The organism is Flavobacterium sp. JAS, assembly GCF_020991455.1.
Lineage (GTDB): Bacteria > Bacteroidota > Bacteroidia > Flavobacteriales > Flavobacteriaceae > Flavobacterium.
On record NZ_JAJMOX010000010.1, the window covers coordinates 230,686 to 274,705 of the forward strand.

A 44,020-nucleotide genomic window follows, 5' to 3' on the forward strand; every position below is an offset into this window, starting at 1 on the left:
TTGACCTTTGCTAAATGTTTTAGGTTGAATTTCGATTTTTTCGCCTTGAATGGTTTTGATGTTGAATCTTTTAATGATCTGAACTGAGATTATTCCAACGACAACCGCGCTTCCAATTACGCCATACATAAAGAAAGATTGCAATTGAAACATTTCCTGAATACGAAACCAGCTAATGATTTCGGCTTTAACGAATACGATTCCAAAAAAGATTCCAACGATTAGATATTTCAGGTTTGAGAATCCTGAATCTTTCAATTGGCTTCCGTTGATTCCTTCTGTATCTGTATTTTTATTTTCTAAATTATTCATTTTTGAAATTTTAAAGTGAAAGAATATATGGAAGAATCAAATTCGCCATAATAAAACCACCAATCATAAAACAGATTGTAGCTACCAATGAAGGCCATTGCAAGTTTGAAATTCCCATAATCGCGTGTCCACTTGTACATCCGCCAGCATAACGAGTTCCAAAACCAACCATAAATCCTCCAACGACAATCATGATAAAACCACGAAGTGTGAATAAACTTTCCCAAGAGAAAAGTTCTTTTGGTAATAAACCTGAATGATCTGTGATTCCGTACCCAGCTAATTGCTCTGAAAGCTGTGGCGTAATTTCAACCGCATTTGGATTTGATAAAAAGTAAGCTGCGATCATTCCGCCAAGGAAAATTCCGAAAACGAAAAATAAATTCCAGCTTTCTTTTTTCCAATCGTATTTAAAAAAGGAAATATTCGCAGGAATACATGCGGCACAAATATGTCGCAATGACGAACTAATCCCGAAAGATTTATTTCCGATAATCAACAAAATAGGAACGGTTAATCCAATTAACGGACCTGCAACGTACCAAGGCCAAGGTTCTTTTATGATTTCTAGTAAGCTCATTTTTTTATTTTCAGTTATGGTTTTTTATTTCTCCAAACTCATATTCATTAATATCGTCTTTTCCTGAATAGCTATTAATTACTTTAAATGTTTTTGGATCAGCTCCTTTTAATATTTTGTTTTTATTTATAATATATTTTTTAGTTTTCCCCCAATCTTCGTCGATTATAGTAAAATCATTTATATCCGTTAGTGATAAAGTATCATTACCATGTATTAATATATTGTCGGATTTAGACCATGGATATTTTAAAAGTTTGAATTTTTTTGCATTTATCCCTTTAATTGCACAGTCGTTCAAGTTGTTATAAAATCCAAAGAAATAAATAGAATCTTTATCCTTAAAAACATAATTTCCGACATATTTAAATGTATTTGGATCAATATCTCGTATGGGTTGCCCATCAATATATAAATGATTTTTGTCTTTTCCGAATTCAAAACTGCAATCATCACATTCGCTCTCTATTTTCTTAAAGGAATTAGCATCAGTATTTTCAAGTAGTGTTTTATTTTGTCCGGTACCTTCATTCCAATATTCATAATAAACCTTATTGTTTTCTACTATATAGCCTTTTCGACAACTTGTAAAAACAAAAAGGGTAGCAATGAAAAGCAATAAAGATTTATGTGTCATTTATTTATTTTAAAAATTAGATTTTTATTTTTTTACTATTAAGAGATTAATGAAAAGTAAGAATTAATTACTTAACAAACTTAATGTCTTAATGGTAAAATTTATGCTCAATACTTTTAAGATTCAGTTACTTAATAAACTTAATATCTTAATGGTAAAATAAATGTTTAGGCTTTTAAAACCTTGCTTTGGCAAACGAAATCTGATTTTGGAATATTCGTTTTTGCAATTGCTCCAAAACCACCTTCAATTTCGGTAAAGTTTCTAAAACCACGAGCTTGCAAGATCGAAGCTGCAATCATACTGCGATATCCGCCTGCGCAATGTAAATAAAAATGCTCATTTGGGTTAATATCTTTTACCCAGTCATTAATAAATGCCAAAGGTTTGTTGTAGGCTTCATCAATATGTTCAGCGCTGTATTCGGTTTCTTTACGAATGTCGATTACTTTATTTTCTTGAGGTTTAAATTCAGATGCAAATTGATCTGCCGAAATTCGGTTCACCGTATCAATTTCGTAACCTGCCTTTTGCCAAGCTTCAAAACCACCTTCAAGATGTCCGATAATTGAATCAAAACCTACACGGCTTAAACGAGTTACGGTTTCTTCTTCAAGACCAGTTTCTGTTACCAGAATTATAGGTTGTTTTACATCGGCAACCAAAGTTCCAACCCACGGAGCAAAATCTCCATTGATTCCTATATTAATAGATTGTGGAATAAATCCTTTGTAGAAATCGCCACTTTTTCTGGTGTCCAGAATCAAAGCTCCGGTTTCTTCGGCAACAGCCTCAAATTCTTCCGCTTTAATTGCTTTCATTCCGTTATGCAAAACCGATTCGAAACTTTCGTAACCGCCTTTATTCATGGCCACATTCATACTAAAATAAGCTGGCGGAGGCAATAAGCCATCCGTAACTTCAGTAATAAATTCAGCTTCAGTCATATTGGCGCGCAAAGCATAATTAGTAGCTTTTTGATTCCCGATAGTTGAAACCGTTTCTTTGCTCATGTTTTTTCCGCACGCGCTTCCTGCACCATGCGCAGGATAAACGGTTACATCATCAGCAAGAGTCATGATTTTATCTCTTAAAGAATGAAATAAAATCCCCGCTAATTGATCTTGTGTCATTCCTGCAGCTTTTTGAGCCAAATCAGGACGACCGACATCGCCAATAAATAAAGTGTCTCCAGAGAAAATCGCGTGATCTTTTCCGTTCTCATCAATCAATAAATACGTTGTGCTTTCCATGGTATGTCCTGGAGTATGCAACGCTTTTATAGTAATATTTCCGATTTTAAATTCTTGTCCGTCTTTAGCAGAAATACAATCGAATTCGCAAGCTGCATTTGGTCCGTAAACAATTGGTGCCTGAGTTTCTTTGCTCAAATCAATATGACCGGAAACAAAATCAGCGTGAAAATGCGTTTCAAAAATATATTTCAATTTTACCTGATCGCGTTCTAAACGATCTAAATAAGGCTGAATTTCTCTAAGCGGATCAATAATGGCCGCTTCGCCATTTGATGTAATATAATAAGCACCTTGCGCTAGACATCCGGTGTAAATTTGTTCTATTTTCATGATATGAAATCTAAAATAATGTTGCACAAAGGTAACTCGGTTTTTTGGGAAATTAAGTGACTATTGTTACAGAAATTTGCTTTTTGGGTAAAAAACAAAAATTTCACAATATAAGTGATATAAGTAAATTTAAGACGTTATGTAATTTATATTATACTAAAAATGAACTGATATAACTTATATGGTAAAAAGAATAATCTGCGTAATTTTACAACTCTACAAAAATCATTACTATGAACACAGAAGATCTATTGAATCAAATTGCTTTTATAAAAGAGATTGATAAAGTAAAATACATTCAGCGAAAAACAAAGCTTTTTAATAGCGACCGAAATGAAAATGACGCGGAACACAGTTGGCATTTGGCTTTAATGGCGATTGTTTTAGCAGAACATTCAAATGAGCCAATTGATGTTTTGAAAGTGGTAAAAATGGTTTTGATACATGATATAGTCGAAATCGACGCCGGCGATATATTTTTATATGATTCGCAAATAAATCACGATAATACGGAGCAAGAACGATTAGCGGCGAATCGTATTTTTGGATTATTGCCGAAAAACCAAGCGGAGGAATTGATTGCTATTTGGGAAGAATTTGAAGCAGGCGAAACCAACGAAGCCAAGTTTGCAAAATCTATGGACAGACTAGAACCTTTATTGCAAAATACGTCTAACAATGGCGGAACTTGGAAAGAATATGGCGTAAGTTATAATAGGGTCTATGAAAAAAAGAGCGTCATAAAAGAAGGTTCTCAGTCTTTATGGAACTACGCCGAAGGTTTAATAGACGAAAGTGTTGAAAAAGGTATCTTGAAGAATGAGTAATTTTGTAGTATCAAAAACTTTGTCAAAGTTTCAAACTTTGACAAAGTTGCAGCAAACATAAGTGTGATTTACACTTTTAAATTTGTTGAAAAGTTTAACAAATGTTGAGCGATAAACTTTTTTTTAAGGCAGGAATTTCGGGTTTTAATGGGTAAATTTGTGGGACTTCATAAATAAAATACCACTATGGAAGAAATGCTTTTTTATGACCGAATGCAATTCGCCTTCACAATTACTTTTCATTATCTTTTTCCGCAACTTACAATGGGTCTTTCGCTGATCATTGTTTACTTCAAGTGGAAATATCTTAAAACTCAAAACGAACAATACAATCACGCCACGCATTTCTGGATGAGAATTTTCGCCCTGAATTTTGCAATGGGTGTTGTTACGGGAATCCCCATGGAGTTTCAATTTGGAACCAATTGGGCAAAATTCTCTGAATTAACCGGTGGAATCATCGGTCAGACTCTGGCTATGGAAGGAATGTTTTCGTTTTTCTTAGAATCGTCCTTTTTAGGTTTATTTTTATTTGGAGAAAAACTCCTTGGACATAAATGGCATTTTGTAACCGGATTACTAATTTGCATTGGTTCCTGGGCAAGCGGATTTTTAATTATAGCTACACATTCGTGGATGCAGAATCCTGTAGGCTACGAGATTCTTGAAAACGGAAAATTTGTGCTGAATAATTTTCAGGCTTTATTTCTGAATCCTTGGTTGTGGCCGTCTTATTTGCACAATCAGGCAGCTTCATTAGTGACGAGTTCATTTGTCGTGGCAGGAATTGGAGCCTTTTATATTCTGAGTAAAAAGAATGTTTATTTTGGGAAATTATTCCTTAAAACAGGCGTTATTTTCGGATTGATTTCGAGTATAATTGTAGCGGTTCCAACGGGAGATTTACTGGCTAAAAATGTCGTAAAATACCAACCGGTAACTTTTGCCGGAATGGAAGGAATTTTTCATACCGAACAAAAAGGTTCAGAAATTGTTTTAATTGGTCAGCCCGATGTAAAAGACAAAAAACTGGACAATAAAATTGCGGTTCCAAATATTCTGAGTTTCCTGACTTACGGAAATTGGGATCAGGAAATTAAAGGTCTGGATCAATTTGAAGAAGATCTTCATCCCACAAATATTTCAGGATTGTATTATGCTTATCATATTATGGTAGGACTCGGAACTGTATTCATCGGTTTGATGCTGATTTCTCTTTTTCAATTGATTAGAGGGAAATTATTCGAAACCAAATGGATTTTATGGTCGCTTATGTTTATGATGCCATTTCCTTATATCGCCAATACAACAGGTTGGTACACCGCCGAATTAGGCAGACAACCTTGGCTGGTTTATAATTTATTACGAACTGCCGCCGGAGCGTCGCCAACAGTTTCGTCCGGAAATACCTTGTTTACTTTACTAGGTTTTATAGGATTATATCTTTTACTGGGAATGTTGTTTTTGCTTTTGATTGGAAAAATTATCAATAAAGGACCTCATCAAGAAGTCATAACTGAAAATATATAAGTATGGAATTTTTTTGGTACGTAGTTTTAATGGGAATTTTGGCTGTTTATATTGTCTTAGACGGTTATGATTTTGGGGCAGGAATTATTCATTTATTTTTTGCCAAAACAGAAAAAGATAAAAAAGCAATTACAAGTGCAATTGGTCCGTTTTGGGATGCCAATGAAGTTTGGATAATTGCTGCCGGAGGAGTTTTATTTTTTGCTTTTCCAACGTTATATGCATCTTCTTTCAGCGGGTTTTATTTGCCTTTAATTATGATTTTATGGCTTTTAATTTTCCGTGCCATTGGTTTAGAAATGCGCGGTCAGGTTCATCATCCAATGTGGGAATCGATTTGGGATAAAGCATTTGGAATCGCAAGTTTACTTTTGGCTTTATTCTTTGGGATTGCTTTGGGAAATATTGTTCGTGGTGTAAATCTGGGAATGGTGACTAATGGTGTTTCGACACAAGAGGCTCATTTTTTCTTTTTGCCTTTGTGGAATCCAACTTTTAGTCCGCAAGCAAATGAATTAGGAATCATAGATTGGTTTACGCTTTTTCTGGGAATTGTAAGTGTCGTTGCTTTGACGATTCACGGTGCAAACTGGATTATTTATAAAACAAATTCGTCTTTGAATACACAACTTAAAAATGTGGTTTTTAAACTGAATATTGTTCTTTTAATATTAGTTTTTATTTCACTGCAAATCTGGCATTTTATCGAACCTCAGCCGTTTCATAATTTTATAGAAAATCCGATTCTTTGGTTTTTTCCTCTCATGACTTTTGTTGGAATTATTGGTTTGTTTAAAGTTCGTTCGTATAAAAAAGACGGTCACGGATTTATATTTTCGACCTTGTTTTTAGTTGGCGGATTTGCCTCAACAGCTGTTTCGATTTTTCCGAATGTTTTGCCTTCAACCAATAATGTAAATCCATCTTTAACGATTTATAACACAGCGGCGGGAGAATACGGTTTAAACGCCGGAATGAGCTGGTTTTTTGTTGCTTTGTTTTTAGTGATTGTTTACTTTATTATTCAATACCGTGTTTTTAGCGGGAAGATGGATGATATTGGGTATGGGGAGCACTAGGTTTTTTTGCCACTAATTGCACAAATTTTCACGAATTAATTATATGACTAGCCGTTGGTTTTAACCAACGGTTTTTTAGTTTAGCAAAAATGGCTTTAGCTGAAATGTTGCGTATATTTGACTAAAGTCATTGAAAATAATCTATATTCTTCTCGAAAATAATCTTATGCAATTATGATTAAATTTAAAAATGAACCCGAAACATGGAAGAGATTAGATTATGAAATTATATCTCGAGGTTTTTTAAAGCCATATAATGATTATCAAGTTTTAAAAGATAATACTACGGTATGGCTTATTTCAGAAGGGTATAAAATTGTTACGTTTGATTGTGCAGAGTGGACTGATAAAAAAGCAATGCATAGTTCGTTGCATGATCAATTTGATTTCCCGAATTATTATGGTCAAAATTGGGATGCACTGCAAGATTGCTTAAATGAAATAGAAATTCAAGAGAATGGTCTTGTAGTTATATTTGATAATTTTGATAGTATGAATGTAAAAGATGCTCATACTTTAATTGATGTATTTGTATCAAGTGCTCAAAGACATTTAATATTTTCAGAAAGACTTTTAGTTTTAGTAAAAATTAAAAATAGAGATTTTAGTTTAAATCCTTTTGGTGCTAATGATTTCTTTTGGTATTAGATAGAAAAAGGATTCTTAATTAATCTCACTATGTATTTCTTTTGGTTTAATTATAACGGACATTTCTATTTACCCAAGTCTGCGTTAGGGATAGGAGCGGCATCCTTTTTTATGGCTTTTTCTGCCATAAAAAAGATATAGCGGATAGCCCGACCGGAGGGAACGCCCAAATTATTAATCATAAATTATTTTTTCTAATTTGTTTTACTTGTTGTCTTGAACTTAATTATTAGAAACTTTGTAATTGATTTGTTTTTAGTATGTTTGTGAGAAGAACGAATAACTAAACCTACAAAAAATGTATAATTGTTTTGATATAGCAAATTATTTTGTGGAGTTGGCTAAAGAAGAAGGTCAGGGACTTGATCCTATGAAATTGCTGAAGCTAACTTATATTTCGCATGGCTGGTATTTGGGAATTACAGGAAATCCTCTTTTCGAAAATCAAGTACAGGCATGGAAATACGGTTCGGTTATTCCTGATTTGTATTATTCGATCCGAATGTTTGGTAAGGATAATGTCGATCCGTTGTTGCTTAGTATTTCTGCTAAAACTCCATTGCAGGAAGAAGATAAAGAGTTTTTGAAAAAAATCTGGGACAATTATAAAAATCTATCTGGTTTACAGCTTTCGGCGTTGACGCATGAAGAGGGAAGTCCGTGGTCGCAAACCTGGGACGGTACGCATGATGTTGTGATTGGAAATGATTTAATTAAAGAATACTACAAGGAAAAATTAAATACTTAATGGAAAGAACTCTAGCAGAAAAATTGACGGATAGTGCTTTAGGAAACGACATCATTAATGTTCCAAAAGATGTAACGAAAGAGGCAGAAAAGGAAGATCATTTGATGAGACCTTATGATCCGAAAAGCCACTCGGAATATATTGAATTAAAAAGATTTGAAATCGAACAGGCAAACGAAAGTTCTGAACGGAAGTTGAGACAGGAAAACGCTAAGAAAGCTTTTGTTTTTTCGTCGCGATGGGCTATTTTCATCGCTATTGTAATTCTTTTACACGGTTTAGGAGCTTCGTATAAATTCTTTATTTTGTCGCAAACGGAGTTTTTATTTGTAGTAGGGACTTTAACGACTTCTATTTTTGCGTTTTACACCTTGGTTTTAAGATATTTATTTTACAGAAAACCAAGTCTTAGAAATGCTGAGAAGAAATAGTTTTCATCTTTGTCAAAGCTCAAAACTTTGACAAAGATTACTTTACAAGTAAAACTAAAATAAAACTTTTTAAACCTTTAACGGAATAAATTCCGTTGCTACAATATGAATCGTTCCTCCGGAACTTTCCTAAAAGAGCCTTAGGCTCGATGTATATTGTAGGGATGGATTTCAATCCATCCAATAAATTTCAACGGCAGCAAATCTGCGTTATCTGCAAAATCTGCGAGAAACAAATTATCTTAAAACAAAACCTCCTTAGTAATAATATAAAATCCCATCACCAAAACAAACCAGCCAAATATTGGTTTTAGTTTAGTTCCGTCGATTTTTTTAGAAAGCTGACTCCCTAATAACATTCCTAAAAGTGCCATTGCCGAAACGCCTAATAAAAAGCTATAATCTATGGGAGTGCCAATGTATAAATCACCTCCAAAACCTATCGAAGAATTGATTGTAATAATTAATAACGAAGTTCCAACGGCTTGCTTCATGGGTAAATTGGCGAAAAAGAGTAAGGCAGGAATAATTAAAAATCCGCCGCCAGCACCCAAAAATCCTGTTATGATTCCAACTACGAAACCTATTAAACTTAGTTGAAGGTAATTTGTTTCGGCTCCTTTTATTTCGGGTTGGTTTTTCCTGATCATTGAAATCGCCGCCGTAATCATCAATACCGAAAAGATAATCATAATCAGAAAATCTTTGGAAACAGAATAAGAAGCTACTGAAAATAAGGTTGAAGCAATTTGTGGAAAAATAACTTCACGAATAATCAAAATCGAAATCACCGAAGGAATCGCAAAATACAATGCCGATTTTAGTTTTAGATTTCCCATTTTGTAATGGCTGTAACTCCCAGACATAGCGGTTAATCCAACAATGAATAAGGAATAGGAAGTGGCTTGCTCCGGATTTACTTTAAACAAATACACTAAAATAGGAATGGTCAATATCGATCCGCCGCCGCCAATTAAGCCAAGTGAGATTCCGATAATGATTGAAGCAAAATAACCTAAGTATTCCATTGCATTTGTTTTTATGCAAAGGTGGTTTGTAAAAAGAAATCCCACAGTAACATTTATCACATAAGGAATGTGAAATGGCAATGAAAAAAAGTTTTTACCATTAAGAGATTAAGAAAAATTAAGTTTAGTGTTTTTGTATCTTAATGATTAGCAAAGAAAATTAAGCAGTTACGCTTAATTTTTCTTAATCTCTTAATGGTTCAAATAAAAAAAAATAAATGTTTTATTTTTTACTTAAAAGCTCGATTTGGTTTCGGTTTAGTTTGACCAGACCTCTTTGTTCCATTTTTTTGAGTAATCTGGAAACAACTTCTCTTGAAGTATTTAATTCGGAGGCAATTTCCTGATGTGATAGATTTACTTCAGAGCAGCCGCAAGCGTCGGAATGTCTTTTGAGGTAAAACTCCAAACGCTCATCCATAGAACGGAAAGCGATGTTGTCGACAACTTCTAAAACTTCTTCAAAGCGATTTCTATAGGTTTCGATTACAAATTCGTACCAAGATCTGTGTTCCATCATCCATTTGTCCATCATTTGCAACGGAATCATCATGACCGAAACATCTTCGACAACTTTTGCCATAATCTGACTCTTTTCGCTTTTGGTAGCACAAATCATCGAAATAGCACAGGCTTGTCCGGGTTGTAAATAATACATTAAAAATTCGCCGCCATCTTCGCCTTCACGATAGATTTTGATTTTTCCTTTGGTAATCAAAACGGTATTCTTTATATATTGTCCGGTTCGCATTAAGATCGTTCCTGCCTCAAAATGCTGCAGACTTCCGTTTTCTTCGATTGTCGAAATAAGTTCGTTGGAGAAATTTGGGAATATATTTTTTAATGAGTTTTGCATTGGATTGAGGTTGTTTTTTCGCCACGAATTGCACTAATTTTCATTAATTAAATTGTGCTGTTTTGTGTAATTCTTGACGTTTTTTTTTAATCATTATAATCTTTTAATCTGTGGCAAAAATAAATTTCAACGTAATTAATTCGTGAAAATTAGTATAATTCGTGGCTAACTTTTTTATCAAATTAAGATTAAAGCGTACAATTTTATACAAAGATAACAGATTGAAATGGGATAAATTATCAGAAAACTATATTTAAGACGTAAAAGGTCAAATGAAAAAATCCTATTTTCGATCGAGTTTATAGACTATATTTTTAAAAATAGTAAGTAAATTTGTCTTTCACTGATTATAATCCTTTCTCTAAAACGTTTTCTGAGAATAATAATCGAAATCGCATTTGGCACGTTTTTAATTAATAGAAACGTCGTAATTTTACAAAAACACATTTATTATGAATTTATCACAAGAAGATTGGGTTGCTCAGCTTAACGCTGACGAGAATGCAGTTATACTTGACGTAAGAACTGAAGACGAATTTAATGACGGCTATATCGAAAATGCTGTAAATATCGACATTAATAAAGGACAAGGTTTTATTTATGAAATCGAAGAATTAGATAAAAATAAAAACTATTATGTGTATTGTCGTTCTGGTGCCAGAAGTGCCAAAGCATGTCAGATTATGAATGAGTTAGGGATAGATAGTGCCTATAATCTGCTTGGTGGAATTCTGGACTGGGAAGGGGAAACCGTGAATCCATAAAAGATAGAAGAAGAGGCGCGAAAAGCCTCTTTTTTTGTTTAAAATGCTATTAATAACCAAACATAAATTACCAGATTATGAATTTAATACCCGAAGAATTTCAGATTAAAACCCTTATAAATCAAGACACTTATCTTGTAAACGGAGAATTAAAACACTGGGCAGGACAAACCACACCTGTTTTTTCTACAATTTCATCTACAGAAAAATATACGCCAACTTTACTGGGGTCGATTCCGTTTATGGCAGAGAAAGAAGCTCATGAAGTAGTAGAAGCTGCAAATGCTGCTTATAATAAAGGACAAGGTTTATGGCCAACTATGAAAGTGGTTGATCGTATTAAATGCATGGAAAATTTTGTAAAGCAAATGAAGCAAACCCGCGAAGAAGTGGTTAAACTTTTGATGTGGGAAATTGGAAAAAACCTTGGCGATTCGCAAAAAGAATTCGATAGAACAGTAGAATATATTCAGGATACGATTGACAGTTATAAAGAATTAAACGGCCGCAGTTCCCATTTTGAAAAAGTACAAGGTGTAAACGCAATGATTCGCCGTGGGCCGCTTGGTGTTGTATTATGCCTTGGACCTTATAATTATCCTTTAAACGAAACTTTCTCATTATTGATTCCGGCTTTGATCATGGGTAATACCGTAATATTTAAGCCTGCTAAACATGGAGTTTTATGTATTTCGCCATTGTTGGAAGCTTTTAGAAGCAGTTTTCCTAAAGGTGTTATCAATATTGTTTACGGTAGAGGCCGCGAAGTAGCTTCTCCTATAATGAAATCAGGAAAAATTGATGTTTTGGCATTAATCGGAAACAGTAAATCTGCAATTGCTTTGCAGGATCAGCATCCAAACAAAAACAGATTGCGTTTGATTTTAGGTTTAGAAGCTAAAAATCCTGCTATTATTTTACCGGATGCCGATTTAGATTTAGCAATTCAGGAATGTATTGCAGGGAGTTTATCGTTCAACGGTCAGCGTTGTACGGCTTTAAAAGTATTATATGTTCACGAATCTATTGTCGAAGAATTCAACAAACGTTTCTCTGAAAAAGTAGACGGTTTGGTATTTGGAAATCCTTGGGAAAAAGGAGCTTCATTGACACCGCTTCCAGAGACCGAAAAACCGGCTTATATTCAGGGATTAATTGATGATGCTACTCATAAAGGTGCTAAGATTTTGAATGAAAAAGGAGGAAAGCATACTGATAATTATATTTTTCCGGCAGTTTTATATCCTGTAAATAAAAAAATGCGTGTGTATCACGAAGAACAATTTGGACCAGTAGTACCAATTATTTCTTTCAAAGATATTAATGAACCACTTGAAGAGATGGCCGAATCAAACTACGGACAACAAGTGAGTTTGTTTGGTAAGGACATCAAAACTTTGGCACCACTTATTGATGCTTTAGTAAATCTAGTTTGCAGAGTAAACCTCAACAGTTCTTGTCAGAGAGGACCGGATGCATTTCCGTTTACAGGCCGTAAAGATTCTGCAGTTGGAACATTAAGTATTCCAGATGCTTTGCGTTCATTTTCAATCCGTACGTTCGTGGCTTCAAAAGATATCGCTTATAACAATGAAATTCTGCAAGAGCTATTAAATAGCAAAGAGTCGAATTTTATCAATACCGATTATATTTTGTAATTCCGAGGTTATATATTAATTGTAGATGCCGCCTTTTTCTTTTAGAATTTGGCGGTTTTTTGTTTTAAGTTCTTATCTCGAAGCTCAATGTCATTTAGTTAAGCTTTCTTTTAGCAAATTATGCTTAATCTTTTTCTCGCAGAGACGCAAAAGCGCTAAGTTTTTTTGCCATTCCCGATAGCTATCGGGATGTACAGATTAAAAAGATTTTGTTTCACGCAGATTTAAAAAGATTTTAGCAGATTTATTTTAATTATAATCTGTGTAGATCCGCTTAAATCTTTTTAAATCTGCGTGAAAAACTCTTTTTGAAATTCACGCATATTTTAACTGCCGCAAAGAAAATGGGGATAAACTTGGTGATTTTGCTCCCAATAACTATCGGGATTGCGAGAGATTTATTCGCCATAGCATTATAGATTTTCTCTTAACTTAATGACATTGCCCGAAGCTTCGGCACTGAGATTCTTAGATGCTAAGTTTTTTGTATAATCTTTGTGACTTTTAGTTTGAATTTTAAAGTTAAGTTATAATTATTCTTAATTTTATGACGTCGAATTGTAGAAAACAAATATTTTTATAACAAATTGTAACTTTAAATGAGAAAATGCCACTAATTATATATTCGATATTAAATCATTAAAATATAAAACCAATTATGGAGAAAAAATTATTTCAATTTGTATTTATTGCCTCCTTGTTTTTGGCACAAAATGGCTTTGCACAAGAGCTTTATATGCCTAGAAACATTAAAGAAGCTTACGCAAAAGGTACGCGTTCGATGGACGGAAAGCCTGGAAAAAATTATTGGCAAAACCATGGAAAATATACAATGGATATTTCTGTAGATCCAAAAACAAAACTGGTTAGCGGAACAGAAACTATTGTTTATGAGAATAATAGTAATGACACTTTAAGAAATCTGGCGGTTCGATTTGTAAATAATCTTCATAAACCGTCTTCGCCAAGAAGCGGAAATGTAAGTGATGATTTTTTAAGTAGTGGATTGACAATTACTTCTTTGAAAATTGGAGATGACGTTTATAAAGAAGATGCAAAAAGCTGGGGAACAGTTGGGAATGTAAAAATGAAAAAAACAATTTTACCGCATTCTAAAGCTACTATTTATATCGATTGGAACTATCCTTTATCGAAAGAGAGTGGAAGAGAAGGACAAATCGATGAAACTACTTTTTTTGTAGCTTATAGTTATCCTCGCGTTTCGGTTTTTGATGATTATAATATGTGGGACAGATTACCACATACAGATCGTCAGGAATTTTATAATGATTTTAATGATTATAGCTATTCGGTAAAAGCGCCTAAAAACTATGTGGTTTATGCCACCGGAGATTTACTAAATCCTGATGAGGTTTTGCAACCGGAATTCTCAGCACGTTTGAAAAAGTCTTATCTTACAGATGAAATCCTGCATGTCGCAAATGAAACAGAACTAAAAAGCGGAGTAGTTACCAAACAAAACGATTGGAACACCTGGAAGTTTGAAGCCAAAAATATCTCTGATGTTTGTTTTGGATTAAGTGATCATTATTTATGGGATGCGAGCAGTGTTCTGGTCGATAAAAAAACAAATCGACGTGCAAGCGTTCAGGCGGCTTATGATATCAAAGGAACTGATTTTGTAAACTCAGTAAAAAACAATCAATATGCATTAGATTTCTTTTCGAATAGTTGGCCGGGGGTTCCGTATCCGTTTTCGAAAATGACAGCATTTCAGGGTTTTGCAGATATGGAATATCCTATGATGTGTAATGATTCGCAAACGGGTGATGCGATTTTTGCACAATTGGTTCAGGATCATGAAGTAGCACATACTTATTTTCCTTTTTACATGGGAATCAATGAAACCCGTTATGCTTTTATGGATGAAGGCTGGGCAACTACTTTTGAATATTTAATTGGAATTGCAGAACATGGTAAAGAAGCTGCTGATAAATTCTATAAAGAGTTTAGAGTAAACAATTACATAAATGATCCGTCGACTGAAGAAGATCAGCCAATAATCTCAATGTCTACACAAGTTTCAGGTCCCGGTTATGGGAACAATTCATACGGAAAAGCTTCTCTTTCTTATTTAGCGTTAAAAGATATGTTGGGAGATGATTTGTTCAAAAAATCATTGCACGCTTATATGGACAACTGGAATGGAAAACATCCAATTCCGTGGGATTATTTTAATTCGATCAATACAGCTTCAGGAAAAAATCTGAATTGGTTTTTTAATAACTGGTTTTTTACGAATAATTATATTGATCTTTCCGTTAAAAATGTTTCTAAGAATGTAGTTTCTGTAGCAAATACAGGAGGTTTTGCAATTCCGTTTGATGTAAATATTGTTTACACAGACAATTCAACAGAAACCTTACATCAAACTCCTGAGGTTTGGAAGGCAAATCAAAAGGCAGCGACAATTGCTTTAAAAAGTAAAAAAGAAATCAAACAAATAACTTTAGACGGAGGTATTTTTATGGATGTCACGCCTGCAGATAATGCTTGGTCAGCGAAATAAAAAAACATAACATTAGTCGCCTTTTTCTGTTGAGAAAGGCGATTTTTTGTATGAGATAAATTGCTATTTAAGTTTTATTAACGAGTCAAAAACAAATTAAATAAAATGGATTGTTTAAAAAGTGGTTTTAGAAAAAGGATATTGTTCTTCAGCTTTTTCATGTTGCTGACGACTTTTGCATTTGCTCAGAATAAAACCAAAATCGAAATCGGAACGATTGATAGTGTTGCTTCCAAAATTTTAAATGAAAACAGAAAAATTTGGGTTCATCTTCCCAGAAGTGTGCAAAATTCAGGTTTTGGAAAACAAAAATATCCAGTAGTTTATTTACTTGACGGTGATGCACATTTTAGTTCGGTTGTTGGAATGATCGAACAATTGAGTGAAGTAAACGGAAATACAAACTGTCCTGAAATGATCGTTGTGGGAATTACGAATACCAACCGAAATAGAGATTTGACTCCAACACATTCAGAGGTTGATCCTCCGTTTGTGTCTAAAAGTGTAAGCGATCAATCTGGAGGAGGAGAAAAGTTTGTAGAGTTTATCGAAAAAGAACTGATTCCGTATATTGACAGTAAATATCCAACGGCGCCTTATAGAACATTAATTGGGCATTCCTTTGGAGGATTGACAGCTATTAATATTTTGACCAATCATACTAATTTATTCAATTCGTATATAGCGATTGATCCAAGTATGTGGTGGGATCATCAGAAATTTATAGCTGAGACTGAAAAAAAACTTGCCAATAAAAACCTCGCAAATGTTTCGCTATTTATGGCAGCGGCAAATACGATGGATGATAATATGAATGTTGTAAAAGTGAGAAGAGATACGACAGTTTTTACAAGACATATCAGGTCAATTTTAGAATTGAATGATTTTTTTGGTAAGAATAAAAAAAGCAAGCTCAATTATAATTATAAATATTATAATGATGACAATCATGGTTCTGTGCCACTTATTGCAACTTATGATGGTCTTCGTTTTATATTCAAATTCAATCAATTAAAGCTTACGGTACCGGAGCAAATTAATTTCAATAAAGCAGTTTTCACTAAAATTGAAAAACACTTTGAAAATGTATCCAAACATTTAGGTTACACTGTAAGTATTCCTGAAAACACTGTAAATGCTTACGGTTATCAGTCTTTGGGTAAAAAAGATATGGATTTGGCGGGCTATTTGTTCAAATTAAATGTTGCTAATTATCCTCAAAGTCCAAATGTGTATGATTCGCTTGGAGATTTTTATGAAGCTAATGGCGATAAGAAAAATGCAATTGCCAGTTATGAAAAAGTACTGGTTTTGGATAAAAATTTTCCGGAGACAAAAGGAAAATTAGAAAAACTGAAATAATTTTATTTAATAAAACTTAAAATGTCGGGAGAAAAAGATTTAGAAAAATTACTTAAAAGCATGAAACCGGAGCATAATTTAGGAGATTATGTTTTTTGTAAAGTCGGGAAATTAGAAAATCTTGATTTGAATGATGTTGAGATGTTTTTTAAAGAAAAAGAAGCCATTACATTAATTCTTAAAAAGGAAATTGCAGAGCGATTAAATCTGGAGTACTCGGTTGTAATGTCCTGGATAACACTTACCGTTCATTCGTCACTGGAAGCAGTTGGTTTGACCGCGGCATTTTCTAAAGCGCTTTCAGATAATGGAATTAGCTGTAATGTTGTTGCAGCTTTTTATCACGACCATATTTTTGTTGGTACAAAAGATACAGAAAAAGCAATGGGAATTTTAAATGCATTTTCGAGCTAAGGTTTATTTCTGACAATAAATATCATAAAAAAGGGGAATCTGGTTAAATAGATTCCCTTTTTGCATTTTGATAAATGAGAGAATATGTTAAAGTTAGGGAAATACGGGAATCCGTAATTAAATGTGAGATTAAAAAACTAGGTTTGCAAAAAAATGAAAACCTACTATATTAATGAAAAAGACCTTTACTTTTATTGTTTTATTGCTAACTATTAAAACTTTTGCACAGAATAATTCAAAAATTGCATTTCAAAAAAGTAGATATGAACTAGCGGTTTCATGCTATAAAAAAGCTGATTTTAAAAAAGCTATTGATTTGTTTTATATCGCTTCTAAAATTAAACCGGATAATGAAATTGGAATTGAGTCTCTTAAGAAAGTAGATACTCTAAAAACTATTTTAAGAGAAGATATAATGACGCAGGCACTAGGTACCTGGAAAATGATTGGCGATAAACCGGTTTGGGCAAGCAATCAAACGAGTAATAATCCTGATAAAGTTTCTGATGAGTTTGTAGAAATCACTAAAACACAGATTTTGTTTTTCGAAAAAAATAAAAGCACTCAGGAAAAGAAAATTATTAAAACAGAAGATTTGGTTTATTACAACGGCGAAGAATCAGATTCTTTGTTTTCGAATATAATCTTATCAGATGGTACGATTTGGAATTGTACAATAAATGAAAGTTCAACGGAATTACACGTAATTAATTTAGCTAAAAAAGGCGAAAATGGCCTGGAAGAAATTAAGACGAATAATGTGGAGCGATTCTATGTTAGAGTAAAATAATAAAAAAGGGAATCAAAATGATTCCCTTTTTTTATATAATGAAAGACATTTCTATAAGAACTTAAAACCAAGTGAGATATTCGAGACTGCCGTTTTCACTTTTCTGCCCGAAGGATCAAGATCTGTAACGCCTGCCAGATATCTGTAATCTAAAGTAAGTTTCCATAAATCGACACCAACACCACCAAGAATACTACTGTTGTTTTTCTCAAAATCGATAAAATTAAGATTGTTATTTGTTTTTATATCGGAGTAGTTTTTCCAGTTGTATCCGGCAAAAAGACGTACGTTACCAAGTTTTCCTAGAGGAATAATTTTGAAACCAACAATTACTGTTGCATCTGTTCCTGATAATTCATAATCAGTTTCTCCAATTCCGGTTTGCGAAAGGCTGAATTTTGATTGTGAATATCCAAGTTCACCCTGAGCATAAAATAGCAATAAATTTACTCTTGCAAATCCGGCAACTCCCATTGCAGTCCCAGAACTTTTAGAGCTAAAATCATCAGTAAGAGGCGAGGTTATGTTGTAGGAGACTTGGGGTCCAAATTGTATTAATTGTGCAAAGCTATTTACACCAATAGACAAAAATGCTGCTAAAAGGAATTTTTTCATAGTGGAATTTGTTTTTTAGATGACATAAAAATAAATATTATTAATTATAATCGAAAGATTTATCTTATTTTTTTAGCATTAATTCTGGTTTTTATTTTTGTATGTTTTTGATATTGAGTAAAATGCAGATATTGGTAACGGGAGGAGATTCGATCCTTAAAAAACTTAAATTTGAATACTTCAAAAAAAATTAAAAATGGAAATTAGAGCAATTGAAGCATCTCAAACCTGGGAAATCAGACATAAAGTAATGTGGCCCGATCAGCCTATTGAATTTGTGCAATTAGAAGAAGATAATCTTGGATTGCATTTTGGCGTTTTTGAGCAGGAAAAATTAGTTTCTATAGTTTCTTGTTTTGTAACTGATCAGGAAATGCAATTCCGAAAACTGGCCACTTTAGAGACGTATCAAGGTAAAGGAATTGCATCTGAATTGTTAAATTATATTTTTGAAATTGCCAAAAAACAAAATTTAAGAAAAATTTGGTGCAATGCAAGAAGCAATAAAAAGTCATTTTATGAGAAATTTGGAATGATAGATACACACAAAATTTTCTCTAAAGAAGGACAGGAATTTACGATAATGGAAATTTTACTATAGAAAAAGAATTGAAATTTATCAGAATAAAATATAGAGCCTCAGTTATTTATATTTTTAATGGTTTTCTCTATTTGTTTTTTTACAAATGCTTTAATCTAATTCCATAATGATTAGTTTCTGCTATTTTAGCATTAAACGATACGTTTAATTATGGAATAAAGAATGTTAAAAAATGAAAACGTTTTCGTTTGTTTTTACATGTTAAGACTTTCTTATTTTATTTTTTTTGTTGCAATCTTTTATTACTTTCGCACCCAAATGAGAAAGTTAATAGTATTTTTAGTATTCATGAATTTCCTTCTGCTAGGCGGAGGGCAATATCTTAATGCTGGTACTCCTCAAAACTTTCATCAACACACTCTTGAGAAAAAGCACCGAGTGAAATTCACCAATCAAGATCAGGGTTCTTCAATAATCGAAGATGCTGATGTAGATCTTGAGGAAGAATATCTTGGAAGTGATGATCTTAAAGATGGACTTACGAATAAATTTTTTGCAACAAATTACAGTTTACTTGACAATTGGTACCTTTCCTTTTCAAGTCAAACCATTGTAAATGATTATAATCGTTTTAAATTCTTTGTGCCATTTTGTGGCAACTCAAATCCTATCTACATTACCCAACAGGTTTTAAGAATTTGATTCAACAGTATACATCGGTTACCTAAGTTGTGATCTGCATATCTTGTTGATGTATTTTTTTCTACTTCTTCTTATATGAAAGTTAAGTTCTGACTTAAGGCTGGCTGATGCATTTTTCATCCCAAAGGAATCTTGTATTCCAAGCATCCAATCGCTTAATTTCCAAACAACATCATGAAAAGAATTATCTTGTTCACAGGCTTAATTGCCCTAGTGTGCCTTACCAGCTGTAATGCTAAAAAAGAAGAGAAAGAAGAAGCAGAAAAATTTACTGTAACCAATCCGGTAAAAATTGACACTTCATTTACAAAAGAATACGTTTCGCAGATTAAATCTGTACGTAACATCGAACTCCGCGCCCAGGAAAAAGGGTTTTTACAAAACATTTATGTTGATGAAGGACAGTTTGTAAAAAAAGGACAACTGTTGTTCAAAATTATGCCAAATATGTATCAGGCAGAGTTACTTAAAGCTCAGGCTGAACAAAAATCAGTAGAAATCGAATTGCAAAATTCTAAATTATTAGCTGATAAAAATATCGTTTCTAAAAACGAATTAAGTGTTGCTCAGGCAAAATTACAATCAGCAAAAGCTGAAGTTGCATTGGCAAAACTACATTTATCATTCACAGAAATCAGAGCTCCGTTTGACGGAACAATCGATAGAATTCCTTTAAAATTAGGAAGTCTTATTGACGAAGGCGAATTATTGACAAGTCTTTCAGACAACAGTCAAATGTTTGCTTACTTCAACGTATCTGAGCCGGAATATCTTCAATACCAAACAGATGTAAAAGATCGTGCTGACAATAAAGTTAGCTTGGTTCTTGCCAATGGCGAAATTTTCAAAGAAAAAGGAAATGTAGAAGTTATCGAAAGTGAATTTAACAACGAAACAGGAAATATCGCTTTTAGAGCACGTTTCCCTAATTCAGGAAAATTACTTAGAAACGGAGAAACGGGGCAGGTTCAAATGATTGTTCCGCTTAAAAATGCTATTGTGATTCCGCAGAAAGCTACTTATGAAATTCAGGATAAAAAGTATGTTTTTATAGTTGATAAAAACAATAAAGTAAGTTCAAGAGAAATCACTATTACTGGCGAAATCCCTGATTTGTATGTGATAAAAACTGGTCTTGCTGAAACGGATAAAATTTTACTTGAAGGAGTTCAGAAAGTAAAAGAAAACGACAAAATTAAATTCGAATACCAAGCTCCTCAAACGGTTATTAATCATTTGCGCGTAAAAGCAGAATAGGTTTAATCATTAAAAAAATATAAAAATGTTTAATAAATTTATTCAAAGACCTGTATTGTCGATAGTAATATCGCTTATAATTGTCTTTTTAGGAGTATTGTCGGTGATGAATTTACCTATCACCCAGTTTCCTTCCATCTCACCTCCGATGGTAAACGTTACAGCGGATTACCCTGGATCGAATGGAGAGTTAATGATCAAATCAGTAGTTATTCCTTTAGAAAGAGCACTTAATGGTGTTCCGGGAATGAAATATATGACCTCTGATGCCGGAAATGATGGTGAAGCAAGTATTCAGGTTGTATTTAACTTAGGTACAGATCCTAATCAGGCTGCAATTAACGTGCAAAACCGTGTGGCTTCGGTTACTAATAAACTACCTCCTTTAGTAGTTAGAGAAGGTGTTAAGATTACTCGTGAGGTTCCGAGTATGTTGATGTACGTGAATCTTTATAGTACGGATAAAAATACCGACATGAAGTTCTTGTACAACTATGCTGATATCAACGTATTATCTGAGTTAAAAAGGGTAAATGGTATTGGGTCAGGAGATATCTTAGGAACTCGTGAATATGCAATGCGTATTTGGTTGAAACCGGATCGTATGTTGGCTTATAAAATTTCTGCCGATGAGGTAATGGAAGCATTGTCAAGTCAGAGTTTGGAGGCTTCGCCTGGTAAAACAGGGGAGAGTTCCGGTAAACGTTCTCAGGCGTTTGAGTATGTATTGAAATATTCAGGACGTTTTACAACCAAAGAACAATACGAGAATATCATTGTAAAATCAAATAGTAACGGAGAACTTTTACGTTTGAAAGATATTGCCAAAATTGAATTTGGTAGTTCGATGTATGATATTTACTCTAATTTGAATGGAAAACCTTCTGCGGCGATTGTATTGAAACAATCTTTTGGAAGTAATGCAAATCAGGTTATTGCAGATGTAAAAGCTAAACTGGAAAAAATAAAGCAAAAGTTTCCAAAAGGAATGAATTATGAAATCTCGTATGATGTTTCTAAATTCCTTGATGCTTCTATCGAAAAAGTAATTCACACCTTAATCGAAGCTTTTATTCTGGTAGGTTTAGTAGTTTTCCTTTTCTTAGGAGACTGGCGTTCTACGGTTATCCCGGCGATTGCTGTACCTGTTTCCCTGATCGGAACTTTTATATTTATGACGTTCTTCGATATTTCGTTGAACTTAATTACGTTGTTTGCTTTAGTTCTTGCAATTGGGGTCGTCGTCGATGATGCGATTGTGGTAATTGAAGCTGTTCACGCCAAGATGGAGGAAGAACATCTCTCTCCGCTTAAAGCGACTAAAAAAGCAATGCACGAGATTGCAGGAGCGATTATCGCGATCACCTTTTTGATGGCTGCGGTATTTATTCCGGTTGCGTTTATGTCAGGTCCTGTTGGAGTATTTTACAGACAGTTCTCGATCACGATGGCAACAGCGATTATTCTTTCTGGTATTGTGGCATTGACTTTAACGCCGGCACTTTGTGCGATGATGTTAAAAAACAACCACGCTACGCCTAAAAAGAAAACTCCTGTAAACATGTTTATAGAAGGTTTTAACAACAAGTTTAACCTTGCACAAGGTAAATACCAAAATGTATTAGCTAAAATTGTAAACAGAAGAGCCGTTACTATTATTGCACTTCTAGGATTTTGTGCCGGAACATGGTTGATTAGCAGTACTGTTCCTTCTGGATTTATCCCGAATGAGGATCAGGGAATGTTTTATGCCATTATTCAGACGCCTCCGGGTTCATCATTAGAAAGAACCAATAATATTGCGGAGAAATTACAAAAGATATCTGAAAGTGTAGAAGGAGTAAAATCAGTTTCTTCATTGGCGGGTTATGAAATTTTGACCGAAGGTACCGGATCTAATGCGGGAACTTGTTTGGTTAACTTAGAAGACTGGAATGATCGTAAGCAATCTGTACAAGAAATTATGACAGAACTGGAAGAAAAATCGAAAGATATTCCGGGTGCTAATATCGAATTTTTCCAACCACCGGCAGTACCTGGATATGGAGCAGCTGGAGGATTTGAGCTTCGTTTATTGGATAAAACAGGTTCAGGTGATTTCAAAAAACTGGAAGCTGTGAATAAAGAGTTTGTTGAAGAATTGAACAAACGTCATGAGTTGTCTAACGTATTTAGTTTCTTTAGTGCGAGTTTCCCTCAGTACATGATGAAAGTTGATAATGATTTGGCGCAGCAAAAAGGAGTTTCTATCGAAAATGCGATGAACACTTTGTCAACTCTTGTGGGTAGTAACTACGAGATTAGTTTCATTAAATACGGAATTAACTATAAAGTAATTGTTCAGGCTTCACCTGAATATCGTGCGCAGCCGGATGATATCTTAAAACTTTATGTGAAAAATAACCGTGATGAAATGGTTCCCTTTTCTGCCTTTATGAAATTAGAAAAAGTATATGGTCTTTCTGAAATTACAAGACACAACATGTACAACTCTACTGAGATTAGTGGTGGAGCTGCTCCGGGATATAGTTCTGGTACAGCTATTAAAGTGATTCAGGAAGTTGCAGAGAAAAAATTACCTAGAGGATATGATATTGACTGGGCGGGTATTTCTGCCGATGAGGTTGCTCAGGGTAATCAGGCAATTTGGGTATTCTTAATCTGTTTAGGATTCGTTTACCTGGTTTTGGCTGCACAATACGAGAGTTTTATTTTGCCATTGTCTGTAATTCTTTCTTTACCGGCGGGTATTTTTGGAGCTTTCCTTTTACTGAAATTAACAGGATTAGAAAACAATATCTATGCTCAGGTTGCCATGGTAATGCTTATTGGTTTACTGGGTAAAAATGCCGTACTGATTGTAGAGTTTGCAATACAGCGACATGCAGCCGGCAAAACAGTTCTTGAAGCTGCAATGGAAGGAGCGAAAGCGAGGTTCCGTCCAATTTTGATGACTTCATTTGCTTTTATTGCCGGATTGTTGCCGCTTGCTTTTGCTACTGGTCCGGGTAAAATTGGTAACAGAACTATTGGTACTGCCGCCGCTGGAGGTATGCTTATTGGAACTATTTGTGGGGTATTTGTAATTCCTGGATTGTATTACATTTTCGGAAAAATCGCAGAGCGACACAAACTAGTTAAACATGAAGAAGAGAATCCATTAACAGAAGAAATTGATAACAATCATGTATAAATTCAAATCATATCAATATGGTATTGCATTAGGATTATGTCTTACGGTTGCAGGGTGTAAAGCCCCTGCGCCTGAGGCAGCTCCTACAACAAGCACACCAGTTCCTGAATCGTTTGGCCAAACTGCCCAAACTCAGGATGCAAACAACAATACGTCTACATTACAATGGAAAGATTATTTTAAAGATCAAAACCTTGTTGACCTGATTGATGTTGCTTTAAAAAACAATCAGGAATTAAACATCACTTTGCAGGAAATTGAAATTGCAAAGAACGATATCCGAGTTAAAAAAGGGCTTTTATTACCAACTGTTGGTGTTCGCGCCGGAGCTGGAATAGAAAAAGTAGGTAGATACACAAGCCAAGGTGCGGGTGATGCTACAACAGAGATTAAACCGGGTGTAGAAACTCCTGATCCGCTTGGTGATTTTACGATTGCTGCTTATGCAAATTGGGAAGTGGATATCTGGAAAAAACTGCGTAATTCTAAAAAAGCTGCGTTAAACAGATATTTAGCTACTGTTGAAGGTAAAAACTTTGTGATTACAAATCTTATTGCTGAAGTTGCTGATTCTTATTACGAATTATTGGCTTTGGATAATCAATTGGATATTATAAACCAAACGATCAAATTACAGTCAAACGCTTTAGAAATTGTAAAAATTCAGAAGCAGGCTGCAAGAGCTACCGAACTTGGTGTTAAGAAGTTTGAAGCCGAGGTTTTAACTTCAAAAAGTATGGAGTTTGATATTCGTCAGCAAATAAAAGAAGCGGAGAATAAAATCAACTTTTTGTTGGGTAGATATCCACAGGAAATCAAAAGAACAAGTAGTACTAATTTCTTAAGTTTATTGCCTGCTGCTGTAAGTTCAGGAATTCCGTCTCAATTGTTAGCAAATCGACCAGATGTTAAACAAGCAGAATTAGAGCTTGTAGCTGCAAAATTAGATGTAAAAGTAGCGCGTGCTGAGTTTTATCCTTCATTGGATATTTCTGCCGCATTTGGAGTACAAGCATTTAAGCCGGCTTATTTGTTTACGTTTCCGGAATCTATTTTATATTCAATAGCAGGAGATTTGGCTGCGCCATTGATTAACAGAAACGCAATTAAAGCTGAATTTGCAAGTGCAAACGCAAGACAGCTTCAGGCATTATATAATTATGATCGTACGGTTTTGAACGCTTATTTAGAGGTTTCAAACCAACTTTCTAAGATCGAAAACTTACAGAAAGGATACGATCTTAAATCACAACAAGTTGATGCTTTAAACACATCAATTGATGTTTCTAATGATTTATTTAAGTCAGCGAGAGTTGATTATTTCGAGGTTTTAATGACACAACGTGATGCATTAGAAGCGAAATTAGAATTAGTAGATACTAAAAAAGAACAACTGAATGCGGCGGTTCATGTTTACAGAGACCTAGGCGGCGGTTGGAAATAGAATGCCTATTTTAATTAGTTATTAGTAGGGGAGCCTTCCAGAAGTAAAATTCTGGGAGGTTTTTTTTGGAGGGAATAAAATCTTTTGTATTTATAATGATCAAATTTTTTGCACTAAAAATAGTGTTATATTAGCATCCCTATTTGTAATTTGAACTTAATTCATTAAGCTTTATGTGTTGATAGTACATATACAAATTGTCTGAAGTGCTAATTTCTAAAATAAAAAATCTATTATATTATTATATGAAAAAAATTACTCTTTTAATAATACTATTTATTCTCACTTCATGTACTTATTTCAAGCATGAAAATGATAAATTACCTGTAAAATTATTACCTGTAAAAGCTAAAAGCCGAGTTGAATTTAAAAGAGGTGAAGAAATGTCTAATCCGAATAACATTTTAGAATCTAAAATTCAAACATTAGAATTGGATTATGCTGTTTTTAGTTGTGGTTGTGCAAATTGGATAAAAAAAGAAGACCTGGGCATGGAAAAGGGCAGTATAAATAGGGAACATTATATCTTTATCGAAGCTAAAAATCCAAAACTCGAATTACCGCGGAATTTTGATGCAGTTAAAAGTAGAATAAAAGTTACAGGACAATTTTATAAAAATAAAGATTATCCAAAAGGAATGATACAAGGTGAAGAATATCTGGAAAGAGCAAAAGTTTTTAGATATAACAAAATTGAATTGACTACAAAATAAACGGTACACAACTACTAATACAACGGATTTGACGATAGACTTTATAAAAAGTCGAAATAACTTTCCCTTATTTCGGTATGGATATTTTTGCTCTAAACCCTTTACCAGGTTCTGTGTCAAAATCTATAGTCCCTTTAACAGCCTGAATACGGCTTTCCATGTTTTTGAGGCCATTTTTTGCAATCTTTGTTTTTTCGCAGCCTTCACCGTTATCAGTATAGTTTATTAAGATTGATTTTGGATCATTTTCAAATTTTATTACAACTAGATTTGCGTTACTGTGTTTTTTCATATTCACCATTAATTCCTGTAAAATTCGGCTAATAGTGATCTTTTTGATATCATCAACAATTTCCCAGTTTATATCTTCTAAATTACTAACCATGATATTTCTTTCGCTGGTATTGTAAGTCGAAAGCATTTCTTTTATGCTGTTGGTAAAATCTATGCCAGTTTCAATTCTATTGTTTTCTTTTGAAATTCCTCTCACACGCCCGTAAATATCATCTAATTTTTGAAGTAGATTCTCTTTTGTACTTTCTGTAGATAATGACTGAGATTCGGCAAAAGCAATCACATGATATACATCATTTGCTAATTCATCATGAAGTTTTTTTGCAATTCGGGCTTCGGTATTATACGAAGTCTTAAATTCTATAACCTTGTTTTTGTTTTTATAATAGCGGATTAAAATTGCTATTAAAATGACTAAAAAAATAAAACCAATTGCAAATACAATTCGCAGATATTTGGCTCTTTGTAGTGCTAACAAGTTTTCGGATTTTTCTAAACGAAGTATTACATTTTCGTCTTTTTCCTTTTTAGAGTCGTATTTAATTTTAGCAAACTTGTTTTTAAAGTTATTTCTAATCTTAATAACACTATCGTTTAATGTAAAATATTTTTGTACATATTTGCTTTTTAGGGGGCTGTGATTATTAGAAATTATAATTTGCAGCGCTTCTAATCTTTCGTCAACACTATTTAGTTTTGTGGCTGCATTGTAAGCTGCAAGAGCATTTTCATCTGATTTTTGAACGTCTTTTTTAGCATAGTAATCGGCAAGGTGCAGATAGCTTTCAATACTTCCGTAAGTATCATTAATTTCATTTCTTAGCTGGAGAGCTTCATTCATTGAATCAAATCCTTTTTGGTCCAATCCTTTTTTAAAATAAGCATAACCCAAGTTATCTTGAAATCTGGATTTTTTATTTGCTTTAGTTTTCTCCATTAATATTTTTTTACTTGCAGGAGATTCTAGAAGAAATTCTAAAAGAGTTATTGCTTTATCATATTTTTTTTGTTGAATATAGACAGCCGCAATATTGCCTAAAGGGCCTTGCTTTTCATTAAGATTTTCAGAAGCATTAACTGACTCTTTATAGTAAAAAATTGCATCATTGTAAAGAGAAAGTTCTTTGTCGGCAACGCCTAATATATTATTTATACAACCTGAATAATTATTGAACTTAGCATAAGGTAGTGCTTCAGTTGCTGTTTCTTTACTGCCGTAGTAGTCTCCATTGATTTGCTGAATAGATGCCATTTGAATGAGAGAGTATCCAATATTGACACTGTCTTTTAAAGTTTCAAAAAGTATTTTCGATTTATGAAACTCATAATATGCAGTGTTTAAGTTTTGTTTTCCATAATTTTCATCTGCTTTAACTTGTAAACTAAGTGCCTCTTTTTCTAGAGGTTCTGCATTATTAGTAATGGTCTTTTTTTCATTACAAGAAAAAAGAAAAAAAAGGATGATAAAAGAAAAAAACGGGGACCGTAACATATAAATTTACTTTCCCCGAAAATAGTAATTAATTAGACACTAAAAATATATTATTTTTTTATTGGTGGATTTACAGTATCACCAGGACCATCAGGGTCAGGAGTACCAGCTTGTATAGGATTAACAGTTTTTTCTGTTTTATTTTTTGGCTTGATTTCAGACTCTTCCGGAGTACAAGAAAAAAGCGTGAACAATAACGTGAAAGTTATAAAAAGGAATATTTTTTTCATTTTGATTTAGTTTAAAAATTAGACATGGGTATTGCTGTCCGGACTTTATCCAGGGCTTGTTTATGACAATACCAAATTGATTTTTTGGGGAAGTAGAGTGTGTAGAACCGTAAGACGTTATTTATACTTCCCGATTAAACTCGGTCTTACGATTTTTCACACTGTTATTTAGAACTAGTTTTATTTTTGTTTTATGCTGCAGATAAAACGTAAACTAATTTCTTTGGCAAAGGAAAGGCGCTTTGAGGCCTTTGTTGATAAGGGATTCCCAGAATTCCCGCGTTTTCCCGAGATTCCCAAAAATTCCTTAAAACAAAATATAATGCGCAGTAAATTTTGGTTTGTTTGAATGGATTATTTGAATGTAAAACCAATTTGACCTATATTATAATAGATGCAAAAAGTCCTAAAAAGGTTGTCTTGGACTATTAAAAAAATGATAAAAAATGTAGTATTGAAGAAATTAATATTAGAACAAATGTTTTTTTTCATTTTGGTTTAGATTAAAAATTAGGGATGAGTATTGCTATCCAGAGTTTATCCAGAGCTTGTTAATGGTAATGCCAAGATTGTTTTTTTGGGGAAGTAAAGTATGCAGAACTATAAGACGTTTTTTATACTTCCCGAATAAACTCAGTCTTACGGTTTTTTACACTGTTAATTTGAACTAGTTTTATATTTTTGTTTTAATCTGCAGACAAGGCATGAATTAATTTCTATGACAAAAGAAAGGTACTTTGAGGCCTTTGTTCATAGGAGATTATCAGAATTTCTGCGTTTTCCTGACATTCCCAAGAATTTCTAAAAAAACCATATATACCATACCATGCATACCAAGACATTAGAAGAATATAAAAAAGCAATTAAAATTAAATATGAGATAGAAAAAGAAGGTGAACACTTCGATTATTTATATAGTCCTTCTCGTGGAAAACTTCGTGATCTTTGTTGGCTTATTTTCGAGAATAACCCAACTCAGGATGATTTAAATGTTTTTAAAAATTTATTGTGCTTAGATTTTGATCATACTAAAAAGAATAAGTTTAAGGAGCAAAAAGATAAGTTTAGACCTATTGAGACCTTTTTTAAAGGCGAAACAGATCCTTTGAATATTGATGCAATAAATCTTGCGGCAGTTATAGTTGATTTTCAACCGCGTCCTTTTAAAAAGTTTAATGAAAAGTGTAGAATTGAAGAAGCCAAACAAATTGAAAATGGCCATAAAGCTGAGATAGTTGTTGAAAGTGAGAAAGAAGTCATAGAAGTAGAGGGTTTTGTGAAAAATGAAAATGAAGAGCCGAAAGAGGATCTTAAAAAAGAAAATCTTTCCTTTAATTTTAAAGACATATTTTCTAAAATAAAAGCTCAGAAAATAAATCCGGAAAAAATAATTATGGTTGGAATTGGGACAATAGCTTTGGTTTCTTCAGCATGTCTGAAAAAATTAGATAGAATGATTTCTAAATCTAAATGAAGTTAAGGAGAAGCTTTGCGAAAAATAAAATGCTTGAAAAGATAAAAAGAATAATCTTTTGAGGAGTAATTTAGGGGCTTAAAAAGTTTGTTTTTTGGCATATAGCATCTGTTATTTATACTATAAAGATAAGTAAAATTTACCTGTAAACCTAGTAAATATCAATAAATTAACTGATTTTTTTTGCTTTTTTACAGATAAATTTTCTGGAATTTATTCCCTGTCCAGTATTAATTTTCGGAGCGATAGAACTTGGTTTTTTTCTGATATTTGGATTGCGGTAAAATTGCCTTTTTTAAGTAAGGAGATTTTTAGAAGTTAAAGCTTTAAGACAGTCTAAAAATAAAAACGCAAAGTCCGGAGACTTTGCGAAGTGAAAAAAGGTTAAAAAAATAGAAGATAAGCTAAAGCATAAAGTGATGATTTAAGCTAAATATGCCTAAATTCTCATCTATTACATGCGAGCTGATATTATAAATCATTTACTCGTTTTTGTACTATTTATTAATTCTATAATCTTTAAAGCGACGCCGCTTGACGATTGAAAATTTTGTCCGGTGATGATTCTTCCGTCGGTTTCTATATGCGAGACCTCACCATTTGAAAATTTAAAAGTGCCTCCTCTTTCTTCAATTGTCTTTTGAATTAAGAACGGAAAGTACTTAAAATATTCTCCGTCTTGTTTTTCGAACGAATCCGGGTAACCGCTAATTTTTTTCCCTGCCACTAAATATTTGCCATCATTTGTTTTTAAGTTTATAATTCCGGCAGTTCCATGACAAACAGAAGAGATAATACCTTTATTTTCTTCATATACTTTTAAAGCAATAGTTTGAATTTGTTTATTTTCGGGCACATCATACATCGCAGCTCCACCGCCAACGTAATAAACAGCTTTATAATTTTTTGAATCTGTGTCTTCGGGTTTTTTAGTGTTTTTTAAGGCATACATAAAATCGGGATCAAATAAATATTGCTTTTGCAAAGTGTCGGAGGTGTTGATATACGCTAGAGGAATACTTCCTCCCTCCGGACTTACAAAATCTACAGTGTATCCTGCTGTTTTAAAAGTATCATAGGCATTTACTATTTCAGAAAAACTATTGCCTGTTGCTATAGTTGATTTTCCATAATAATGGGCATTAGAAACAATAAACAAGATGCGCTGTCCTGATTTGTTACTACTTAAACTACTTGCGGTTTTGCTGATTATTTTCCATTCGCCCTGAATTTTTTTGAGTAAAAACAGATCAATAAATTCCACTTTTTTTTCAGGTATTATTATTTCGGCTTTAGCCAAAGCTATATTGTTATACAAATCAACTGAAACAATTCGGCCTATGCGACCATTAAACTGTCCCTGATTGTTTGTTTTAAACCATTTGGCATATTCGCTAACCGGTACAATCCACAAGTCTTTGTCTTTATTACTTAAAAATAGATTGGCTTCTGGATAAAATGCTTTTTCGATGCTGTCAGGTTTGTTGTAAGAAGTACCATCAATGTAATTTTCAATACATTTTTTAACTGACGCTTCTTCTGTTTGCGCCAATAAGCAATCTGGCAAAAATAATAGTGCGATAAAATAGATGATTTTTTTCATAAGCTTTTTGGAATTAAATTTTTCGCAAAGCTATGATTGGTGGAGTTTCAACCGGAATAAATTTATAATTCAGGAGTCCTGATTTATAAATTAGGACAAAAAAATAAGTTTTTGATTAGTTTACAGGTGTTGTTAGAGTAACTTTTTTAAATGTATTAAAGAAAATAATATAAGCTGATCTAAATAGATCAGCTTATAAGTTACCTTTTAATATTATAAAAATATTCGAGACAAGTTTAAGATCAAAATTTAATGGAACTGGGTAGTTTTACTAAACAATAGTCAAACCGGAATCTTTGTACACTTTTAGAACCTCATCTTCAGGATTGATATTCGTTACAAGAATATTAATATCTTTAAGAGGACAGACCAAATAAGATTCGGCGGTTCCAATTTTTTCGATAGAACTCAATGCAATAACAAAATTTGAATTCTGGATCATGTTTCTTTTTATTTGCGAATCATCGTATAAAACTCCTGTAACACCACGATCATGATGAATACTGCAAATTCCTAAAATGCAAATATCCGCTCTAAAATTCCTAAAGAAATCGATCGTATCAATACTGGCAGTGGTAAAAGATGCTTTGCACATTTTTCCGCCGGCAAAAATCAATTCAACATTTGGTAAATCTTCGATCAATGCTGCAACCGGAAAGCTGTTTGTAATGACAGTTATTTTTAGATCGTAGGGAAAACTGGCTACTAAAGCCATAGAAGTTGTTCCGCCATCAATAAATACGACCTGACCGTCTTTTAAGTACGAGATTGCTTTTTGGGCAATAATTTTTTTGTTTTCAACATCGTGGTTTTCTCTAACCCTAAAGTGCAGCGGAATAGGAGAAGGAGCAACTGCGCCTCCGCGGACTGCCTTTAACAAACCTTGATCTGAGAGTTCTTTTACATCTCGTCTTATTGTGTCTTCTGAAACTTTTAGATACCCGCTTAGTTCAAGTAAAGTTACCCGATGCTCTTTTGATAAGTATTCTAAAATTACTTTTTGGCGCTCTTCTTTTTTCATGTGATGCAATTTTATATTGCAAAAATAAGTTAAAATTGCAATACTTTGCAATATTTGCGTAAATTTGTTGCAAAATAAATTAGAAATGAAAAAGAAAACTATTGCTATCGACATGGATGGCGTACTTGCCGACATCGAAGTACAACTAATTGAACATTACAATAAAGCCAATGGAACGGCACTATCAAAAGAAAGTATTCGTGGTTTGGCCGAAGAAGAAGCTTTTAAGGATCGGGCTCTTTTACGTGCCGTTTTAAATGCGGATAATTTTTTTAGAACTTTGCCTGTAATGCCGGATGCGGTTGAAAGTTTACGCCGATTACAGGAGAACTTTGAAATTTTTATAGTTTCTGCTGCAACTGAATTTCCGGTTTCACTTGCTGAAAAAATAGCTTGGCTTGGGGAACACTTTCCTTTTATTAAATGGGATAATATTATTTTATGCGGAAGCAAAAGAATTATCAATACAGATTATATGATTGATGATCATTGTAAAAACCTGGATTATTGTATGGGAAAACCTATCATGTTTACGGCATCTCATAATGTAAATCAAACGCATCATTTAAGAGTAAACAATTGGAAAGAAGCTGTTGAGGTTTTAGAGAAAACCTTATAATTATTTGGTTAAATTTTAAACAAAAAAGCCTTTCGGAAGTCAACTCCCGAAAGGCTTTTTTTAGTTTAGATTAATACTTGCTTTGGTATTATTGCTTTGCTGTTTTATGTTGAATTTTATGAACAGCTGTGTCATTTAGAAAAGCAAAAACAAAACCGAAAAGAAGCGGTACAATTAATTCTAATAAAGAAATAATTTCGATTTTAGGATGAATTCCAAAAAAGACAATAAGACCTAAAAACCATGCAGGAATACTGCTTAAAGTTTTTATTTTAGAAATGTAAGCTAATGATCCGATGAAAATAAATATGGAAACCGGGATGCCAAATTCACCAATATAGGTACTTAAAAATAGGCCGCCTAACTGAATAAGCACTCCCATAAATAAGCCCAGAATAATTTGTATAAATGACAGAGCCGAGTTTTTAATATTTCGGCCAAAAATATAATAGCTTACCCAGGCAATAAACATAACCCAGATTGGCCATTGTGCGGCAAATGAGATAGAAGCAGCAATGGCTCCGAATAGACCAAATAAGATGGCAGTTTGAAATGTTTTCATAGTTTTGATTTTTAGTTGAATTAATATTTTGCTTGTCCGATATCCAGTCGGGTGATTTTTCCTTTTTCGTTGATTTGGAATTTGAAATAGGTCTTGAAATTTCCCCAAGTATCACTGTGGAATTTTCCATAGACAGAAAGAGAGTTGTTTTCTATTTTATCAATAGAAGTAAAGCGTTCGTGACCAATTGCTTTTTCGAAAAAACTTTTGAAGTTTTGCTTATTTCCGTCATCATAAAGCGCTGCATTATCCGTGAACAAACTAAACCAAGCAGTTTTGTCTGCATTTTGTAAAGCTTCAATGGCTTTTTTTACGATTTGATTATTGATGTTGCTAAGATTCATTTTTTCTGATGTTTTAGTAGATTGTCCGTATGTTAGGCAGGTGAGAAAAAAGAGGATTAGTACAGTTTTTATATTGCTGATGTGTTTAATTGTTTGTCCTCTTTTTTCTGGTGTCGTAATTGGGATTGCTTTGTTTTTTGAATTTGCCATAATTTTTAATTGTTCTTCTAATTTGATAGGACAAAGTTATGCGGGTAGTAGAGGGAGATTATTGCAAGAAATAAAGCATTAGATGCAAATTTTAAATATTTAGAATTTGTAACTCTTATTTGATAATTGCTTGGAGAGAAGCAATAAAAAAGCCTGCAAATTTCTATTTGCAGGCTTCAATTTTTATTGAATGTATTAAAATGTAAACTTCTTATGAAAACTAGTGCCATAGTCCAGATAGAAGCGGCATCCTTTTCTTGCTTTCTTTAAGCAAGAAAAGATATAGCGGATAGCTGGAAATAGCTCCTAATTAATAATTAGCTCTTGATTTGTAAACAAAAAGCCTTTCGAAAGTTGACTTCCGAAAGGCTTTTTGTTTTTCTTGAAGGATTAAAAAAGAACTATAAATTAAGGTCGTTGTTAATTTCTACTTCATCAGATTCTTTGTAGAAATTTAATGCTTCTTCAATTTTCTTGCGATCTTTTTTATTTTGCTTTATTAGAAAATAGACTAATAGAACAACGCCAATAATTATGGCAGTTAATACGTAATTATTAATTTCCATAACGATGCTATTTTAAGTTAATTCTAAGGGTTATTTTTGTAAAAATAATCTTTAAATTCTGTTTTTAGCGCTTTTTTAAGATAAAAAATCACGAAACCATAATCCTGAATGTTTAATAGTTCGTTGTTGTGTGTCAAAATCAACATGAATTAATCCGAATCTGGCATTGTAACCTTCAGCCCATTCGAAGTTATCAGTAAGACTCCATACAAAATAACCATCAACATTATAACCGTCTTGTTTGGCTTTTAAAATTTGTTCTAAATGGTCTTGTATATAATGTGTGCGCTTGATATCGTAGACTTTTCCGTTTTTAAGAATGTCCGGAAATGCGGCACCATTTTCTGTAACTATAATTTTCTTTATATTATAATTATTGAATTTTTTAAGAACGTGATAAAGTGCCGGAGGATAAACTTCCCAACCCATTTCAGTTGCTATTACGTTTCTTTTTTCGGCGCTGATTAATTCGGCACCAATATACGGAATCAATAAAGACGCTTTTACAACTTCTCGTGTATAACATTGAAGTCCAATGAAATCAAAGTCAAAAGCGAGATTGTTTAAATCATCTTCTAGGATATAATTGTTGAGTTTTTTTAGCACCGGTAAATCTGCTTGCGGATAACCCAATCCTAAAATAGGCTCTATAAAAGTTCTGTTCAATAAAGTATCAACACGTTTTGCGGCTTCGATATCTTTTGGCGTTTGCGAAAAAGGCTCAATATGTGTACAGGAAAAAGTGGTGCCAATATTTGCTTCAGGAACTAGTTTTCGCAAGGATTTTGCGCCTGCAACAGTAGCTAATGTTACATGATGCATGGCTTTAAGATAATTGGTAATCCCTTTTTTTCCCGGAGCGTGAATGCCCAGAAAATATCCGGCTCCTGTAAAAACAGAAGGTTCGTTGATAACCATCCAGTTTTTGACGCGATCTCCAAAATATAGCGCACAAACGGCGACATATTCTGAAAACCATTTAACAGATTCACGATTGGTCCATCCGCCTTTTACTTCCAGATCATGAGGTAAATCCCAATGATAAAGTGTAATCCAGGGCTCGATTCCGGATGCCAATAATGAATCTATGATTTTGTTGTAATAATCGATTCCTGCCTGATTGATAGGATGGATTCCTGTGGGCATAATTCGTGGCCAACTGATGGAAAACCTAAAATTAGGAATGTTTAATTCGTTTATTAAGTCGATATCATTTTGGTAAGAATTGTAGAAATCGCAGGCAGTCAGGGCATGATGTCCATTTTTGATTTTTCCTTTTTGAGAAGTAAAAACATCCCAGATAGAAGAACCTTTTCCATCGGCATCATGTGCTCCCTCAGTTTGGAAAGCGGCGGTAGAAACACCCCACAAGAAATCTTGTCCAAACTGGTCTTTGTGTAAAAATGAGGTCTCAACTTTATTCATTCAATTGTGCTTTCCTTTTTTAAAATTTGAATTTCTAATATTTTAATGAAGGAAAGAAGATTGCATAGCTCTTAAAAAAAGCCATTCTTTGAATGAAACCAAAAAATTTAGATTGAAGAATTTCATGATATTTAGTTTTATTCAAATTAACAAAACTAATGTGAATTAATTGTAAAGCAGTTATTATCAAATGATTAAATCATGTAACTAGTGCGCTAATCTTCCCAGCCGCAAAGAGTGAGTCCATAACCTTGTGCTTGCGAAATTGATACTTTAGTAACTTCATGTCTGCAGGCAGTTAATCCGCGGCAATTGTCTGTGTAATGGTATTTTTTTGCACCCGTTGGTCCACAAATGTAGACTTTAGTCTCAAGCGGAGAAAATGAAGTCAAGAAGGCAAAGAGTAGGATTGAGCTATATTTCATTTGGGTAAGATTTGGGGTGAATACAATTACTGTACGATTAAGAAATATTCGTTTCCTTTTTCGTCAAAAGCTTTAAGTTTCCCGTTATCGATCCATTCGGTTTTGATGTTGAGTTCCGGGATAGAATCATTGGTTAATATTCCGGCACCATATTTTCCTTCAACATTTATATTCCCAAAAACGGAATCTCCTTTTATGTTGACACCTTTTACATTATAATTATATTCGTAATGACCTGAGTTTCCGGTTCTATATTTATAGTGATATTGCGTATCAACATAGTAGGTTTTGGCTTCTTCGGGAGTTATAACTTTGCGATCGTCAGCAGTAATCACCTCCTTGTAAAATGTATTTATTTTTTGAGCAGGTGGATTAAAAGCTTTTTTACATGAAAGCGTTACAAATACTATAAATAGGATTAAGTAATTTTTTAGCATAGACGTTTTGGTTGAGGTTTTGGTTTTAATAGTTAGCGATAAATCTAAGTAGAATTGGTATTTCTGGAATGCGTAGTTATACGGGATTTATTTACAAAATCTATAAGTGTGTAAGAGAGACACTGATGGCATCTCTCTTCTTTATATATTTTTTCATTTTTGGCTTATTTTAAAAGCCATTATTATACTTTACGTTAAATGAATGATCAGACATAAATAATAGTCCAAAAAACTGAAAAAAAAGCTAAGATTGCGGGAATAAATGTCCAACAAAATAACAAATAAATTACACCTTGAGTAGATTGTCCCAAATAGAATTTATGGATTCCAATTCCTCCTAAAAAAAATGTCAAAAGTGTTGCAGTTAGTTTACTTTTCATAATTTACATTTTTGATAATATTTCTATTTTTTTTGTATCAAATTCTACTTGTGAAATGATTTCACTGTCTAATAATTTCTTCAATTTTTGGAGTATCTCTAGCGGATCTTCTTTTTGTTCTACTTGTTGAGGTATAGAAGTTCCAGCGTTTACTATAATTCCTCCTCCTGCAATTGCTCTCTTATTTTCAAGATCATGTTCGCGTCTGTAGAGAATCATTTCTTCTTCTTTTTGCTGAGCAAATTGATACAATTTTCTGGCTTGAGCTTTTGGTAAATAATCAAGCATATTCATATTTCCTTTAATTGTCTTCATAGAAAAAGTTGCTCCCATAATTCCTTCTCTCATGTGACAGTCTAGTATGTCTTTCCATGCATAATCTTGAAAATCCATTGATAAACCTAAATTTTTAGGTCTGCAAAAAATGATTCTCTTGTTTGTTAAAGCGATACAGTCTGGAGATAAATTTATAGCTGGTTTTTTTTGTACGGCTATATATTCTACTTGTTCGCCTGAAGTAAGTAATCCGTTGACTTTTGTTAATAGTTTTTCAACAGCTTTTGGGTCTTGTTCTTCGTTTAAGAATTTTTTTAGATCGTTTATCATAATGGTTAGTTTTTATTCGGTTTCATAAAGTGCTACAGTATCCAACAATTCTTTTTCGAATTGGTAAATATCATCAATAGTCGAAATTGGTAATTTTGTTTCGTTTTTGTTGTCATTAAAAAGACTGATATATTTTTTTCCTCCATTAAGATGAAGACGACAAAGAGGTTTTCGATTATTATCGTCCAACAGAATCCCAAAATAAGATTGCGTGTCGCGATAAACAATTCGATTTGTTGGAAGTTTACGTCTTAGTATTGCAACAACAATGCGATATCCGTCAAGTTCTTCTTCGCTGGTAATAACTTTACTGTCTTCCTCTAAAGACTCAATTTGTTCGTCTTGCTGTTTAATGGTTTCTTTGGTAAGTGCAGCTTTTAAGCGATCATTTATTTTTTCGCTGATAAACTGATTTAAAGATTTTTGGACTAAATCTTTAAATTCGTCGACCACTTTCTCAGTTAACCTTCCGGTATAAACCTTATTTGCAAAATGTTTTGTGAAATCATTTGAGGGGTTTTCGAGTTCAATATTGATTTGCTTTTTTATTTCCTTAATGTATTTTAAAGCGCTTGCATTTGTAACAATATTATCAACGTTGAAGCTCGACTTATGAAATTTTGCGACTTCGGTAATCGTGGCTTCTTTTAGATTTGTGATGTCAAATTCTAAAAATGGTTTTTGATCCATTTTGTTTTTATCATCTAAATCGGTGAAAAATTGATATTGAATTCCATTTGTTAAAAGCGCAAATCGAGTTTTGGTAACATGAAAATAACGGAATAATTGCGAATTATGTACCGTTAGATTTTCCTTCCAGCTTTTACATTCTACTATTATAATTGGTTCTCCATTTTGAAAGATGGCATAATCTACCTTTTCTCCTTTTTTTAAACCCAGATCAGCAGTAAATTCAGGAACTACTTCAAGTGGGTTAAAGGCATCGTAGCCAAGAATATGTATAAACGGCAATACAAAAGCATGTTTGGTTGACTCTTCAGTCTCAATTTTGCTTTTTAGCTGATCAATTTTATCAGCCAATGATTTAAGTTGAATATTTATTTCCATAATATCTAATTATAGTTAGTATTTTTAGTTTTAATAATTCAAACTTAAACCTATTTAAAATCAGTATTTTACGGAAATCCATAATCTAGAAACTTTTTAAATTTTAGCCATAAAAAAAGCTCCCGAAGGAGCTTTCAAAAATTAATAGTAATAGTATAATGAGATTAAATAATCCCCATATCTTTAGTGATAGAAACCAGATGAGTTGTATTATTTGCTTTAAAAAAGTCTTTTAATTTAGAAAGCCTTTTTTCCATTGCGCTTTTGCTGTTAGGCTTTATGCCTAAGTCTTTAAAGATTTGTATAATTTCATCTTGCGGAGTTCCTGATGATAAATGTTTTAAAATTTTAATGTCAAGATCATCTATTTCAAAGTTGTTTTTTTCCTGAAGTGCGGAAGCAACATCATGAGAAATAAATTTTTGATCTGAAGTTGAAATAATATGAATTGCTTTTTTTAAATCCTCAATACTATTTCGACCTTTTAATACAAAGCCATCAATATCTGCATTATCAAAAAGTGATTTTATACGAAGGCTTTTATCTTCGATCGAATAGGCAATTATTTTAATATAGGGCTGAATCTCACGAACTTTTTGAATTAATTCATCGCCATTAGCAATTTTGACTTCGCGATGATCTTTTTTAAACGAAAGGTCGCTGATTAATAAATCGTATGGTTCATTATCCTGAATAGCTTTTCTGATTTTTAGAAATGCGTCGTCGCAGTATTTTGCATGTTGAAAATTGACAATATCCAAATCTTTTAAAGTTTGTTCGATTGCTAAATTGATATCTCCAAGATCTTCGGCTACAATTACTTTTTTAAACATAGGCTTTTATTTAGGTATTGTTATTTTTACTTTAAAACCTTTATCGGGTTCAGTGTCAAAAGTAATAGTTCCTTTTATTGCCAGAATACGGTTTTCCATATTCTCTAAACCATTTTTTATAATTTTATCTTTTTCAGTGCCTTTTCCGTTATCTGTATAATTAATGAATACTGTTTTTCCATTGCTTTCAAATTTCACCGCTACAACAGAGGCCTGACTGTGTTTGGACATATTGACCATCAATTCCTGTAAAACTCTGTGAATTGCAATCTTTTTTATTTCGTCGATTCCGTCCCAATTTATTTTCTCAATATTTCGTGTAATAATATTTGTTGCACTGTTATTATAAGTTGCCAACATTTGTTTTATGTTATTAGCGTAGTTTTCGCCAGTATCGATATCATTGTTCTCACGGGAAATTCCGCGGACGCGAGAATAAATATCGTCCAGTTTTTGAACCAGAGATTCTTTTACATCTTCTTCTGTCAAAGGCTGCGTTTGTGTAAAAGTCATGGCATGATGCACATCATTGGCCAGTTCGTCGTGAATATTTTTGGCAATTCTGGTTTCGGTGTCATAAGCAGTTTTTATCTTTTCGATTCTGGTTTTGTTTCGATAATATTTTCTCCCGTAAATTAATACACCGAAAAGAATAATAATTCCAAGGATAGAAAAGGTTCTTTGATATTTTGCTTCCTGAAGTGATAATAAGTTCTCGACTTTCTCTAAACGAAGTTTCTGGTTTTCGTCTTTTTCTTTTTTAGAATCGTATTTAATTTTGGCGAATTTATTTTTGAAGTTGTTTCTAACGCTGATAATGCTGTCGTTAATCGAAATGTATTTTTGAGCGTATTTTGTTCCGGCGCCGTTTGATATTAAAAAAGATATTGCTTTTAAACGCTCATCAACACTATTGAATTTAGTTGCAGTTTCGTAGGCTTTTTGGGCGTATTGATTTGATTTTTGAATATCGGTTTGAGAATAAAACTCAGCTAAATGAAGATAACTGCCCACACAGCCATAATCGTCATCGATTTGAATTCTTAATTGTAAACCTTCATTTAAAAATCGAAGACCTTTTTCTTTCATTCCTTTTTTAAAGTAAGCAAAACCAAGATTATCGATAACTCTAGATTTGCTTTTTATAGAGGTTACTTTATCATCAAAAACTTTTTTATTTAAAATAGATTCCAAAGTTTTAATGGCATCGTCATATTTTTTTTGTTTGATATAAACAACTGCAATATTGTTTAAAGGAGATTGTGCCGAAATGGAATCTGTAACACCTTTTACAGCCTGACTGTAATAATGAATAGCATCATTATAAAGAGAAAGTTCTTTATCAGCAATTCCGAATAAATTATTAACTGCGGCAGAATAATTATAATCTTTTTTTGTGTAAGGAAGTACTTCTGTTAAAGTCTCTTTACTACCATAATAATCGCCGTTTATTTGCTGAATATTGGCCATTTGAATTGAATTAAAAACAATATTTGCACTGTCTTTAATCGTTTCAAATATTATTTTAGACTTATTGAAGTAATAAAAAGCACTGTTATAATTGCTTTTTTTAAAATGATCTACTGCTTTTTCCTGTAAAGCAGAGCCGTATTCTTTAGATTTATTGGACTTGATAGGAGTAGGTTTTTCTTCTTTGCAAGAGAGAAAGAGAAGAAAAATAAATAAACAAAAAAACGGGGATCGTAACATAAATTTACTTTCCCCGAATTTAGTAATTAATTGATTATTAAAACTTTTATTTATTATTTTTTTGGTGGAGGATTAACCGGAATTGGATCATCGTCCGGACCTGTAGCATATGAAGGAGAAATAGAATCCTTTTTGACTTCATTTGTAATTTTATCTTTTGTATTTGATTCGACTTCGTCAGCTGTACAAGAGAAAATTGTAAGACTCAATAGCGCGCACGCTCCCAATGTAAATAGTGTTTTCATTTTTTTATGATTTAAAGATTTAACTAAAGGGCCTTGCCGTTCAGAATAGTTCTGAATTTTGTTATGGCAATGCCAGGTTGCTTTGGGAAGTGAAGTGCGTAGATCTGTAAGAGTTATATTTATACTTCCCGAATAAATTTTGTCTTACGGATTTCCGTACTTTTAATTGAACTAGTTTTGTAAATTTGTTTCAATCGCGATATCGAACATGAACTAATTTCTGAGACAAAGGAACAACGCTTATGAGCCTGTATTGACAAGGAATTCTGGGAATTCCTGCAATGTTTAAGCCTTCCTGAAGATTCTTAGTAATTCCTAAAAATTCCCACAGCCTATGCCAAACTTTACTATTGAAGACTATAAAGAAGCTATCAGAGCTAAATATGAAAAGGATATAAATAATCCACTTTCTGATAGTTTGACCTCACTTGGTCAAGCTTATTTGAGAGATTTTTGTTGGCAAAAACTTGAAGGAGAATTGAGCGATGATGATAAGCGGGTTTTTAATTCTTTTTTTGGATGTGAGTTTAATTCTATCACAAGAAATTTATTCAGGGATAGTACAGATAGATTTAGACCTATTGGAACTTTTTTAAGAAGACAAACAGATTTAGCGAGTAGAGAAGCAGTTGATTTAACTGCAATTTTGGTTGATTTTCAACACAGACCTTTCAGAAAATTCAGAGAAAAAGGAATTATTAATTATTTAAAGCATCCTGAAGATTCTATAATTCCAGAATCATCTAATGCGAAAGAAGATGATATAGTTAAAGAAGAGGAAAATGGTAAGAATGAATCGATTAATTCTGGCGAAACAATTTCTAATGATAATATAAAGGAAGAAAACCAAATCAAAGGTTTTGCTGATATAAAACCATATTCAGATAAAGAGAAGGGAGATAAAGAGTTGGAGCAAGTAGAAGTTTTGACTATCATTTCAAAACCTCCAAAAATAAATCCAATTAAAAGTATTTGGGAAACGATTTTACATTTTTTGTATAAATTAAAGAATACTGCAATTGCTACACTGCTTATTTTTGGTTTAATTATTACAGTAATTTATTTTGCTTTTTTTAAGAATGATTGCATGCAGTGGTCAGAAGATCATTATGAGATAGTAGATTGTTCCTCAAAAAATGAAGAAAATTTAAATGAAATAATTCCCCTAAATGAAGAGCTTTTAGATTTTAGAAAATTAAAGGTTTGTGATAGTACTAATTGTTTTAAGAAGGATGGTGAAGCTTTTGTTTGGTATACTAAGACGCCAGATGGGGGAATAGATTTTTTTAGTGGTCACGGCAGGCACCCTGAAAACAGCAGACCACTAAGACCAGTTTCGCACTATATATATAATAAATACTTGAAGGGTAAACCCTGTAAGTAATATTGTTCTTTCTTGTTTTGATAGTTTTGTTTCAGTAAGAAATTACATTAATTAGCGGAGTAATTATGTAAATCAAAGTAAATATTATATAACACCATTATAAGGGGTTGGGTATAATTTAGCCTTATTGAAATAATTAATCTAAAAGAAATCAAACATGAAAACTAAAAGAATATTATTCGGACTATTATTGTGCATCGGGGTTTTTACTATATCGTGTAGCAGTGATGATAATGAGGGAGAAACTTTGATCCCGCTAGAAAGTAAATGGGATCTTGTTAAAGTAGGAACTGTTGTTGACGGAGTGGAAAATTTGACAGATCCACCACAGAATGCGAGCGGATGCCGTAAAGATTATTTAGATCTTAAACTTGATAATACAGCTACTATGGGAGATTATGATTCAACTATTAGTGCTTGTGCATTAACAGAAACTAAAGGGATTTACTCGAGATCACACAACGATTTAACTATTAGTATTAGTGGTACGACCCAAGTTTCGGATATTATGAATCTTACTAATAAGGAATTAAAATTAAAAAATAAAGCTACGGGTGTAATTAGTGTTTATAGCAGATAATTTAAAGCCTGAGACTAATATCTACAAAAAAAGAGCTGTCTTATAGACAGCTCTTTTAGTAAAAAAAAAATCAACAAATGATAGTTTTTTAAAGACATTCTACTTCAGAACTCTGAGGCAGAATGTTCTAATTTAAAAAAAACAAGTAAAAAACGTATGAGTTATTTGCTTATCAACATAAGGGTAAACTTAAGTTATTGCTCATGTTTTTTCTAAATAAATTCATTAGAAGATTGTTAGAATTACATTAGAAGTTTTAATGTTGAAAAGGGGAGTGGCTCATAGCCGGAGAAGTTCGATGACTTGTAAAAAAAATACTCTATAAGA

45 protein-coding genes (1 of these 45 cut by a window edge) are annotated in these 44,020 nt (G+C 33.0%); 22 read left to right on the plus strand and 23 right to left on the minus strand.

Annotated elements, in window-relative coordinates; all coding sequences use genetic code 11:
- The 4 genes from LPB88_RS16730 to LPB88_RS16745 all read right to left on the minus strand — a co-directional run.
- Nucleotides 1–312 carry the 5' portion of a DUF6691 family protein gene (locus tag LPB88_RS16730; RefSeq protein ID WP_089350680.1) on the minus strand. Its footprint begins 168 nt before the window's first position, so the window shows 312 of its 480 coding nt (coding positions 1–312); the start codon lies at nucleotides 310–312; the stop codon falls past the left edge of the window.
- A 10-nt stretch (nucleotides 313–322) separates the two neighbouring features.
- A complete protein-coding gene (locus LPB88_RS16735; RefSeq protein WP_110835576.1) occupies nucleotides 323–892 on the minus strand; it encodes a YeeE/YedE family protein in 570 nt (189 codons plus the stop codon).
- 10 nt (nucleotides 893–902) lie between these two features.
- Nucleotides 903–1,529: a DKNYY domain-containing protein gene (locus LPB88_RS16740; RefSeq protein ID WP_230716784.1), complete on the minus strand. Its 627-nt coding sequence runs from the start codon at nucleotides 1,527–1,529 to the stop codon at nucleotides 903–905.
- 167 nt (nucleotides 1,530–1,696) lie between these two features.
- On the minus strand, nucleotides 1,697–3,115 hold the full coding sequence (locus tag LPB88_RS16745; protein WP_230716785.1) for a rhodanese-like domain-containing protein: 1,419 nt from the start codon (nucleotides 3,113–3,115) through the stop codon (nucleotides 1,697–1,699).
- Between the two features lie 233 nt (nucleotides 3,116–3,348).
- Between LPB88_RS16745 and LPB88_RS16750 the strand changes: the two genes are divergently transcribed.
- The 6 genes from LPB88_RS16750 (at nucleotide 3,349) to LPB88_RS16775 (ending at nucleotide 8,378) form a co-directional block, all read left to right on the plus strand.
- A complete protein-coding gene (locus tag LPB88_RS16750; RefSeq protein WP_230716786.1) occupies nucleotides 3,349–3,942 on the plus strand; it encodes an HD family hydrolase in 594 nt (197 codons plus the stop codon).
- Between the two features lie 186 nt (nucleotides 3,943–4,128).
- Nucleotides 4,129–5,472, plus strand: coding sequence for a cytochrome ubiquinol oxidase subunit I (locus LPB88_RS16755; RefSeq protein WP_230716787.1), 1,344 nt, complete (start codon nucleotides 4,129–4,131; stop codon nucleotides 5,470–5,472).
- A gap of 2 nt (nucleotides 5,473–5,474) precedes the next feature.
- Complete coding sequence (cydB, locus tag LPB88_RS16760; protein ID WP_230716788.1) at nucleotides 5,475–6,551, plus strand: cytochrome d ubiquinol oxidase subunit II; 1,077 nt, start codon at nucleotides 5,475–5,477, stop codon at nucleotides 6,549–6,551.
- A 174-nt stretch (nucleotides 6,552–6,725) separates the two neighbouring features.
- Nucleotides 6,726–7,199 (plus strand): barstar family protein, encoded by a 474-nt coding sequence (locus tag LPB88_RS16765; RefSeq protein WP_230716789.1) that lies wholly within the window; start codon nucleotides 6,726–6,728, stop codon nucleotides 7,197–7,199.
- A gap of 298 nt (nucleotides 7,200–7,497) precedes the next feature.
- A complete protein-coding gene (locus LPB88_RS16770) occupies nucleotides 7,498–7,947 on the plus strand; it encodes a Panacea domain-containing protein (RefSeq protein ID WP_089350674.1) in 450 nt (149 codons plus the stop codon).
- Nucleotides 7,947–8,378, plus strand: coding sequence for a hypothetical protein (locus tag LPB88_RS16775; RefSeq protein ID WP_089350673.1), 432 nt, complete (start codon nucleotides 7,947–7,949; stop codon nucleotides 8,376–8,378). The genes LPB88_RS16770 and LPB88_RS16775 overlap by 1 nt, the downstream gene beginning before the upstream one ends.
- Before the next feature lie 242 nt (nucleotides 8,379–8,620).
- Here the strand turns inward: LPB88_RS16775 and LPB88_RS16780 are convergent, their stop codons facing one another.
- Together LPB88_RS16780 and LPB88_RS16785 are read right to left on the minus strand one after the other, a co-directional pair.
- Nucleotides 8,621–9,406 carry a sulfite exporter TauE/SafE family protein gene (locus LPB88_RS16780; RefSeq protein ID WP_230716790.1) on the minus strand — a complete coding sequence of 262 codons (786 nt, stop codon included), beginning with the start codon at nucleotides 9,404–9,406 and terminating at the stop codon, nucleotides 8,621–8,623.
- 223 nt (nucleotides 9,407–9,629) lie between these two features.
- Nucleotides 9,630–10,262, minus strand: coding sequence for a Crp/Fnr family transcriptional regulator (locus LPB88_RS16785; RefSeq protein WP_230716791.1), 633 nt, complete (start codon nucleotides 10,260–10,262; stop codon nucleotides 9,630–9,632).
- Between the two features lie 452 nt (nucleotides 10,263–10,714).
- Here LPB88_RS16785 and LPB88_RS16790 point away from each other — a divergent pair, with 452 nt between their 5' ends.
- From LPB88_RS16790 to LPB88_RS16815, 6 genes are all read left to right on the plus strand, one after another.
- Nucleotides 10,715–11,026, plus strand: coding sequence for a rhodanese-like domain-containing protein (locus LPB88_RS16790; protein ID WP_230716792.1), 312 nt, complete (start codon nucleotides 10,715–10,717; stop codon nucleotides 11,024–11,026).
- A gap of 77 nt (nucleotides 11,027–11,103) precedes the next feature.
- A complete protein-coding gene (locus LPB88_RS16795; protein ID WP_230716793.1) occupies nucleotides 11,104–12,684 on the plus strand; it encodes an NADP-dependent glyceraldehyde-3-phosphate dehydrogenase in 1,581 nt (526 codons plus the stop codon).
- Between the two features lie 658 nt (nucleotides 12,685–13,342).
- Nucleotides 13,343–15,214: a M1 family metallopeptidase gene (locus tag LPB88_RS16800; RefSeq protein ID WP_230716794.1), complete on the plus strand. Its 1,872-nt coding sequence runs from the start codon at nucleotides 13,343–13,345 to the stop codon at nucleotides 15,212–15,214.
- 105 nt (nucleotides 15,215–15,319) lie between these two features.
- Nucleotides 15,320–16,576: an alpha/beta hydrolase-fold protein gene (locus LPB88_RS16805; protein WP_230716795.1), complete on the plus strand. Its 1,257-nt coding sequence runs from the start codon at nucleotides 15,320–15,322 to the stop codon at nucleotides 16,574–16,576.
- Nucleotides 16,577–16,597: 21 nt separating this feature from the next.
- Nucleotides 16,598–16,990 carry an ACT domain-containing protein gene (locus tag LPB88_RS16810; protein ID WP_230716796.1) on the plus strand — a complete coding sequence of 131 codons (393 nt, stop codon included), beginning with the start codon at nucleotides 16,598–16,600 and terminating at the stop codon, nucleotides 16,988–16,990.
- Between the two features lie 172 nt (nucleotides 16,991–17,162).
- A complete protein-coding gene (locus tag LPB88_RS16815; RefSeq protein WP_230716797.1) occupies nucleotides 17,163–17,780 on the plus strand; it encodes a hypothetical protein in 618 nt (205 codons plus the stop codon).
- Nucleotides 17,781–17,831: 51 nt separating this feature from the next.
- Here LPB88_RS16815 and LPB88_RS16820 read toward each other — a convergent pair whose 3' ends face one another.
- On the minus strand, nucleotides 17,832–18,395 hold the full coding sequence (locus tag LPB88_RS16820; RefSeq protein ID WP_230716798.1) for a porin family protein: 564 nt from the start codon (nucleotides 18,393–18,395) through the stop codon (nucleotides 17,832–17,834).
- Nucleotides 18,396–18,591: 196 nt separating this feature from the next.
- Here LPB88_RS16820 and LPB88_RS16825 point away from each other — a divergent pair, with 196 nt between their 5' ends.
- The 6 genes from LPB88_RS16825 to LPB88_RS16850 all read left to right on the plus strand — a co-directional run bounded on the left by LPB88_RS16825 (nucleotide 18,592) and on the right by LPB88_RS16850 (nucleotide 26,245).
- On the plus strand, nucleotides 18,592–18,996 hold the full coding sequence (locus LPB88_RS16825) for a GNAT family N-acetyltransferase (RefSeq protein ID WP_230716799.1): 405 nt from the start codon (nucleotides 18,592–18,594) through the stop codon (nucleotides 18,994–18,996).
- A 258-nt stretch (nucleotides 18,997–19,254) separates the two neighbouring features.
- On the plus strand, nucleotides 19,255–19,638 hold the full coding sequence (locus tag LPB88_RS16830) for a hypothetical protein (protein ID WP_230716800.1): 384 nt from the start codon (nucleotides 19,255–19,257) through the stop codon (nucleotides 19,636–19,638).
- Between the two features lie 174 nt (nucleotides 19,639–19,812).
- Nucleotides 19,813–20,895: an efflux RND transporter periplasmic adaptor subunit gene (locus LPB88_RS16835; protein ID WP_230716801.1), complete on the plus strand. Its 1,083-nt coding sequence runs from the start codon at nucleotides 19,813–19,815 to the stop codon at nucleotides 20,893–20,895.
- A gap of 25 nt (nucleotides 20,896–20,920) precedes the next feature.
- Nucleotides 20,921–24,088: an efflux RND transporter permease subunit gene (locus tag LPB88_RS16840; protein WP_230716802.1), complete on the plus strand. Its 3,168-nt coding sequence runs from the start codon at nucleotides 20,921–20,923 to the stop codon at nucleotides 24,086–24,088.
- Complete coding sequence (locus LPB88_RS16845; protein ID WP_230716803.1) at nucleotides 24,081–25,532, plus strand: TolC family protein; 1,452 nt, start codon at nucleotides 24,081–24,083, stop codon at nucleotides 25,530–25,532. The genes LPB88_RS16840 and LPB88_RS16845 overlap by 8 nt, the downstream gene beginning before the upstream one ends.
- A gap of 245 nt (nucleotides 25,533–25,777) precedes the next feature.
- Complete coding sequence (locus LPB88_RS16850; RefSeq protein WP_230716804.1) at nucleotides 25,778–26,245, plus strand: hypothetical protein; 468 nt, start codon at nucleotides 25,778–25,780, stop codon at nucleotides 26,243–26,245.
- Between the two features lie 67 nt (nucleotides 26,246–26,312).
- Here the strand turns inward: LPB88_RS16850 and LPB88_RS16855 are convergent, their stop codons facing one another.
- Nucleotides 26,313–27,791: an ATP-binding protein gene (locus tag LPB88_RS16855; RefSeq protein WP_370635859.1), complete on the minus strand. Its 1,479-nt coding sequence runs from the start codon at nucleotides 27,789–27,791 to the stop codon at nucleotides 26,313–26,315.
- A 290-nt stretch (nucleotides 27,792–28,081) separates the two neighbouring features.
- Entirely contained in the window at nucleotides 28,082–28,261 is a 180-nt protein-coding gene (locus tag LPB88_RS16860; RefSeq protein ID WP_230716806.1) for a hypothetical protein, read from the minus strand.
- A gap of 826 nt (nucleotides 28,262–29,087) precedes the next feature.
- Between LPB88_RS16860 and LPB88_RS16865 the strand changes: the two genes are divergently transcribed.
- Nucleotides 29,088–29,735, plus strand: a complete 648-nt coding sequence (locus LPB88_RS16865; protein ID WP_230716807.1) for a hypothetical protein — start codon at nucleotides 29,088–29,090, stop codon at nucleotides 29,733–29,735.
- 478 nt (nucleotides 29,736–30,213) lie between these two features.
- Here the strand turns inward: LPB88_RS16865 and LPB88_RS16870 are convergent, their stop codons facing one another.
- Nucleotides 30,214–31,338, minus strand: coding sequence for a nuclear transport factor 2 family protein (locus tag LPB88_RS16870; protein WP_230716808.1), 1,125 nt, complete (start codon nucleotides 31,336–31,338; stop codon nucleotides 30,214–30,216).
- A gap of 271 nt (nucleotides 31,339–31,609) precedes the next feature.
- Nucleotides 31,610–32,359, minus strand: coding sequence for a DeoR/GlpR family DNA-binding transcription regulator (locus LPB88_RS16875; RefSeq protein WP_230716809.1), 750 nt, complete (start codon nucleotides 32,357–32,359; stop codon nucleotides 31,610–31,612).
- An 85-nt stretch (nucleotides 32,360–32,444) separates the two neighbouring features.
- Between LPB88_RS16875 and LPB88_RS16880 the strand changes: the two genes are divergently transcribed.
- Nucleotides 32,445–32,978 carry a 5'(3')-deoxyribonucleotidase gene (locus LPB88_RS16880; RefSeq protein WP_230716810.1) on the plus strand — a complete coding sequence of 178 codons (534 nt, stop codon included), beginning with the start codon at nucleotides 32,445–32,447 and terminating at the stop codon, nucleotides 32,976–32,978.
- 88 nt (nucleotides 32,979–33,066) lie between these two features.
- Here the strand turns inward: LPB88_RS16880 and LPB88_RS16885 are convergent, their stop codons facing one another.
- From LPB88_RS16885 to LPB88_RS16940, 12 genes are all read right to left on the minus strand, one after another.
- Complete coding sequence (locus LPB88_RS16885; RefSeq protein WP_230716811.1) at nucleotides 33,067–33,540, minus strand: DUF1097 domain-containing protein; 474 nt, start codon at nucleotides 33,538–33,540, stop codon at nucleotides 33,067–33,069.
- Nucleotides 33,541–33,560: 20 nt separating this feature from the next.
- A complete protein-coding gene (locus tag LPB88_RS16890; RefSeq protein ID WP_230716812.1) occupies nucleotides 33,561–34,034 on the minus strand; it encodes a hypothetical protein in 474 nt (157 codons plus the stop codon).
- 401 nt (nucleotides 34,035–34,435) lie between these two features.
- Nucleotides 34,436–34,600 (minus strand): hypothetical protein, encoded by a 165-nt coding sequence (locus tag LPB88_RS16895; protein WP_230716813.1) that lies wholly within the window; start codon nucleotides 34,598–34,600, stop codon nucleotides 34,436–34,438.
- Between the two features lie 75 nt (nucleotides 34,601–34,675).
- Entirely contained in the window at nucleotides 34,676–36,025 is a 1,350-nt protein-coding gene (locus LPB88_RS16900; RefSeq protein ID WP_230716814.1) for a GH1 family beta-glucosidase, read from the minus strand.
- Nucleotides 36,026–36,240: 215 nt separating this feature from the next.
- Nucleotides 36,241–36,450 (minus strand): hypothetical protein, encoded by a 210-nt coding sequence (locus LPB88_RS16905; protein ID WP_230716815.1) that lies wholly within the window; start codon nucleotides 36,448–36,450, stop codon nucleotides 36,241–36,243.
- Nucleotides 36,451–36,476: 26 nt separating this feature from the next.
- Complete coding sequence (locus LPB88_RS16910; protein WP_230716816.1) at nucleotides 36,477–36,887, minus strand: hypothetical protein; 411 nt, start codon at nucleotides 36,885–36,887, stop codon at nucleotides 36,477–36,479.
- 206 nt (nucleotides 36,888–37,093) lie between these two features.
- Nucleotides 37,094–37,267, minus strand: a complete 174-nt coding sequence (locus LPB88_RS16915; RefSeq protein WP_230716817.1) for a TM2 domain-containing protein — start codon at nucleotides 37,265–37,267, stop codon at nucleotides 37,094–37,096.
- 3 nt (nucleotides 37,268–37,270) lie between these two features.
- Nucleotides 37,271–37,873 carry a PH domain-containing protein gene (locus tag LPB88_RS16920; protein ID WP_230716818.1) on the minus strand — a complete coding sequence of 201 codons (603 nt, stop codon included), beginning with the start codon at nucleotides 37,871–37,873 and terminating at the stop codon, nucleotides 37,271–37,273.
- Nucleotides 37,874–37,885: 12 nt separating this feature from the next.
- Entirely contained in the window at nucleotides 37,886–38,941 is a 1,056-nt protein-coding gene (locus LPB88_RS16925; RefSeq protein WP_230716819.1) for a type I restriction endonuclease, read from the minus strand.
- Between the two features lie 164 nt (nucleotides 38,942–39,105).
- Nucleotides 39,106–39,774: a response regulator gene (locus LPB88_RS16930; protein WP_230716820.1), complete on the minus strand. Its 669-nt coding sequence runs from the start codon at nucleotides 39,772–39,774 to the stop codon at nucleotides 39,106–39,108.
- A 6-nt stretch (nucleotides 39,775–39,780) separates the two neighbouring features.
- Nucleotides 39,781–41,244 (minus strand): ATP-binding protein, encoded by a 1,464-nt coding sequence (locus tag LPB88_RS16935; RefSeq protein WP_370635860.1) that lies wholly within the window; start codon nucleotides 41,242–41,244, stop codon nucleotides 39,781–39,783.
- Between the two features lie 293 nt (nucleotides 41,245–41,537).
- Nucleotides 41,538–41,729, minus strand: a complete 192-nt coding sequence (locus LPB88_RS16940; RefSeq protein ID WP_230716822.1) for a hypothetical protein — start codon at nucleotides 41,727–41,729, stop codon at nucleotides 41,538–41,540.
- 334 nt (nucleotides 41,730–42,063) lie between these two features.
- Between LPB88_RS16940 and LPB88_RS16945 the strand changes: the two genes are divergently transcribed.
- Both LPB88_RS16945 and LPB88_RS16950 read left to right on the plus strand, forming a co-directional pair.
- Nucleotides 42,064–43,113, plus strand: a complete 1,050-nt coding sequence (locus LPB88_RS16945) for a hypothetical protein (protein ID WP_230716823.1) — start codon at nucleotides 42,064–42,066, stop codon at nucleotides 43,111–43,113.
- 247 nt (nucleotides 43,114–43,360) lie between these two features.
- Nucleotides 43,361–43,693: a lipocalin family protein gene (locus tag LPB88_RS16950; protein WP_230716824.1), complete on the plus strand. Its 333-nt coding sequence runs from the start codon at nucleotides 43,361–43,363 to the stop codon at nucleotides 43,691–43,693.
- The last annotated feature ends 327 nt before the right edge of the window (nucleotides 43,694–44,020 follow it).

What these genes read in the sequence shown, in the direction of transcription:
- LPB88_RS16930 (WP_230716820.1), bottom strand. Translation starts at nt 39,774, where the DNA reads ATGTTTAAAAAAGTAATTGTAGCCGAAGATCTTGGAGATATCAATTTA.
- LPB88_RS16845 (WP_230716803.1), top strand. Translation starts at nt 24,081, where the DNA reads ATGTATAAATTCAAATCATATCAATATGGTATTGCATTAGGATTATGT.
- LPB88_RS16840 (WP_230716802.1), top strand. Translation starts at nt 20,921, where the DNA reads ATGTTTAATAAATTTATTCAAAGACCTGTATTGTCGATAGTAATATCG.
- LPB88_RS16900 (WP_230716814.1), bottom strand. Translation starts at nt 36,025, where the DNA reads ATGAATAAAGTTGAGACCTCATTTTTACACAAAGACCAGTTTGGACAA.
- LPB88_RS16880 (WP_230716810.1), top strand. Translation starts at nt 32,445, where the DNA reads ATGAAAAAGAAAACTATTGCTATCGACATGGATGGCGTACTTGCCGAC.
- LPB88_RS16750 (WP_230716786.1), top strand. Translation starts at nt 3,349, where the DNA reads ATGAACACAGAAGATCTATTGAATCAAATTGCTTTTATAAAAGAGATT.
- LPB88_RS16860 (WP_230716806.1), bottom strand. Translation starts at nt 28,261, where the DNA reads ATGAAAAAAATATTCCTTTTTATAACTTTCACGTTATTGTTCACGCTT.
- LPB88_RS16735 (WP_110835576.1), bottom strand. Translation starts at nt 892, where the DNA reads ATGAGCTTACTAGAAATCATAAAAGAACCTTGGCCTTGGTACGTTGCA.
- LPB88_RS16870 (WP_230716808.1), bottom strand. Translation starts at nt 31,338, where the DNA reads ATGAAAAAAATCATCTATTTTATCGCACTATTATTTTTGCCAGATTGC.
- LPB88_RS16925 (WP_230716819.1), bottom strand. Translation starts at nt 38,941, where the DNA reads ATGGAAATAAATATTCAACTTAAATCATTGGCTGATAAAATTGATCAG.
- LPB88_RS16765 (WP_230716789.1), top strand. Translation starts at nt 6,726, where the DNA reads ATGATTAAATTTAAAAATGAACCCGAAACATGGAAGAGATTAGATTAT.
- LPB88_RS16865 (WP_230716807.1), top strand. Translation starts at nt 29,088, where the DNA reads ATGCATACCAAGACATTAGAAGAATATAAAAAAGCAATTAAAATTAAA.
- LPB88_RS16770 (WP_089350674.1), top strand. Translation starts at nt 7,498, where the DNA reads ATGTATAATTGTTTTGATATAGCAAATTATTTTGTGGAGTTGGCTAAA.
- LPB88_RS16905 (WP_230716815.1), bottom strand. Translation starts at nt 36,450, where the DNA reads ATGAAATATAGCTCAATCCTACTCTTTGCCTTCTTGACTTCATTTTCT.
- LPB88_RS16935 (WP_370635860.1), bottom strand. Translation starts at nt 41,244, where the DNA reads ATGGCCAATATTCAGCAAATAAACGGCGATTATTATGGTAGTAAAGAG.
- cydB (WP_230716788.1), top strand. Translation starts at nt 5,475, where the DNA reads ATGGAATTTTTTTGGTACGTAGTTTTAATGGGAATTTTGGCTGTTTAT.
- LPB88_RS16755 (WP_230716787.1), top strand. Translation starts at nt 4,129, where the DNA reads ATGGAAGAAATGCTTTTTTATGACCGAATGCAATTCGCCTTCACAATT.
- LPB88_RS16825 (WP_230716799.1), top strand. Translation starts at nt 18,592, where the DNA reads ATGGAAATTAGAGCAATTGAAGCATCTCAAACCTGGGAAATCAGACAT.
- LPB88_RS16820 (WP_230716798.1), bottom strand. Translation starts at nt 18,395, where the DNA reads ATGAAAAAATTCCTTTTAGCAGCATTTTTGTCTATTGGTGTAAATAGC.
- LPB88_RS16740 (WP_230716784.1), bottom strand. Translation starts at nt 1,529, where the DNA reads ATGACACATAAATCTTTATTGCTTTTCATTGCTACCCTTTTTGTTTTT.
- LPB88_RS16890 (WP_230716812.1), bottom strand. Translation starts at nt 34,034, where the DNA reads ATGGCAAATTCAAAAAACAAAGCAATCCCAATTACGACACCAGAAAAA.
- LPB88_RS16780 (WP_230716790.1), bottom strand. Translation starts at nt 9,406, where the DNA reads ATGGAATACTTAGGTTATTTTGCTTCAATCATTATCGGAATCTCACTT.
- LPB88_RS16940 (WP_230716822.1), bottom strand. Translation starts at nt 41,729, where the DNA reads ATGAAAACACTATTTACATTGGGAGCGTGCGCGCTATTGAGTCTTACA.
- LPB88_RS16790 (WP_230716792.1), top strand. Translation starts at nt 10,715, where the DNA reads ATGAATTTATCACAAGAAGATTGGGTTGCTCAGCTTAACGCTGACGAG.
- LPB88_RS16885 (WP_230716811.1), bottom strand. Translation starts at nt 33,540, where the DNA reads ATGAAAACATTTCAAACTGCCATCTTATTTGGTCTATTCGGAGCCATT.
- LPB88_RS16895 (WP_230716813.1), bottom strand. Translation starts at nt 34,600, where the DNA reads ATGGAAATTAATAATTACGTATTAACTGCCATAATTATTGGCGTTGTT.
- LPB88_RS16830 (WP_230716800.1), top strand. Translation starts at nt 19,255, where the DNA reads ATGAGAAAGTTAATAGTATTTTTAGTATTCATGAATTTCCTTCTGCTA.
- LPB88_RS16745 (WP_230716785.1), bottom strand. Translation starts at nt 3,115, where the DNA reads ATGAAAATAGAACAAATTTACACCGGATGTCTAGCGCAAGGTGCTTAT.
- LPB88_RS16810 (WP_230716796.1), top strand. Translation starts at nt 16,598, where the DNA reads ATGTCGGGAGAAAAAGATTTAGAAAAATTACTTAAAAGCATGAAACCG.
- LPB88_RS16785 (WP_230716791.1), bottom strand. Translation starts at nt 10,262, where the DNA reads ATGCAAAACTCATTAAAAAATATATTCCCAAATTTCTCCAACGAACTT.
- LPB88_RS16815 (WP_230716797.1), top strand. Translation starts at nt 17,163, where the DNA reads ATGAAAAAGACCTTTACTTTTATTGTTTTATTGCTAACTATTAAAACT.
- LPB88_RS16910 (WP_230716816.1), bottom strand. Translation starts at nt 36,887, where the DNA reads ATGCTAAAAAATTACTTAATCCTATTTATAGTATTTGTAACGCTTTCA.
- LPB88_RS16915 (WP_230716817.1), bottom strand. Translation starts at nt 37,267, where the DNA reads ATGAAAAGTAAACTAACTGCAACACTTTTGACATTTTTTTTAGGAGGA.
- LPB88_RS16850 (WP_230716804.1), top strand. Translation starts at nt 25,778, where the DNA reads ATGAAAAAAATTACTCTTTTAATAATACTATTTATTCTCACTTCATGT.
- LPB88_RS16800 (WP_230716794.1), top strand. Translation starts at nt 13,343, where the DNA reads ATGGAGAAAAAATTATTTCAATTTGTATTTATTGCCTCCTTGTTTTTG.
- LPB88_RS16775 (WP_089350673.1), top strand. Translation starts at nt 7,947, where the DNA reads ATGGAAAGAACTCTAGCAGAAAAATTGACGGATAGTGCTTTAGGAAAC.
- LPB88_RS16920 (WP_230716818.1), bottom strand. Translation starts at nt 37,873, where the DNA reads ATGATAAACGATCTAAAAAAATTCTTAAACGAAGAACAAGACCCAAAA.
- LPB88_RS16875 (WP_230716809.1), bottom strand. Translation starts at nt 32,359, where the DNA reads ATGAAAAAAGAAGAGCGCCAAAAAGTAATTTTAGAATACTTATCAAAA.
- LPB88_RS16795 (WP_230716793.1), top strand. Translation starts at nt 11,104, where the DNA reads ATGAATTTAATACCCGAAGAATTTCAGATTAAAACCCTTATAAATCAA.
- LPB88_RS16805 (WP_230716795.1), top strand. Translation starts at nt 15,320, where the DNA reads ATGGATTGTTTAAAAAGTGGTTTTAGAAAAAGGATATTGTTCTTCAGC.
- LPB88_RS16945 (WP_230716823.1), top strand. Translation starts at nt 42,064, where the DNA reads ATGCCAAACTTTACTATTGAAGACTATAAAGAAGCTATCAGAGCTAAA.
- LPB88_RS16855 (WP_370635859.1), bottom strand. Translation starts at nt 27,791, where the DNA reads ATGGCATCTATTCAGCAAATCAATGGAGACTACTACGGCAGTAAAGAA.
- LPB88_RS16835 (WP_230716801.1), top strand. Translation starts at nt 19,813, where the DNA reads ATGAAAAGAATTATCTTGTTCACAGGCTTAATTGCCCTAGTGTGCCTT.